The sequence below is a fragment of the Enterococcus sp. R12 genome (assembly GCF_058135755.1).
In genome coordinates, this window is record NZ_CM176874.1 from 1843974 (window position 1) to 1901644 (window position 57671).

At 42.6% G+C, this 57671-nt stretch carries 54 protein-coding genes and 1 other RNA gene (2 of these 55 cut by a window edge); 9 read left to right on the plus strand and 46 right to left on the minus strand.

The window, feature by feature from the left end:
- The 3 genes from ACTW1R_RS08520 to ACTW1R_RS08530 form a co-directional block, all read right to left on the minus strand.
- Positions 1-148, minus strand: the 5' portion of a protein-coding gene (locus ACTW1R_RS08520) for a hypothetical protein (RefSeq protein ID WP_010748376.1). Its footprint begins 260 nt before the window's first position; the window shows 148 of its 408 coding nt (coding positions 1-148); it begins with the start codon at positions 146-148; its stop codon lies beyond the left edge, outside the window.
- 228 nt (positions 149-376) lie between these two features.
- Entirely contained in the window at positions 377-2047 is a 1671-nt protein-coding gene (locus ACTW1R_RS08525) for a formate--tetrahydrofolate ligase (protein WP_159161353.1), read from the minus strand.
- Between the two features lie 207 nt (positions 2048-2254).
- On the minus strand, positions 2255-2665 hold the full coding sequence (locus ACTW1R_RS08530) for an EbsA family protein (RefSeq protein WP_005231379.1): 411 nt from the start codon (positions 2663-2665) through the stop codon (positions 2255-2257).
- Between the two features lie 65 nt (positions 2666-2730).
- On the opposite strand from ACTW1R_RS08530, the gene ACTW1R_RS08535 reads away from it, so the two are divergent.
- Positions 2731-3147, plus strand: a complete 417-nt coding sequence (locus ACTW1R_RS08535) for a ribonuclease HI family protein (RefSeq protein ID WP_159161354.1) — start codon at positions 2731-2733, stop codon at positions 3145-3147.
- On the opposite strand, the gene cls is transcribed toward ACTW1R_RS08535, so the two are convergent.
- The 4 genes from cls to ACTW1R_RS08555 form a co-directional block, all read right to left on the minus strand.
- Positions 3127-4593 carry a cardiolipin synthase gene (cls, locus tag ACTW1R_RS08540; RefSeq protein ID WP_159161355.1) on the minus strand — a complete coding sequence of 489 codons (1467 nt, stop codon included), beginning with the start codon at positions 4591-4593 and terminating at the stop codon, positions 3127-3129. The genes ACTW1R_RS08535 and cls overlap by 21 nt on opposite strands.
- A gap of 24 nt (positions 4594-4617) precedes the next feature.
- Positions 4618-5760, minus strand: coding sequence for a cation diffusion facilitator family transporter (locus ACTW1R_RS08545; RefSeq protein WP_115232332.1), 1143 nt, complete (start codon positions 5758-5760; stop codon positions 4618-4620).
- Positions 5761-6036: 276 nt separating this feature from the next.
- On the minus strand, positions 6037-8679 hold the full coding sequence (alaS, locus tag ACTW1R_RS08550; protein WP_271813820.1) for an alanine--tRNA ligase: 2643 nt from the start codon (positions 8677-8679) through the stop codon (positions 6037-6039).
- A 351-nt stretch (positions 8680-9030) separates the two neighbouring features.
- On the minus strand, positions 9031-10083 hold the full coding sequence (locus ACTW1R_RS08555; RefSeq protein ID WP_074535777.1) for a DUF7278 family profilin-like fold-containing protein: 1053 nt from the start codon (positions 10081-10083) through the stop codon (positions 9031-9033).
- A 70-nt stretch (positions 10084-10153) separates the two neighbouring features.
- Here ACTW1R_RS08555 and ACTW1R_RS08560 point away from each other — a divergent pair, with 70 nt between their 5' ends.
- On the plus strand, positions 10154-10597 hold the full coding sequence (locus tag ACTW1R_RS08560) for a GNAT family N-acetyltransferase (RefSeq protein ID WP_060791948.1): 444 nt from the start codon (positions 10154-10156) through the stop codon (positions 10595-10597).
- A 31-nt stretch (positions 10598-10628) separates the two neighbouring features.
- Here ACTW1R_RS08560 and ACTW1R_RS08565 read toward each other — a convergent pair whose 3' ends face one another.
- Positions 10629-11975 (minus strand): DEAD/DEAH box helicase, encoded by a 1347-nt coding sequence (locus ACTW1R_RS08565; protein WP_005226134.1) that lies wholly within the window; start codon positions 11973-11975, stop codon positions 10629-10631.
- A 58-nt stretch (positions 11976-12033) separates the two neighbouring features.
- A complete protein-coding gene (locus ACTW1R_RS08570; RefSeq protein ID WP_271813821.1) occupies positions 12034-13197 on the minus strand; it encodes a VanZ family protein in 1164 nt (387 codons plus the stop codon).
- 93 nt (positions 13198-13290) lie between these two features.
- Between ACTW1R_RS08570 and ACTW1R_RS08575 the strand changes: the two genes are divergently transcribed.
- The gene (locus tag ACTW1R_RS08575; protein WP_010748384.1) at positions 13291-13617 is read left to right on the plus strand and encodes a hypothetical protein; all 327 of its coding nucleotides are present in this window, start codon (positions 13291-13293) and stop codon (positions 13615-13617) included.
- 156 nt (positions 13618-13773) lie between these two features.
- Here ACTW1R_RS08575 and ACTW1R_RS08580 read toward each other — a convergent pair whose 3' ends face one another.
- The 8 genes from ACTW1R_RS08580 to ACTW1R_RS08615 form a co-directional block, all read right to left on the minus strand.
- The gene (locus ACTW1R_RS08580; protein ID WP_010748385.1) at positions 13774-14007 is read right to left on the minus strand and encodes a hypothetical protein; all 234 of its coding nucleotides are present in this window, start codon (positions 14005-14007) and stop codon (positions 13774-13776) included.
- The gene (locus tag ACTW1R_RS08585; protein WP_005226138.1) at positions 14004-14384 is read right to left on the minus strand and encodes a hypothetical protein; all 381 of its coding nucleotides are present in this window, start codon (positions 14382-14384) and stop codon (positions 14004-14006) included. Before ACTW1R_RS08585 ends, ACTW1R_RS08580 begins: the two co-directional genes overlap by 4 nt.
- A gap of 83 nt (positions 14385-14467) precedes the next feature.
- Entirely contained in the window at positions 14468-15127 is a 660-nt protein-coding gene (locus ACTW1R_RS08590; protein WP_010748387.1) for an HD domain-containing protein, read from the minus strand.
- Positions 15128-15273: 146 nt separating this feature from the next.
- Entirely contained in the window at positions 15274-16788 is a 1515-nt protein-coding gene (locus tag ACTW1R_RS08595) for a carboxypeptidase M32 (RefSeq protein WP_270290407.1), read from the minus strand.
- Positions 16785-17948: a THUMP domain-containing class I SAM-dependent RNA methyltransferase gene (locus ACTW1R_RS08600; RefSeq protein WP_010748389.1), complete on the minus strand. Its 1164-nt coding sequence runs from the start codon at positions 17946-17948 to the stop codon at positions 16785-16787. The genes ACTW1R_RS08595 and ACTW1R_RS08600 overlap by 4 nt, the downstream gene beginning before the upstream one ends.
- Positions 17949-18014: 66 nt before the next feature.
- Positions 18015-18380: RNase P RNA component class B (gene rnpB, locus ACTW1R_RS08605), an RNA gene on the minus strand.
- Between the two features lie 24 nt (positions 18381-18404).
- Positions 18405-18815, minus strand: coding sequence for a cell division regulator GpsB (gene gpsB, locus ACTW1R_RS08610; protein WP_005226142.1), 411 nt, complete (start codon positions 18813-18815; stop codon positions 18405-18407).
- A 71-nt stretch (positions 18816-18886) separates the two neighbouring features.
- Positions 18887-19432: an SLOG family protein gene (locus ACTW1R_RS08615; protein ID WP_005226143.1), complete on the minus strand. Its 546-nt coding sequence runs from the start codon at positions 19430-19432 to the stop codon at positions 18887-18889.
- Between the two features lie 70 nt (positions 19433-19502).
- Between ACTW1R_RS08615 and recU the strand changes: the two genes are divergently transcribed.
- Both recU and ACTW1R_RS08625 read left to right on the plus strand, forming a co-directional pair.
- Positions 19503-20129, plus strand: a complete 627-nt coding sequence (gene recU, locus ACTW1R_RS08620; RefSeq protein ID WP_010748391.1) for a Holliday junction resolvase RecU — start codon at positions 19503-19505, stop codon at positions 20127-20129.
- A 1-nt stretch (position 20130) separates the two neighbouring features.
- On the plus strand, positions 20131-22452 hold the full coding sequence (locus ACTW1R_RS08625; protein ID WP_271813822.1) for a PBP1A family penicillin-binding protein: 2322 nt from the start codon (positions 20131-20133) through the stop codon (positions 22450-22452).
- Between the two features lie 77 nt (positions 22453-22529).
- Here ACTW1R_RS08625 and ACTW1R_RS08630 read toward each other — a convergent pair whose 3' ends face one another.
- The 19 genes from ACTW1R_RS08630 to ACTW1R_RS08720 form a co-directional block, all read right to left on the minus strand.
- The gene (locus tag ACTW1R_RS08630; protein WP_142974272.1) at positions 22530-23729 is read right to left on the minus strand and encodes a hypothetical protein; all 1200 of its coding nucleotides are present in this window, start codon (positions 23727-23729) and stop codon (positions 22530-22532) included.
- The gene (locus tag ACTW1R_RS08635; RefSeq protein WP_223597333.1) at positions 23729-24580 is read right to left on the minus strand and encodes a hypothetical protein; all 852 of its coding nucleotides are present in this window, start codon (positions 24578-24580) and stop codon (positions 23729-23731) included. The genes ACTW1R_RS08630 and ACTW1R_RS08635 overlap by 1 nt, the downstream gene beginning before the upstream one ends.
- Before the next feature lie 121 nt (positions 24581-24701).
- Positions 24702-25181, minus strand: a complete 480-nt coding sequence (gene lepB, locus ACTW1R_RS08640) for a signal peptidase I (RefSeq protein WP_015509748.1) — start codon at positions 25179-25181, stop codon at positions 24702-24704.
- A gap of 18 nt (positions 25182-25199) precedes the next feature.
- Complete coding sequence (locus ACTW1R_RS08645) at positions 25200-27251, minus strand: glucosaminidase domain-containing protein (protein ID WP_142974273.1); 2052 nt, start codon at positions 27249-27251, stop codon at positions 25200-25202.
- Between the two features lie 259 nt (positions 27252-27510).
- Entirely contained in the window at positions 27511-30564 is a 3054-nt protein-coding gene (locus ACTW1R_RS08650) for a pectate lyase-like adhesive domain-containing protein (protein WP_375826383.1), read from the minus strand.
- Position 30565: 1 nt separating this feature from the next.
- Entirely contained in the window at positions 30566-31693 is a 1128-nt protein-coding gene (locus ACTW1R_RS08655) for a WxLIP family cell surface protein (RefSeq protein WP_271813829.1), read from the minus strand.
- Positions 31694-31706: 13 nt separating this feature from the next.
- Complete coding sequence (locus ACTW1R_RS08660; protein ID WP_010748398.1) at positions 31707-32519, minus strand: WxL domain-containing protein; 813 nt, start codon at positions 32517-32519, stop codon at positions 31707-31709.
- A 41-nt stretch (positions 32520-32560) separates the two neighbouring features.
- Entirely contained in the window at positions 32561-33364 is an 804-nt protein-coding gene (locus ACTW1R_RS08665) for a WxL domain-containing protein (protein ID WP_142964948.1), read from the minus strand.
- 14 nt (positions 33365-33378) lie between these two features.
- On the minus strand, positions 33379-33753 hold the full coding sequence (locus tag ACTW1R_RS08670) for an EF2685/EF0750 family sortase-dependent surface protein (RefSeq protein WP_142964949.1): 375 nt from the start codon (positions 33751-33753) through the stop codon (positions 33379-33381).
- A 598-nt stretch (positions 33754-34351) separates the two neighbouring features.
- Entirely contained in the window at positions 34352-35008 is a 657-nt protein-coding gene (gene nth / locus ACTW1R_RS08675; RefSeq protein WP_142974276.1) for an endonuclease III, read from the minus strand.
- Positions 35009-35032: 24 nt separating this feature from the next.
- Positions 35033-35734 (minus strand): DnaD domain protein, encoded by a 702-nt coding sequence (locus tag ACTW1R_RS08680; protein WP_074933746.1) that lies wholly within the window; start codon positions 35732-35734, stop codon positions 35033-35035.
- Positions 35735-35846: 112 nt separating this feature from the next.
- Positions 35847-36233: a RidA family protein gene (locus ACTW1R_RS08685; RefSeq protein WP_015509753.1), complete on the minus strand. Its 387-nt coding sequence runs from the start codon at positions 36231-36233 to the stop codon at positions 35847-35849.
- A complete protein-coding gene (locus ACTW1R_RS08690) occupies positions 36230-36670 on the minus strand; it encodes a Fur family transcriptional regulator (RefSeq protein ID WP_005226158.1) in 441 nt (146 codons plus the stop codon). Before ACTW1R_RS08690 ends, ACTW1R_RS08685 begins: the two co-directional genes overlap by 4 nt.
- 168 nt (positions 36671-36838) lie before the next feature.
- Complete coding sequence (gene cysK, locus ACTW1R_RS08695; RefSeq protein WP_118215638.1) at positions 36839-37768, minus strand: cysteine synthase A; 930 nt, start codon at positions 37766-37768, stop codon at positions 36839-36841.
- Between the two features lie 198 nt (positions 37769-37966).
- Positions 37967-38845 carry a glucosaminidase domain-containing protein gene (locus tag ACTW1R_RS08700; protein ID WP_016609285.1) on the minus strand — a complete coding sequence of 293 codons (879 nt, stop codon included), beginning with the start codon at positions 38843-38845 and terminating at the stop codon, positions 37967-37969.
- 307 nt (positions 38846-39152) lie between these two features.
- Positions 39153-40541, minus strand: coding sequence for a hypothetical protein (locus ACTW1R_RS08705; RefSeq protein ID WP_271813834.1), 1389 nt, complete (start codon positions 40539-40541; stop codon positions 39153-39155).
- A 12-nt stretch (positions 40542-40553) separates the two neighbouring features.
- On the minus strand, positions 40554-41393 hold the full coding sequence (locus ACTW1R_RS08710) for a hypothetical protein (protein WP_489927259.1): 840 nt from the start codon (positions 41391-41393) through the stop codon (positions 40554-40556).
- Positions 41394-41942: 549 nt separating this feature from the next.
- Positions 41943-43940, minus strand: a complete 1998-nt coding sequence (gene tkt / locus ACTW1R_RS08715) for a transketolase (RefSeq protein ID WP_142974280.1) — start codon at positions 43938-43940, stop codon at positions 41943-41945.
- 100 nt (positions 43941-44040) lie between these two features.
- Positions 44041-44280: a DUF896 family protein gene (locus ACTW1R_RS08720; protein WP_005226164.1), complete on the minus strand. Its 240-nt coding sequence runs from the start codon at positions 44278-44280 to the stop codon at positions 44041-44043.
- Positions 44281-44416: 136 nt separating this feature from the next.
- Here ACTW1R_RS08720 and lexA point away from each other — a divergent pair, with 136 nt between their 5' ends.
- A complete protein-coding gene (gene lexA, locus ACTW1R_RS08725; RefSeq protein ID WP_005226165.1) occupies positions 44417-45037 on the plus strand; it encodes a transcriptional repressor LexA in 621 nt (206 codons plus the stop codon).
- A 129-nt stretch (positions 45038-45166) separates the two neighbouring features.
- Entirely contained in the window at positions 45167-45379 is a 213-nt protein-coding gene (locus ACTW1R_RS08730) for a hypothetical protein (RefSeq protein WP_005236082.1), read from the plus strand.
- Between the two features lie 76 nt (positions 45380-45455).
- Here ACTW1R_RS08730 and ACTW1R_RS08735 read toward each other — a convergent pair whose 3' ends face one another.
- The 7 genes from ACTW1R_RS08735 to obgE all read right to left on the minus strand — a co-directional run bounded on the left by ACTW1R_RS08735 (position 45456) and on the right by obgE (position 52749).
- Complete coding sequence (locus ACTW1R_RS08735; protein ID WP_005226167.1) at positions 45456-45968, minus strand: adenine phosphoribosyltransferase; 513 nt, start codon at positions 45966-45968, stop codon at positions 45456-45458.
- A gap of 11 nt (positions 45969-45979) precedes the next feature.
- Positions 45980-48280 (minus strand): single-stranded-DNA-specific exonuclease RecJ, encoded by a 2301-nt coding sequence (recJ, locus tag ACTW1R_RS08740; RefSeq protein ID WP_142974281.1) that lies wholly within the window; start codon positions 48278-48280, stop codon positions 45980-45982.
- Between the two features lie 148 nt (positions 48281-48428).
- Positions 48429-48866 (minus strand): lipopolysaccharide assembly protein LapA domain-containing protein, encoded by a 438-nt coding sequence (locus tag ACTW1R_RS08745; protein WP_005226169.1) that lies wholly within the window; start codon positions 48864-48866, stop codon positions 48429-48431.
- Between the two features lie 12 nt (positions 48867-48878).
- On the minus strand, positions 48879-49667 hold the full coding sequence (locus ACTW1R_RS08750; RefSeq protein ID WP_015509761.1) for an SDR family NAD(P)-dependent oxidoreductase: 789 nt from the start codon (positions 49665-49667) through the stop codon (positions 48879-48881).
- Positions 49651-50607 (minus strand): ribonuclease Z, encoded by a 957-nt coding sequence (rnz, locus tag ACTW1R_RS08755; protein WP_034857404.1) that lies wholly within the window; start codon positions 50605-50607, stop codon positions 49651-49653. The genes ACTW1R_RS08750 and rnz overlap by 17 nt, the downstream gene beginning before the upstream one ends.
- 72 nt (positions 50608-50679) lie before the next feature.
- Entirely contained in the window at positions 50680-51255 is a 576-nt protein-coding gene (locus tag ACTW1R_RS08760) for a DUF456 domain-containing protein (RefSeq protein ID WP_010748409.1), read from the minus strand.
- Between the two features lie 180 nt (positions 51256-51435).
- Complete coding sequence (obgE, locus tag ACTW1R_RS08765; protein ID WP_005226173.1) at positions 51436-52749, minus strand: GTPase ObgE; 1314 nt, start codon at positions 52747-52749, stop codon at positions 51436-51438.
- 248 nt (positions 52750-52997) lie between these two features.
- Between obgE and gap the strand changes: the two genes are divergently transcribed.
- Positions 52998-54008: a type I glyceraldehyde-3-phosphate dehydrogenase gene (gene gap / locus ACTW1R_RS08770; protein WP_005226174.1), complete on the plus strand. Its 1011-nt coding sequence runs from the start codon at positions 52998-53000 to the stop codon at positions 54006-54008.
- Between the two features lie 50 nt (positions 54009-54058).
- Here gap and ACTW1R_RS08775 read toward each other — a convergent pair whose 3' ends face one another.
- Complete coding sequence (locus tag ACTW1R_RS08775; protein ID WP_034868634.1) at positions 54059-55009, minus strand: alpha/beta hydrolase; 951 nt, start codon at positions 55007-55009, stop codon at positions 54059-54061.
- 178 nt (positions 55010-55187) lie between these two features.
- Positions 55188-56279 carry a DUF871 domain-containing protein gene (locus ACTW1R_RS08780; RefSeq protein ID WP_142974282.1) on the minus strand — a complete coding sequence of 364 codons (1092 nt, stop codon included), beginning with the start codon at positions 56277-56279 and terminating at the stop codon, positions 55188-55190.
- Between the two features lie 182 nt (positions 56280-56461).
- Between ACTW1R_RS08780 and ACTW1R_RS08785 the strand changes: the two genes are divergently transcribed.
- Positions 56462-57211 (plus strand): peptidylprolyl isomerase, encoded by a 750-nt coding sequence (locus ACTW1R_RS08785; protein WP_185946551.1) that lies wholly within the window; start codon positions 56462-56464, stop codon positions 57209-57211.
- A 50-nt stretch (positions 57212-57261) separates the two neighbouring features.
- On the opposite strand, the gene fabZ is transcribed toward ACTW1R_RS08785, so the two are convergent.
- Positions 57262-57671: the 3' portion of a 3-hydroxyacyl-ACP dehydratase FabZ gene (gene fabZ, locus ACTW1R_RS08790; RefSeq protein ID WP_005226178.1), read on the minus strand. The gene runs 31 nt beyond the window's last position; only the last 410 of its 441 coding nucleotides appear in the window; its start codon lies off the right edge, out of view; it ends in the stop codon at positions 57262-57264.

Genomic DNA, 57671 nt, shown 5'->3' on the forward strand with positions numbered 1-57671 from the left:
TGCGCACACGAATCGGCGTCTGCTCAGCCAGCGCCAAAAAAATCGTTTGCTGATGATTGATGGCAGCGATTCTTTTTTTTCCTTGCATGACCTCCAAGGGACTGCCCATTCCATAAAAACCAGTCCTCCTAGTTAGTTGTAGCTCCATTGACAAAGATCACCTCAATTGGTTAAGTATACTTGATTATCAAAAGAAAGAAAATAGACTTTTGCTTGCTTCCTTGATTATTATAACAAGAATCCCTACTTTTATCTTCCATCACGTCTAATGAACGAGAAAAAGACGAATGCCGCTTGCACCCGTCCTTTCAAGTCATCTCTTTCCGTTTTTCCGTTTCAAATGCCGCGAATGCCTTCTTTGTTTGTGATAGCTCTTTTAGAAAAGACCGATCGCTTGGCCATCAGAAGCCACGTCCATATTGATGGCGGCAGGTTTCTTCGGTAATCCTGGCATCGTCATCACGGCACCAGTCAAGGCTACGATAAAGCCAGCCCCTAATTTTGGCACGAATTCGCGAATCGTTACTGTAAAGTCATCTGGTGCGCCCAATCGCTTTGGATCATCACTAAAGGAATACTGGGTTTTTGCCATACAGATCGGCAGCTGATCCCAGCCTTGTTCTTTGAAGCTTTGCAACTGTGCCTTGGCTTTCGGCGCAAACTCAACCTCTGCCCCGCCATAGATTTCCCGCACGATCAAAGAAGCTTTATCCGCTAAAGGCAAATCGTCGGTATACAAGCGTTGATAGTTGGCAGGTTTTTCCTCGATTACTTGAACCACTGCTTTTGCTAGATCCGTTCCACCTGCACCACCGTCTGCCCAAACGGCTGTCCGTGCGATGGTGACGTCGATTTGCTGGCACATGGTTTCGACTAGTGTTCGCTCCGCTTCGGTGTCTTGTGAGAACTCATTAAGCGCAACGACAACTGGAATCCCGTATTTACGCATGTTTTCAACATGTCGCTTTAAATTACTGAAGCCTAACTCTAATGCTTTTAAGTTTTCTGTCCCTAAATCAGCCACAGCGATCCCACCATGCATCTTCAGTGCTCTGATCGTCGCTACTACTACGATCGCATCTGGTGCCTTTGATAAGTTCGGTGTTTTGATATCAAGAAATTTCTCTGCCCCTAAGTCAGCACCAAACCCAGCTTCGGTCACCGTGTATTCGCCTAAGTGCAAAGCCGTCTCGGTTGCGATCACACTATTACACCCATGGGCAATATTCGCAAAAGGTCCGCCATGGATCAGCGCAGGGGTTCCTTCAATCGTTTGAACAAGATTCGGTTTGAGGGCATCTTTTAAAAGTAAGGCTAAAGCACCTTGGACCGCCAGATCTTTTACGTAAATCGGTTGTTTCTCAAAAGAATAACCAATTAAAATCTTTCCTAATCGCTCTTTTAAATTATCAATACTTGTTGCCAAGCACAAAATCGCCATGATTTCACTAGCAACGGTGATGTCAAAACCGTCTTCTCGGGGAACGCCTTGTAACGGTCCCCCTAGACCGACGATCACTTGTCGTAACGCTCGATCATTCAAATCGACAACCCGTTTCCATGTGACCCGACGTCCGTCGATCCCCAACTCATTGCCTTGCTGGATATGGTTATCGATCAATGCAGACAAGGCATTGTTTGCTGCTGTGATCGCATGCATATCGCCAGTGAAGTGTAAGTTGATGTCCTCCATCGGCAACACTTGTGCTTTGCCGCCGCCGGTGGCGCCGCCTTTGATGCCCATTACTGGTCCTAAAGATGGCTCACGTAAGGCGATGACGGTTTGCTTGCTGATTTGATTTAACGCATCTGCAAGTCCAATGGTCACGGTTGACTTGCCTTCTCCAGCGGGTGTCGGACTGATCGCTGTGACTAAAATGAGTTTACCCAGCGGATTGTTTGCTTTTTCGGTGATTGCCGACCATTCGATTTTTGCTTTATACTTGCCATAAAGTTCCAGGTCATTGCCTGTTAAACCAAGTGGTTCAGCAATTTCAATAATCGGTTTAGGCATTGATTCTTGTGCAATTTCGATATCTGATTTCATTTTTACCCTCAATTCACGAACTATTTAGCACTTTAAAATGTGTTTTGTTTGCTATGCTCTTATTATACTTGATTTTATTCAGAAAGAAAGAGAGATTTTTCACACTTTTACAAGAAGTTTCACGAATCCTTTATGTAAAAAAAACAACGTCCCTCCTAAGGCTGTAACGCCAAAAGGAGCGATCGCTGCTTTCTAGATTCCTATGAATTACTCGTTGGTTTTGACCTGCACCCTTTTTTCAGGGATTTTTTCTTGAAAAAAAGTTTCTAACCATGCCACATCTTTTTTACGCAACGTGAAGGTATACGTTTTTTGATGATCGGTAATGCTTATTAAACGGTTTATAATTTGCCATTTTTCTATCTCAGGTAAAGAAATAAGGCTTTTCTTCCATAAGCGCGCATAGCGAATCAGGAGCAAATCATTCCTGATGAGCATGCTTCGGTGAATCCCTAACCATACAAAAAAGAAAAAGACGGCTAAAACGAGGTTGCTTTTCCAATAAGGTCTGGTATTTTCTAACGAAAGAATCAAACTGATAAATAATATCATCATAGTAAACGACCAATAAATGATCGCTGTAGCAGCTTCCGGTTGCCAATACAATTTACGCTTCATAAAAGTTCCTCACAACATAAAATTTCTAGTATACTATCTTTATCATATCAAAAAAGGGTGAGACAATGTTAAAAGTTTATCTTGATGCTTCCACGAAAGGCAACCCCGGCCCTAGTGGCGGTGGAATCGTCATTGTCGGTACTGATCTGCATGAACAAATTGCGTTTCCGCTACCTGATTCAACCAACCACCAAGCAGAGTTCGCTGTGATGGTCAACGCGTTGCAGCTGCTGATTGACAAAGGTTTACAGGAACAGACAATTATGCTCTATATCGACAGCAAAGTCGTTGCGCAGACCATCGACAAGAATTATACCAAAAACCCTGCTTTTTCTGATTATTTAACAGAAATTCAATACTTGTTGAAACAGTTCGCTTTAGCAATCATCCAATGGGTCCCTGAGAGTCAAAACAAAGGTGCCGACCATTTGGCACGCCAAGGATTAGCAAAAGCGATGAAATTAAAGGATCGGAGACAATAACCGAGAGAAGTTTTGTTTGAAGCGCAACCAGTAAGATTGCTTCGCCAAAATTTCATCCGTCAGTAATGTTGATTGTGCCATATCCTCTTCAAAGAAGCCTTTCAACGTTTGCGTGACATCGTGATCGTAGGCGAAGGCGTTGACTTCAAAATTCAAGGCATAACTCCGAATGTCTTGATTCGTCGTCCCAAAGGAACTAATGGTATCATCCATCATGACCGTCTTCGCATGGAGGAAACCATTGTTATAGATGTAGATTTTTGCACCACGGCGATGCAAGTAATTGGCATAATGCTGTGTTGCCCGATAAATGAATGGGTGGTCAGGCATACATGGAATCATGATTCGAACGTCTACACCTGAGTGGATGGCAATTTCCAATGCGTTCATCATACTGTCATCAGGAATCAAATAAGGCGTTTGGATCCAAATCGATTCTTTGGCAGCTAAGATCATTTTTACAAAACCGCCTTTGAGAATTTGGGTCTCACTTTCAGGCCCATCAGCGACGATCTGCAAATCAACATTTCCAGAGCGCTCTTTCGGCGGTAGAATAAAGTAGCGATCCTCGTATTCCAGCTGATCCTCTTCTCTTTTTACAGATGCGTTCCAGTCACGAATAAAAATCTCTTGTAGTGTAAAACTGGCAGTACCTACGATTCTCGCATGGGTGTCTCGCCAATAGCCAAATTTGGCCTTTTTCCCTAAATACTGATCGCCGACATTAAAGCCGCCAGTCCATCCGATTTGACCGTCGATCACAACGATTTTTCGATGTAGATGGTAGTTCAATCGTGTGTTGCGGATTAGGTTCTTCGAAGTGATGAAAGGCACGACTTTTCCACCGGCATCAATCAACGGTTGAAAGAATTTCCGATTGGCCTTCGGCGACCCCCATGGATCATAGACCAAACGCACTTCAACACCTTCACGGGCTTTATCGATCAAGATTGACAAGAATTGGCCACCGATCTCATCATTAAAAAACGAATAATACTCCACATGCAGATTATCTTCTGCTAGCTTCATGTCCTCAAACAATGCGGCAAATTTTTCTTTTCCATCTGTATAAAATTCTACTTTGTTTCCTTTCGTCAAGGGCGATTCATCAAGGTTCTTAAAATAGCGCTCTAATAGATGATTGTCATCTGAGTAAGGATGTTCAGGAAAAGAATAATTGTGCACTTTGATGATTTGATTCAACTCATTGATTCTACTTTGGTGGTGCTCACTAAATTTATAAATAATTTCTCCGTCGATCCCCCGACCACAAAACAAGTACAACAAGAACCCGATGCCGGGGATGAATACCAACGTCATCATCCAAGCAAAGACACTTGCAATCGAGCGTGGTTTCCGAAAAACAGTAATAAAGGCAGCGATCGTATTAATAAACAAAAGTGCCAATAATACCGTGGAAATCATGCTCATATCCATTTTTATCATAGTTTCCTCCTATATCCTGTAACCCTATAATAGGTAACTGTGATCGAAAGCAAGCTTCAATTCATAGTCCCCTAGTGTTTCTTTGATTTTTTGTTTCAGCATTTCTTCGATTTCTTGATCACTATACGCCGGTTTTGCGGGAATCACTAAATCAAAAGCCAACAGATCTCCTTTGACCTGAAAATCATGCATCCGTAACTGTGGGTCAACGAAGCGAATGATCTTTGACACTTCTTTTTTTAAATGCCGATACTGCTGATCTTGAATTGGTACTGGATCAAGATGACAGACCAGGTCGACCTTTAAAGATTGGCGAAAATCTTGTTCAATCGCATCAATCACCTCATGCGCTTCTCGTAAAGACCACGTTTCATCCACTTCGATATGCACACTGGCAAAGCGATTTTTCGGTCCGTAATTATGAACCAGTAAATCATGGTAACCGAGAATCGTCGGATAGTGATCCAAGCGTTGCTCCATGGCAGCTACTTCTTCTTGCGTTGGGCGTGCCCCTAATAATTCGTTGATAAAGGAACGAATCATTTTGATTCCGCTAATCAAAATATACAAGGCAATCAGACAGCCGACAAAGCCATCGATACGTAGGCCAGTCAACCACTCGATCGTCGCTGAAAACAAAACTGCCCCCGTTGTATACACATCGTTGAGACTGTCTTGTCCGCTGGCTTTAAGTGTTTGAGAGCCGATCAGGTTCGCCAGTTTGCGGTACATCGCTCCCTGCCAGATTTTGATCAAAATCGATAAGACCAAAACGATAAACAATAGTGGGGAAAGACGGATACTTGTCGGTTCCATGATGCGTTGCACAGAGCTAATGAGAAATTGGCCGCCAACAAACGTGATGATCAAAGATACTACAAACCCACTGATGGCTTCAAATCGCTCATGACCATATGGATGTTCACTGTCGGCTGGTTTCGCAGAGATCCGAAAACCGATCAATGTTAAAATAGACGAAGCGGTATCTGAAAGACTGTTGATGGCATCTGCCATAATCGAAACAGACTGGGCAGATAAGCCAATGATAAATTTCCCAGCAAATAATAGTAGGTTGGAAAGCAACCCGAGGCTGCCTGCTAATTTCCCGATGGCTGTACGTTCGTAGACACCATTTTTTTTGCTACGATCTAAAAAAAAGTTTAGCAAATCATCACCCTCTCAAAAAACCATCTTTCTTATTTTACCCCGAAGGAATTCAATTAAACAACTATTCGTATCGTTTTTTCGAAAAAAAAGCGAATTCCCTTCAATTATCAAACGCATTTTCAGATAACACGTAGGAAAAAAGGAAAAAGATAACGGAAGGGTCTCCCCCTCCGTCATCTTCGTTCAAAAAAGGAATGTGTTAAAGACCTACACTCCTCTTTCACCTATCTTCTTAAAGGAAAGGAACTCGCGGGTACAGATTCAACCATAGTGTGCTTACTTGGCAGCTAACCACGCTGCTGCTGTCTCAAGTGCTGCTGCGATTCCTTCTGGATTCTTCCCGCCGGCTTGTGCCATATCAGGACGGCCGCCACCGCCGCCGCCAACTTTAGGTGCGATCTCTTTGATCAAATCGCCCGCTTTCAATCCTTTTTCGTTGGCTGCTTTGTTCATGGCAGCTAAAAGATTCACTTTGCCATCATTCGCGGTAGCTAACACTAAAATATCAGAATGGTCTTTTTGTTTCCATTGGTCAGCTAGTTGACGTAATTGGTTCATGTCCTTTACAGTCACTTTTGCTGTGATCAGACGCAGACCATTTACTTCTTTAACATCTTTGAAAACATCCCCTGCTTGCTGGTTTGCTAACTTGCTGGCAAGAGCTTCGTTTTCTTTTTGCAATTCACGCAGCTGCGCTTGCAGTTGTTCTGTTTTGGCAACGACTTCTTTTAATTGGGCGGATTTAACGATCCCTGCAATTGCTTTTAATTGCGCTTCTTCTTCATGCAATAACGTATAAGCTTCTTGACTAGTCACTGCTTCGATTCGACGAACACCAGCACCGATCCCTGATTCAGAAACGATTTTGAAAATACCGATATCCTCCGTATTTGCTACATGGGTTCCCCCACATAATTCGATCGACCAATCGGCAACATTGACGACGCGAACGTCATGCCCATATTTTTCACCAAAGAGTGCCATCGCTCCCATGCCTTTTGCGGTATCGATATCCGTTTCGATCGTCACAACAGGAAGAGCTTCCCAAATTTTCTGGTTGACGATTTGTTCCATTTGGCTCAGCTCTTCGCTGGTCACTTGCCCAAAATGACTAAAGTCAAAGCGCAAATGTCCTGGAGCAACTAATGAACCTGCTTGGTTCGCATGGCTGCCTAATACTTCTTTTAAGGCTTTATGCAATAAGTGAGTCGCCGTATGATTTTTAATGATCTTATTGCGACGATGCTGATCCACTTGTAAGAAATAGTTCACGCCTTCTTTTATTGGCGCTTTGATTGTAGCAGTATGCAAGAACTGACCGTTCGGTGCTTTTTTGACATCCGTCACTTCCGCTACAATCGTACCATCTTCTGCTACGATCGTGCCTGTATCCGCAACTTGTCCACCCATTTCTGCGTAAAATGGTGTTTCGGCAAAAATCAGTTTTGCTTCACCTGTCGAAACAGAATCATGTAACGCTTCGGCTTGGATGATCACTAATAATTCGCTGTTTGCTTCAAGTGAATCATAGCCAACGAAACGGCTGTCTACTTTGATATCTGTCAATAAAGCGGATTGTACGCCCATTGAAAGCTCCGTTTGTCGAGCCGCACGAGCACGGGCACGTTGTGCATCCATTTCTTGTTCAAACCCTTGGTGGTCCACTTTCAACCCTTCGTCTTCCGCCACTTCTTCTGTCAATTCAACTGGGAAGCCGTAAGTGTCATACAATTTGAAAATATCTTGACCAGCTAACGTATCTTGACCGTCTGCTTTTACTTGGGCGATCACTTGATTTAAAATATCTAACCCTTCATTGATCGTTTCATGGAAACGTTCTTCCTCGTTGCGGATCACTTTCTCAATAAATTCTTGCTGCTCTAGTACTTCAGGATAGTAGCTTTCCATGATCTCGCCAACGATCGGTACTAATTTGTATAAGAAGGCAGTATCGATCCCTAATTTTTTCCCATGCATGACTGCACGACGTAATAAACGACGTAAAACATAGCCACGACCTTCATTTGAAGGAAGTGCCCCATCGCCGATCGCAAAAGAAAGTGCGCGGATATGGTCTGCAATCACTTTAAAGGAGATATCTGTCGTTTTGCTGTCGCCGTAGTTCACACGACCGCTTAGATCTGCCACTGCATTGATGATCGGCAGAAACAAGTCTGTTTCAAAATTGGTTGGTGCATTTTGAACGATGGAAACCATTCGTTCCAGCCCCATCCCCGTATCAATGTTTTTATGTGGTAATGGTTCATAGGAGCCATCTGGTTGATGATTGAATTCTGAAAAGACCAGATTCCAGATTTCCAAATAGCGTTCATTTTCGCCACCAGGATAGTTTTCAGGATCATCTTCCGCTACGTCATTAAACTCAGGACCACGGTCATAGAAAATCTCTGAATCCGGTCCACAAGGTCCTGCACCGATGTCCCAAAAGTTGTCTTCAATCTCAACGATATGCTCTGGTGGTAAGCCGACTTCCTCTGCCCAAATCCGTTTTGCTTCTGTGTCTTTTGGATAAACCGTGACATATAATTTGTCTGGATCAAAAGCCATCCATTCTGGTGAGGTCAAAAACTCCCATGCCCAATGGATCGCCTCATTTTTGAAGTAATCGCCGATTGAAAAGTTGCCTAGCATTTCAAACATCGTATGATGTCTTGCTGTTTTCCCAACGTTTTCAATGTCGTTAGTCCGAATCGATTTTTGCGCATTGGTAATTCTTGGGTTTTCAGGAACAACACTGCCATCAAAATATTTTTTTAGCGTTGCCACCCCTGAATTGATCCATAACAGGGTTGGATCGTTGACTGGAACAAGGGACGCACTCGGCTCGATGGAATGTCCTTTTGATTGAAAGAAGTCCAAAAACATTTGGCGTACTTCTGCACTGGATAATTGTTTCACGTTATTCTCCTACTTTCTTCTGTGTTCGCTTAAGATACAGGGGCTGACAAAATTGCTGGTAAGGCGCTCTTATTCCTGTAGAGTCATTTTGACGATAAAAAAACACCATTGCAGAGCAAGGACGTCGATACGCGGTACCACCTTGCTTGCAATGATGTGACTCATTACCTCTTAGACTCGTTAACGCGGAGTGGACGGCAACATTTCTGCTGCAGTTGAGCACCAAAGGGAGCAATCCGTCCGAATTCATGTTTTTCTCTCAGCAATGAAAAACTTTCTGTAATGAATCATCAAACCGACCATATCCTTCGTCATTCAAAGTATAAGGAAATGTTTCGAAAAAGTCAATCCTCAAATCCGTTCTTTGTTGATCAGAATCGCTTTGCGGTAACGATAGCTCTGGGGAGAAAGCTTTTGATCTGGCTGCAGCATTTTCCGTGAACGGTAATAACTGGCATATGGCAAGGCATCGAATAAAGGATGCCCACAAATCTGCCAGTTCTCCATTTTTAAAGACAAGCCATCTGTCAGCTCCCACGCATCCGCAAGCCCATAGGTGCAGCCAAATAAATTCGGTTCAAGCAATTCAGCGGTTGACAAAGAGACACCATCGTCGCAGGACTTTTCATTGCCCCAGCGAAAAAGTCGCCGAGTCGCAGCACCGCAAACGTATTCCCATTGATCCTCTGATAGCAGCTGAAAGCCTTGTTTGTCTAACTGCTGTTTCAATTCTGTTTGACTGACGGATTCGTGGGTAAATAACTGATAGGTTTCCGATAACGGCTCGAGTGCAGCAAAATAGCGATTCTCTTCGTGGTAAAAAGCGGGTAATTCCCAACGCAAGCTTTCCTCAAAGGACGCTGGTGCTGTGAATTGTGCCTTTAGCTCTTTTTCGAAAACACTGAATTGATCGACTAACCCGTGAAACTCCCCAGTGATCGTATTTAACTGCCCGATATACCTTGCGCCAGCAGGCAGAGAACTTTTTTGGACTAGCATAGGATCAATCACAGCTTTGCGCAAAGGGCTCGTAGACTCATTGACAAAAATCCCCCAATCCTGGCTGGTTTCTAACTCATAGATTGTTTCCAACTGGCGAATGATTTCGTTGGGGGCTGACTGCCAATTTTTACTCCAGCAAGTAGCCGGTAATCCTTGCACACCGAGATCCCAACCTAAGATCGCCTCAGAATTCCCTGGTATAAAGACAAAGTCTTCGCCATCGATCGTTAATTCAAAGGTAGCACATTTCAACCCTGCATACGTCAACTGACTAAAATGGACATCGGTGATCTCCTTTAAAGGACTGACAAAATACATTAAAATTTGCTGGATCAGCTGTTCTTTGATTTCAAAGGACAGTGTCTTCCAATTTGACCATTGTAACGCCTCAAAAAAATCCACGTCATTTCTCCTCTCATCTGCTACAATTACTATATAACGAGTATACCACGAAAAAGGAGGAAAACGACTGATGCTTTATTTTGGACGCAGTCCGTGGATGCTACAAGCGGTTTTCGCCCTGCGGCAAGCCGTTTTTGTGGAAGAACAGCACATTCCTATAGATTGGGAATTTGATGAAAAAGACCAAACTTGCCCATACTATCTTTGGTTAGATGGACGCATCCCGATCGCGACCATTCGCTATCAATTCTCTTCACCGAACACTCTGCAACCTGATCGGTTTTGCGTAGCCAAGGCCTATCGGCACCAAGGATACGGCACCAAATTATTGCATTATCTCGAAATGCGTGGTGTCCAAGAGGGTGCCCTCCAATCAGTGTTATCCGCAGAGATCGACGCTTGTGCGTTTTATGAATCCTGTGGGTATCAAAAAACATCTGAACCCTATGCTGAAGATGGCGTATTGTGTGTAGAAATGACCAAACAATTAAAAACAGCAGTCAAGGAAGAGTAGTTCTCTTCCTTGACTGCTGTTTTGCTAAGCATTAGCTATTCGAATTTTTCTTGTTTTTGCGGGCCGTTCGAGTCGTTTGACGACGTTCGATCTTCCGTTTTTCTTTGTTCTTCTTATCAACAGCCCATTGAATTTTTTTCTTGTAGCCAGGCTTGATTTTTTTCTTCTTTTTCTTGACTAAGCCAATCAAGGTTGGGTCTAATTCGTCACGAGATTTTTCCCGCTTTTGCCGACGATTCCGATCGTAAGTCGCAACGATCTCGCCATTTTTGATTTCCTTCGGTTGGAAAACAACCCCTAGATCTTCGATGGCTTGGATTGCCCCTTCATCGCTTGGATCATATAAAGTGATCGCGGTCCCATCCATTTGGTTTCGACCGGTCCGACCAACACGGTGGATAAAGAAGTCTAAATCAGCTGGAATCTCAGCATTGATGACATGAGAAACCCCTTCAATATCAATTCCTCGCGCAGCTAAATCTGTTGCGACAACATATTGGTAGTCCAAATTTTGCACTTGGCGCATGATCCGTTTTCTTTCACGAGGACTGATGTCGCCGTGGATCTTCGCTACTTTTAAGCCTTGTTCCTTTAAGTAATCCGTAATTTCATCCACACGGCTCTTCGTGTTGGCAAAAACGATGGCAAGATAGGGATGGCCTGTAGTCAATAATTGATAGATCAATTTATTGGTATTTTTCCCTTTGGTAGAAATCAACCAATTCTCGATCGTATCAGAGATGACTGCTTTCGATTTGATTTCTTCGATCAATGGATTGGCCATGTATTTTTTCAAGAATGGGCGCAATTTCTCTGGAATCGTTGCGGAGAAAACCAGCATTTGTAGTTTCTCAGGCAAACGCCCCGCAATTTGATCGACTTCTTCCAAAAAGCCCATATCCAAGGTCATGTCTGCTTCATCCACGACAAATACATTGGCAGTGTGAACCCCTAACGCTTGTTCGTTGATCATATCCAAGATACGACCAGGTGTCCCAATCACGACATGGGGCTGTTGATTTTGCAGACGGCTTAATTGACGTTGCTTATCCGTTCCTCCGACGAAATTTGACACTCGAATTTCAGGATCATGAAATCCGCCGATTTGTTTTGCGGCGTGATAGATTTGCGTGGCTAATTCACGACTCGGTGCAGTGATCACTACTTGCACTTCATCTTTTTCGGCATCGATTTTATCCATCAACGGCAGTAAAAATGTGTGGGTCTTACCACTTCCGGTCTGTGATTGCCCTACAACACTGCGTCCTTTTTGGATAACAGGTATCAGTTTTTCTTGCACTTCTGTTGGTTTAGAGAACTTTTTATCAGCAAGTGCTTCATAAATAAATGGTTGAAATTTAAATGACTCAAAAGACATTCAAACACCTTCTTTCTTTTAGCATCCTTTGGATTATAGCATATGTTGCCTTGTTTTCCTAACTTTCTTTTGTAATCGATTGAGGATCGATCGTACTGATAGTATACGTTGCACTGCGGCATTCATAGAAAAAGCGGCTTTCTTTTTTTATTGCTGCCCACAAGAGATTCAAGTAAAAACCAAACTGGATCAACCCAAAAATAACTACCATCAACAAACTAACGACTAAAAGCAGCAGATTGTTGGACTCAAGAAACGGTGCGAAAAAGATATTGACCCGACTGATGCTGGCATAAATCAGATAAAACAAACCATAGCGTTTCAATAAAGCCTCCAAGCTGACACGCTCACGGCCTTCTTGCATGATTTTGATTCGTACGAGTTTTTTTCCAATCGTTTGTCCTTTGGCAAGGTAAGCCAACAACACAAAGTACAGCAACACTTCAAGAGCAAAGTACCAATAGTCCCCACTAAAGTCCCGTACCGTCTGTTGAGTGAGCAAACGAACAGCGATCACCACAATAAAACTGACCACATTCAGTATTCCCCAGTCGATCAACCAAGCAAACACCCTTCGTGTCACAGTCACCCGAGTGCCTTTGGCGTAAGAATCGGCATCCATCTCTTCCCTTGATGGCAATAAGAACGTAAAAAGTGGGGCGATCGTCCAGCCCACAAGCCCTCCAACTGTATTGACAAAGAGATCATTGACATCGAATAAGCGATACGGACGAGGATAAATAAAATACAGTCCCGTCAACTGCGTTAATTCAAAAAACAACGTCAAGCAAAACGTAATAACGAGTGTTTTTAAAAAGGAACATTTGAAGTAATAACGCAAATAGACCCCAAATGGTAAGGTCAACAATAAATTAAAGAGTGGCTCAAGGAAGACCCCCTGCTTCATAGCGGGAAGATAGGTTTGCGGATCGTGAATGTTTAAGACGGTCTGTTGGACAAAATGTTGCCACGATGCCCCTAACTGCAATTCCATCTTAGGACCAGTCATCTGTGCTACCTCTTCGATCGAGGGCAATGGTAGGATAACTAAGAAATAGGCGCACAATAAATAGAAGACAAATGAATACAGAACCAGTGCGCGTGACAAGATAAAACGACCGTATTTTCGATATTGGATAACAAAAAAAATCATTGATATCGCCAATGCTAGGAAAGGAAAAACCAGCAAGGCAACCTTTATTGGGGTAATATAAGCGGACATAAAGAACTCCTTCACGTTTTCTTTTTATCTTACACGCTATTTCCCAAAACGTAAATTTTGGAGTATCATAAAAGAAAAGGAGGTTAAAAAACCATGTTAAATCCCTATTTTGCCTTTGGCGTACCGGCATTCCTTTTGGTTTTATATGCAGCTTTTGCTCTTTTTCGCCGGTCTTCCGATATTCCCTATTTAGGCTTCGTCCTTTTCATCATTGCTGGTTTTCTGACAGGATTTAGTTTACAAGTCATTCAACAAGCCATCAATGAAGTGGAGAAAACATCTCTTGAACACGTGCAAGAAACCCACCTTTACTCGCCTTACTTATTAGCGATTCCATTGATTGTGGGCATTCTTTTACTGATTGTCAACTTGATTCGCGGCTATTTAAAAGTCAAAAACGTTCGTCTGCGAACAAAATAAAAACAACTTACCTAGAAATACGAATTGATCCTGCTCCTCTTGACGGGAAATGAGATCGCTTCGTATTTTTTTGGTAAGCTGCCTAGATTGCTAGACCCGTTCTAAAGATCCATCCGCCACTTTCGTAGTAAAACAGTTTATCAACTAATAAAAGGTTTATTCGTCGGCTAGTTCTTCATCCAGATCTGTCTCTGAGGTATCAGCAAAAGACTCTTTCACATCATCATTGACTTGCTCCAATAAATATTGCCAGTCACTATTCGACACAACCACCACATCGATATTCTTTTCTTCATCGATCAGCTCGAGATTCGAAACATCCTCTCCTAACTGCTGGAATAGGTCGATCAATGTTTGGTCTTGTAGCGTTACGTATTCAGTCCGTTTCATCCTTCTTCCCCCCATGAGTCAAAAAATTCATAAAACAAGATATCGAAACTAGTAAGATCGGTCATCTTTTGTAAAGTAGATAGATCTAAACGAATAAACGCTTTTTCCACTAATAAATAATGGTTTTCTTCCAGCGCTTCTTCGATAAATGGTAAAATCTCTTCTTCATCCCCTAATGTTTCACTAGAGATTTGGTCGATTTGATCAAACAAGCGATCATCTTGCAACAAAAAGAATTGATCGTCGTAAAGATAGACTGCGATTTGATATTGCCGGATGGGTAGCTCAGCCCGAATGACAAAAAAGCATTCCCCTGAATTGGAAATCGCTGGCAATAGTTCATTCGGTTGTAATGCCTGTTGGTAGTACATTTCCATCCCTCCTTTGTACTTATTATTATAAAGAACAATGGAGGAAAAAGGAAATAATCGAATTTCAGTTTAAAAAACTCTAAACAAAGTTAAACATCCCACTCTGCATAGAATTCTTCTAAAAAATCCTTCATGAAAGCCACACGTCGTTGGGCTTCTTTTTTGCCATACGCCGTGGTCATCTTTTCAGGAAGCAAAAATAGTTTCTCATAAAAATGATTGATCACCGTCGTTCCTTTTCGGTAATCTTCATGATTTTGAAACGTCTTTGGGGCTAAGTCACTGACATGGATCGGGTGTTGATGACTGCCACCAAAATAACTCGTCCGTAAAATACCGATCGCACCTAAAGCATCGAGACGATCTGCATCACGAACGACGCGGCCTTCTACTGAGACAACTTGCGCGCCTTGCAAAAGTTCTTTTGAAAAAGACAGATTCTCTATAATAGAAAAAATTTCTTTCGTTTGTGCTTCACTGGCTCCCGCTGTGGTCAAACAAGCTCGCACTTCATTAGACGCCGCTGTGACATCCGCCACAACTTTGTCATCCACCGTATCATGGAGATAGGCTGCCGCCTGTACGACAAAGCAATCAACTGCCAATTCGTCGGCATCAATGATGGCTTGACTTAACCCAGCCACTCGTTTGACATGATCAAACCCATGTCCTGTGTAATCATTCCCCAGAATACTTTCGGCATAAGCAATTACTTTGCTAAGATCGGCAACATTGTTTTCTTCCTTCATTTTTTTCCTTCTTTCGATATGAAAGCAGCTAGCCTTCTTTTTTCGATGGTGATTGATACAAAAGGAAAAGAAGTTCAACAAGACGAGCACCCCATGAAATAATTGGGGCGGCAACGTCTTGCGAAGCTTCTTTCCACTCGTTACTTTTAAGCGAAATCTTGCGTCTCGCTGATTTTATAGACGCTAAAATAGATCTTGCGTAAATAGTCTAATAGATATTGAGGATTCAATAATTCATCCGTTGCATCTAAAATCAATTCATTTGGTTTCTTGGATGCGCCATATTGATGAATATTTTCAGTCAGCCATTTACGAATCGGTGAATAATCATCCGAAGCCAACACTTCATCGACATTGATTTCTTTTTCCATAGCGTGGAGTAATTGCGCTGCATACATATATCCTAGAGCATAGGATGGGAAATACCCGAAGCTTGAACCAGACCAATGAACGTCTTGTAAGATCCCTTCCAAGTCATTTTCTGGACGAATCCCTAAATATTCCTCGTATTTGTCATTCCAGATTTTTGGCAGTTCATCGATCGATACGGTTTCGTTAAAGATCATTTTTTCGATCTCGTAACGAATAATGATATGGATGACATATGTCAGACTATCGGCTTCAATACGGATCAAGCTAGCTTTTGAATGCTTTAAGGAGTCATAGAAAGTGTCAAAAGACACATCATCGAACGTGCCTTCCGCACATTCTTGGAAAAATGGGTATTGCTTTGCCCAGAAATTACGGTTGCTGCCGATAATGATTTCATTAAACAGCGATTGGGATTCGTGGATTCCCATGGACGCCCCTTCATGAACAGGCGTGCCTTCGTATTTCTCATCGATGTTTTGCTCGTACATCCCGTGACCAGCTTCATGAATCACACCGAACAGTCCCATCGAAAAGTCAGTTTCGCTCCAGCGTGTGGTCAACCGTACATCATTGTGGTTGATCCCCGTAGCGAATGGGTGGACCGTATTATCCAAACGGCCGCGAGAAAAGTCATAGCCTAAGTCGGCGATCACTTTTGAGATAAATTTACGTTGTTGCGCTTCGGTCATCTTACGTGAAAGGATCGAAGTGTCTGGCGCGGTTCCTTTTTCAGCCAATTGACGACGAATATCCATGATACCGTCTCTCACTTGTGAGAATACGTTATCCAAGATCTCAACCGTCATATTCGGCTCGTATTGGTTTAACAAGACGTCATAGTTCGTCAGCTCATTTTTCTTCCAATAAGGAATCAATTCTTTCGTCAAGCGAATGTTTTCAGAAAGAGCGTCTTTAAATAAAGTAAAATCTTTTTCTTTACGGGCTTTTAGCCAAGCAGTATGTGCTTTTGACGTAGCTGCGGAAGCCGCCATCGCCAACTCATTGGGTACATCTTTTTGCAATTCATATTCTTCTTTGACTAATTGATACGCAGCTTTCCCTACTTCTGATAATTCATCTGGGTGTTTCCCGAAATAGCTGATCGCTTCTTGGATTGGTTCCCCCACTTTTTTATCAAAGTATAGACCATATAAATAGCTGTCAACTTCCGCACGGTAATCACTGGCTTTTTCTGGCATCCCTGTTTGATTATCCCAGCCTAAGATCCCCATTGCTTGTTGTAATAGATCGATTTCTTTTAATTCTTTCAGAAATTCTTGTTCTTTCATTCAGCAGACTCCTTTTTGCGTGGCGGACGTTGTCCCCAGTATTGGAAGAGATCGGTACGAATCGCACCGTTGTATAATTTGCGTTTTTTTGTCGCTTTTTCGCCGTAATGGGTCTCAAAAGTCAAGTCACTGGTCAAAAAGTACTTGCTCCAGGTTTTTAGCGGCCGAAACACTTGGCCCATTTCCTGATACAATCGCTGAACGGACGCTTCTTCTCCTAAGCGTTCACCATAAGGAGGGTTAGCCACAACGACACCATACTCTTTTTCTGTTTTAAAGTCTTTAACGGCTTGTTGTTTGAAGGTGATCGAGTCTCCTAGACCGATTTCTTCCGCATTTCTGCGGGCGATCTCAATCATTCGACCATTGATATCCGAACCGGTAATATCTAATTCGACATCATAATCTGCTGCTTCATCTGCTTCTTTCCGTACTTTTTCAAATACTTCTGCTGGGAACCAATCCCACGTTTCGCAAACAAATTCCCGATTAAAGCCAGGGGCGATATTGTGACCGATCAACGCTGCTTCAATACACAACGTGCCTGATCCACAAACAGGATCGACAAACGGCTTGTCTTTGTACCAATTTGTCAGCATCACTAAAGCCGCAGCCATGTTTTCTTTCAGCGGCGCGCCTCCTTTTTCTAAACGATAGCCACGTTTAAACAAACTAGGGCCAGTCGTATCCAATGTGATCATCGCATGGTCTTTCAATAAAGCGACTTCTAATTGGAAAAAAGCGCCCGTTTCAGTCAGCGGCACACTTGCTGGACGATGGTATACTTCTCTTAAACGATTGACGATTGCTTTTTTGGTAATCGCTTGACAATCAGGTACACTATACAATTTTGATTTGATTGATTTTCCAGCTACTGGAAATTCAGCGTCTAAAGGTAAAAAGTCTTCCCACGGTAACGCTTTAACTTCTTCAAACAGCTGATCGAAAGTCAATACGTCAAATTCCCCGACGACGATTTTGATACGGTCCGCTGTACGGAGCCACAAGTTCGCGGTAGCAATGGTCTCCATCGTCCCTTTAAAACGCGCTCGGCCGTTTTCAACCTCACACTCGATCCCTAAATCCCGTAATTCTTTGCCCACTAGTGCTTCTAAACCGCTCGCAGCGGTGGCAATACAATTAAATGTTTTTTCAGTCATAACGCTCTCCTTCTTGGTATAAAAAAACCTTCCGTTGCTGGAAGGATTCCCTGATAGGTTGTGATTTTCTATAAGCCATGTTTTGTCCGTATTTTCCTCAGGGAGAAGAAAACACTGGGTAATTATCTATCTGCAATTACTTGCCTTCTTGCTCCGTTCATTTCCGTGCAAAAAGTGCCCCTACCATTGTTTGGGTTGCTCGCTCGAGGGGTTTACCGCGTTCCACCAAGACGGTTTCCCGCCTTGCTTCGTCACTGTGGCACTTTCAAGGATACTTTGGCATAGCTTACACCTTAGCCATTTTTCCTGCCGTTACTTTCTCAAGTACCCTAGCTTATGGTTTCGCTAGGCACGAACACTACAAGCATCTCAGCTTGTGCGAGCATGGACTTTCCTCAGCATAATCGAGTTATGCCGCAATTACCCGAAAACCACAACTATCTTTTCTACATTAGATTAGAATTGACGGGTTTTTTCGTTGTCATCTTCAAAATCAGCATTTGTATAGTTGCTGTTGTAGGAAGAAGAACGAGTGACAGGTTCTGATTCACGATCAAGCTTTTTGCCAAACACTTCTTTTTCAAGATTAGACAAACGTTTCAAAATATCAAAGTTTGTAACGGTTTGGCTTTTCGGCGCTTCTTGTTGAACACGAGATGCGATCGCTTGGTTTTTCGACAATTGATCGATTTTCGCTGTCAGACGGTCATTTTCTTCTTGCAGGGCTAAGATCTCTTTATTGTAGCTTTCGTAGTCTTTAATGATATTATCTAAAAACTCGTCCACTTCAACTGGATCATACCCGCGCATTTTTGTTTTGAATTCTTGTTGCAGAATATCTTTTGGACTATAAATTAAATTTGCCATTATTTACACCTCATTGTTTATTCCAAATGGTTTTCACTTTCTAGACCATTCTATCAAAAAATATACGAAAATCAAAGTAAATTACTATCAAATGTTGCGTTTTGTAGGTCATCCATTGTTATTTGATGAATAAAGTAGGGATTTTGCTCACTATAAGCTTTGGCATCTCTTAAGAAATAATTAGGTTTTCCTGGAAATTCGTCATCATATAACACAAGTGCGCCTTCGGTATGCTCCAGTAAAAATGCCGTGTGATTTCTTAATTGACTGGGGTCTTGGTAAGGCTTATGGCTGGTGGCATTGACATAATCGGCAAATGACTTCGCTGTTTGCAGTGCCTGCTGATTTGTTTCGTTCCAATTTTCACCAAACCCTTCAAAAGGAAAAATAATTCCTAGTTTCAGTTCTGGGTATGTTTGTTTTAATTGTTCAACGGCTTCGGCACACCACAGCTCCGCTCCAAGATTCCCGCTGATCAAGAGCCATTCTAACCCTTCTTCGACATAATTGGTCAAAGTCGACATTATTACTTTCTTAATAACTGCAATCTTGGGATCTTTTGCTTGAAAGACACCTAATTCATAATTACGATAGCCAGTAAAGTATAAGGTTTTCATTGTTTCTCTGGTCATCTCTTTTCTTTCCAAACGACTTTTTGGTATAATGTTGCCTAGGAGTGTGAACAACATGGTTATTCGTTACCCGAATGGACAATCTACTACCTATGATGACGGCAAAAAACAAAAAATGCAAGAGAAACTAATAAAGCCAAAAACGTATGCCAATCGTGGGATGCGTTTTGAAGAAGCGATCAATGAAAGCAACCTTTATTATTTGAATCGGAAACTTGCTGTCATTCATAAGAAACCGACACCAATTCAAATCGTGAAAGTAGATTATCCAAGAAGAAGCGCCGCCGTAATCAAAGAAGCCTATTTCCGTGAGGCATCCACCACTGATTACAATGGGGTTTATCAAGGGCAATATATCGACTTTGAAGCGAAAGAGACTCAAAACAAAACGTCATTTCCCTTTAAAAATTTTCATCCACACCAAATCAAGCATATGGAAGACTGTTTGGAACAAGCGGGTTTATGTTTCGTTCTTTTATGGTTTTCTAGTCTACAACGCTGCTTTTTTCTCGATAGCAAGTGCTTAATTTCTCAATGGCACCTGCAAAAAGAAACGGGGAAAAAATCAATGACACTGGCCTATATTGAAACGAATGGGATTGAAATCATCCCTTCAATTGCGCCGCGTATTCCCTATTTAAAAGCAGTTGATCAATTTTTAACGATGAAGGAGAATGATTAGTATGGCAAATGGATCACAATCGAGGACCTCTCGGCATGATTCTAAAAAAGGTACAGCTAAAAAAGCACCAAAGCCTCCTAAGGCAAAAGGCAAACGAAGCATTGGGAGTATTCTTTTAAAAGTATTTATGGGGCTGTTTTTCTTGGGCTGTATCGGGATTCTATCCGGGATGGGGCTATTCTGGTGGTATGCCAAAGATGCGCCTGCACTTGATGAAACACGTTTGGATTCAACGGTTTCTTCTCGTTTCTATGCGTCAAATGGCGAATTGATCACTGAATTCGGTAGTGAAACCAGAGAAAAAATTACAGCAAGTGAGATTCCTCAACTGCTGGAAGACGCGATCGTCTCTGTCGAAGATCGCCGCTTCTACCAGCATATCGGAGTCGATCCGATTCGGATCGTCGGTTCCGCATTATCCAATGCCACAACCGGCGGTATGCAAGGCGGAAGTACGTTGACACAGCAATTGATCAAGCTGTCCTTCTTTTCTACCAGCGCTGAAGACCAAACATTACGTCGAAAAGCACAAGAAGCATGGATGGCGGTTCGTCTTGAACAAATGAAATCAAAACAAGAGATCCTCACTTACTACATCAATAAAGTATATATGTCCAATGGTGTATATGGGATGCAAACGGCCGCAATGAAGTTTTACGGCAAGCCGTTAGCTGAACTAGACCTTGCGCAAACCGCTTTGATTGCCGGTTTACCAAATGCCCCTTCAGCTTTTGACCCATTTGCGCATCCTGATAATGCGAAAAGTCGGCGAGATGTTGTTTTAGGTGCGATGCTGGAAAATGAAAAAATCACGCAAGCGGAATATGATGCGGCCGTTGCCGAGGATATTCAAGAAGGCTTGCAAGACAATCCCCGTGAAAACCAAGAGTGGAAATACTTTGACAACTACTTTAACGAAGTGATCGCTGAAGTCAAAGAAAAAACTGGGAAAGATGTGTATACTGACGGCTTAGATATTTATACTAATGTCGATATCAATGCACAAAAACGATTATATGACATCGTCAACAGTGACGACTACGTTGATTACCCAGATGACAAGATGCAAGTTGCCGCTACCTTAGTTGATGTTAACACAGGCAAGGTGACCGCTCAGATCGGTGCCCGTAATGTTGATGATGTTCTAGCAAATAACCTGGCTGTCAATGTCGCACGAGACTTTGGTTCGACCGTCAAACCAATCACAGACTACGGCCCTGCCTTTCAATTTCTACAAGATTCCACGGGTAGAATGATTTTAGATGAACCTTACACATATAAAGGGACGAATATTCCTGTTTACAACTGGGATCGCCAATATATGGGCAATATCACCTTGCGGACCGCTCTAGCAGAGTCTAGAAATGTGCCGGCAGTGAAGCTGTTTGATGAAGTCGGCGCGGACAATATCGCAGACTTTCTCAGTGGTTTAGGAATCGAATATGATACGATCACCCAATCCAATGCGATTTCCAGCAATACGGATAAATTGGATGGCACAAAGTATGGGATCTCCAGTCTTAAAATGGCCGCTGCTTACGCTGCGTTTTCAAATGGTGGCACCTATTATGAACCACAGTACGTCAATAAAATCGTCATGCAAGATGGCACAGAAGACGAAGAATCCTTTAAAGTTTCTGGTCAAGAAGCAATGGATGATACGACAGCTTACATGGTGACCGATATCTTGAAAGATGTTATTTCTGTCGGAACTGGAACCAACGCGCAAATCGATGGTTTGTACCAAGCAGGGAAAACGGGAACGTCCAACTACACCGATGACCAGTTAGCACAACTGGATACATCGAATGGCGCCTACCCTGATATTACCTTTGCCGGCTATACTCCCTCCTACTCATTGGCGGTTTGGACAGGCTACAACGACAAAATGACACCGATCACTGATAGTAGTACCCATGTGGCTTCAGATGTCTATCGTGAATTGATGCGCTATGTTTCTGCTTCTGTAGAAAACACGGACTGGACAATGCCTGACGGATTGACACGGATCGGAAGAGAGCTTTATCTTGAAGGGACGTACACCCAACCAAGCTATTCAGCACCAAGTTCGTCCAGCAGCAGTTCCTACGTTGAACCAACGACACCTTCTACAGAAAGTAGCGAATCAACACCATCAAGTACAACAGAATCATCAAGCGAAGTAACACCACCAGTGACAACACCTGATGAGGATGATTCATCATCGGTCGTTACGCCTCCTGCTTCTAGTCAGGATCCCGGTTCAACAACACCTTCCAGCAGTGAGGATAATCCTTCCTCACCACCGGACCCGCCGGAACCAAACGATGGTAGTGTCGAATAATGGAGAATCGCAAAAAAACAGTAGATCAAAATCTGATCTACTGTTTTTTTTAATTCCTGCCATATAAATGTAGAAGCTTACTTTTCAAGCTCTTCAAACAGCAATTTTTTATCGGAAAGCTGATGAACTTGATTATGCAGATCGTCAAACAAGTGAATCACATTTTCTTTCGTCTCGTTCACTTCAAAAAGAATCTCTTTGGCACGATCATGAATCCCATCGATCCGCATTTCTGTTGTACGGATCATTCGTTCAGATTCGATTTTCGCTTCCTGAATTGTGCGATTCGCTTTTCTTCTAGCAAAGACTAAGACCTCACTGATTTCTGTTTGGAACTGCTCGTTTTCGATTTGTAGGGCTGCATTTTCTTCCCTTAATGCTTCGATTGTCGCCTGAAGCTCTGCGACTTCTTCATTTGATTCGCTAGCTGATACATTTGCAGCAAGCTCTTCTTTTTCTGCCAATTGCTGTTTCAAATCAGCAATTACCTCTTGCAGCTGCTGGATTTCTTGCCGCTTCAAGGTCCATTCAGCGCGTTCCTTTTCGTAAGTTTGTTTCTCTTGTTGCTCTTTTTCTTGCTGAACAGCTAACTTGGCTTCTAATTGCTGGATTTTTACTTCAAGTTTTTCTGTATCTACTTTTGCAAGCTGCTCTTCTAGGTCTTTGACTTTCTTATTCGCTTCTACTAGCGAAGCTTTTAATTCTTTTGCCTCTGCTTCTTGTTGAGCCACTACCTTCTGCTGTTTTTTTAACTGATTTTTTTCTTCCTGTAGTTGCTCATTTTCTAAAATCAATTCTTTGATTTCAAAAGATAAATTTTCAATCATATGATCCTTGTCTTGTTCTTTTGACTCTTGCTTATTTGTCTGGTTTGTACTCAATTCTTTCTCCATACGTTCTCCTTTATCTTCAACGAGTTGACTATCCTTGGCGTAGCTATCACGGTTGCCAGAGGACTTTTGCTGCACTGCTATCTTTTTGACACTTTGCTCTTTCTGCTGATCTCCAGCCACTCTTTGGTGAGAAATCGGTTTTGCGAAAGTTTGTGCGACAGGTTTTACTGCTTCTTTCTGGGTTTTAGGGAGTTCATTGTCTGCTGGTCGATTGGTCTCGTCCTCATTTTTTTCAGGGGTAGCCTTTGCGGACCCTTGATCCTCAACGATTCCCTCTTCTTGATTTGTCTCCTCAAATTCATTCAGCTCTTCTATGGATAATTGATTCACTTCATCCATTAGCTTTTGGGCAGAAAACCAACCTTTGTTTTTCTTTTTCATCATTAATTTTTCACACTGCCTTTTTGTTCATTTGTATTGATCGTTTCACTTTGATCCGTTTGAGGAGTAGACGATATGCTCTCGCTCCTCTCGTTGTTGGCTACTTCTTGAGCATCAGTGTTTGGGAATCTGCGTTCTAAAAGGGTCCAGACCCCATTCTCGTCACGAATGATCGTCTGCTCAAAGGACTGATCAGAATCCTTGGAAAATTGGACAGAGAAGGTTCCTTGGGTGATCAGGGGAACGTTCTGCATATCATGGAGTAGACGAGAAAAATTCTCTTCCCATCCGTTTAAGTCATCAATTGATGGTAATTTGCTAGATAGAACAATGGAGATTTCTTGCAAAGGCTGATCAACAAAAATCATCGCTACAGTGCGACCTAGATATGGTGATAACTGATAGGCCAACTCATATTCAGCTGCAAACTGTGCTTCACGATCATTGGAGACGAGTAAATGCTCCCAATCAATCGCTTCAAAAGAAAAGCCGTTCTCAGGATATGCAAAAATCGGCATCCGCACCCATTCCGTTTGTTCAGTTCTTAGCGCGAAGACTTCCTCTTTCAATTGACTGGTTTCTTCTTGCAGCTTTTGCAAATGAATGCCGCCTGTCAGCTGAAAAACTGTTAGTAGCAAGACACTTACGATTATGGCACTACTGCAGCCCAATAAAATTAGCAGGTGCCCACTGCGCAGGTTGTGCTTAAATAAACGCAGTTTCCTTTTGGCTAAAGCATCTGACGACAGCTGCTTTTCAACTTTTCTTAATAAATATTCTCGATACAATCGCCAACCGATGATACTACCTGCTCCAATGGCAAGCAGTATCATCCCAATATAGATAAAAATCACAGTCTCTTCCTTCCATCAAAACTAAAATTCGTTTTATTCATCCATTTTGATACAAACTTAGTCTCGTTGATATGTTGCAAGAAATGAATCATCGCAAACTTCCTTTCAAAAAGCTGATGTGTCAGAAGAACGTGGTCACCACACCATAAAAGGTTTTACTTGAAATGATTCCAAATTCTCTACTATCACTTGAAGTGAGCAGTGCATCGCCAACGACAAAGTACTCATCTTCTTTGAGGTACCCCCGAATCGGCAACGCCTCAACGGCTTCATCCTTCACAGTGATCATAAATGAAAAATCAAAGTCAGTATCCTCCGCCCCAATCAACAACCGCTCCTGTGTACGAACGAAGGAATCCCCCGGCACACCAATCACTCTCTTGATCAAAAATTTTCCTTCCTGTTCGAAAGCGATCAGCTGATAGCGATTTGGCTGGCGCTTTTTATGAATCAGCACAACTTGTCGATCCTCGATCGTCGGCAGCATGGACGTTCCTCTGACTAACGCCAGTCGATACGGCTGAAGAAACGCAATAAGCAAAAGGACCATCAAAAAGATACCGCTGATAGGAAGACCTATTTGTCTATGCCTTTTACTCATATTGCCAGCCCTCCATCCTTATTTTGGCATAATATATGAAACACTTGATGAGTGCGCCAATTCATTGCTGATCACGCGATAAGAGATTGTGGTTCCACCATAGACATTTCCTTCTGAAACCAAAATACCATTTGGACCAACGGCTTCAACAAAAGCGACATGACCATAACGAGGATCAGATCCAGCTGTTCCAGGTGCAAAAGAGATCATACTACCTGCTTTAGGCGTTTGACTGACGTTGTAACCTAAACGTCGTCCGGTATTGCCCCATTGACCACCATTTCCCATATAGTCATCTACTTGACCGCCTAATTGACTCACCCGATTGAACACATACCAAGTACATTGTCCAACAGGATACGAACCAGAAAGATTGTAGTCACGACCGTTGTATTCTGGAAATGTCATGAGGGAGCGATACTCTTCTGGAATTTGTTCTTTTCCTTGGATAAACAAGCCTGTTTCTGTTGCGATCACTTGGTCATATTGCGTCAATCCATAGACCGCAATCAGTGAATTGATTTTTTTACTATAATTAACATCGGTCGCATAAGTGCCCGTCAAAGCATCTGCTGCCCGAAGATAGTTTTTTGATTCAGAGCGCCACACGTCTTGATAAAAGGTTGGATTTCCAGTGATTCCTCCGCGAATCAATTTGACATAATCTGCCATCGAATCTCGATAACTTGAATAGGAACGAAAGGCTGCTTGAATTTGGAATAGTTCTCCGTTGCCTTTATCTTCCATTGTTGGTAAAGTCACGCTGCTTCCTTGATAACTGCCTTTGATCCCAAAAAGGTTATAATGGGGACTGCTGGAAAGCCCGCTGTCGCCACTGCCGCTTTCAAGGATCGCTTGCGCGATTAATACAGAAGCAAAGACATCGTATTCTTGCCCTAAGCTTTGGGCTTCTTGTGCCAATGTTTCAATAAACGTCTGGGTCTTTTGATTCACTGTAAATTCGTAAGGGGCTGGATATTCAGTAACTAGCTTTTCGCCATATGTAGCCAATTCAGGATTTGATAGCCGTCTGATCGATAGCGGCTCTTCGATTGAAACCCGCTGAACTTCGATGGCAGTTTTCGTTGACTCTTCTTGATTTGTCACTAAACTTGCTTGGTAACCATCTGCGAGGTAGATACCGATTAACTTATTTGCGTCATATAAAAGATCCCCCGGTTTTAATTGTTCAACCTGCTGTTCTTTTTCTATCCAGCTAGCTTTTCCTTCTATAACCGCTTTGATCCGTTCATTAATCCATTCGTCCATTGTCGATGGTTCTTCTAGTTCACCAATTTGCCCGATGATCTCGTAGACCAATGCCGCTTGCCATTGGGCATCATAATCAGCTAATATTGGCAAGGTGAAATCTAACAGATTCGAATCTGCGATCTTCGCTGCCCGAAAACTCTCTGGTAAATCAATGGTACGTCCATCATAAAAAGAATTTTTCAAGTGAGAAGTAGCATCTGGTGATTGAACGACAGGGTTTATTACTTGCTCAGGTGCAATAATCGGAGGTGTTTTCGGCTCCTCTTTTTTTGCATTTTCAGTATTTTCGTTGCTCTCAGTTGAAATTTCATTTTCTTTTGGTGCCAATGACTCATCAATCAAGTCGGTCTCTTTTGGCTTGTTCTCTGTTTCTACTTCTAGATCGTCCGTTTCAGCATCTATTTTTTCCTCTTCCTCGGAAGGTTCCGTGGACTCTAATTCCTCTAGTTCGGTCGTTTCCGCTGACTCGGTCGTTTGTGTTGAGTCTGATTCTTCAGACGAATCAAGAGATTCTACAACGGGATCTGCTGTTTCTGAATCCATAAGCGGTTCATTTGATTCGGAGGATAACTCGGTCGAGTCCTCCGTTTGCTCTTTGCTGACGTCTTCTTGACTTTCTTGGTCTTCTGCTGCCGATGAATCTTGGTCATCAAGTTGCTGTTCGACATTTGTATTTTCTGAATAGTTATCAGGCTGAGGGCTTTCTTTCGCCAGCAATACGGGAGAAACAAAAAGTTGGCTTGCTAAAATCCCAGCACTGAATAATGTCAGATATGACTTCTTTTTTTTACTCTTCATACAGTTTCCTTTCTCTTGTTTCAGCTGGCATCATTGGTTTTGAACAAAACCTGACGAACTGATTCAAAGCTGCTTGAATAGTTTTTGCACGAGTTTAGGTGAACTCTATATCTTCGCGGTTACTATGAAGCAAGCGTGATCTACCGCAAAAAAACGGTAAAACCCACTGCTTTTCAAGCGATTTACTCACTATCTTCCTATCAAGAATGGAAGCTGTCATAGGCGTCAACAGCTTCCATTTGATAAGATTGAGCATTGATCATTCGGTAGATGGGACAAAACTTAACTCCCATTCAATCGTTGCTTGGTAGGTCATGTTACGCGGATTTGATCCAATGGGTACTTCAAGTTTGACACTATCCCCCATCGTCCCCATATCCCCGTAGCGCTGAATCCAGGTACCGCTTCCTTCATTTGCATCTGCTTCAGCGATCAAAGCGGGTACCCCAGGATCAAGGATCATTGATTCACTATAAGTGGGAGGAATTGCTGAATTGGCAGCATTCGTCAGCATAACTGCATTTTCTAAAATAATTCGTGCACCCCGAAGTTCTTCTCCTCGATCATTACGAAATCCTGCAGCGGATAATGTCGCGTTTAGTTCCCAGCCGGTAAATTGAGCGCGACGGTCAGAAATCTGCACGTAATTTGGCCGTTCCTCAGTTACTGAGCCATCTGCACTGCTAAGACGTTGCGGCAATGCCTTGTACTGTTTGGTATCTGCACTTATTGATACATCTCCAAAGCTATACTGGGAGATGAAATCGATACTGATAAACCCTAAATGTTCTGGTATATCCGGTTTATTTTCTGGATTTACTTCAATATCTGGCGCGATCGGATCTCGTGGATTCATTGTGGCAATCTCTTGAACAACTGTTTCAGCTGTATCAAATTTTCCATTTAAGAAAGCGTAAGCCGTCACCGTATTATGTTTTGTAAACCGATCCCCCTCGGCTAAGGTCAAGCTGAAATCACCATTGGCATCTGCTTGAAGATGGAACAAGCTGTTATCATCAAAAGAGGGTGATTGCAGTTGCGGTGCGGGAATCGCTGGATCTCCGTCAAAACGAATCACACTATAAGGTGTGGCTTTTCCCCTAATGATTCTTGAGCCTTCCAGTGCCGGGTCTTCCGTTAATGGTTCTAAATGAACCTCGACATCTGGAATATATTCAAATAGGATACGTTGTGCTCTTGTGGTAAAATTCGCGCGAAAATGATCAACGATCTCTTGAGAGATGGAAGAAACATTCGAAATCGATGACAAGGTAGAGGCAAAATTCACTTTTAAGTTGAAGATTGGACTCCAACTGAAGTCTGGTTCCTCCGTCAAGTTTCCGTGCCGCCATTGTTTCGCTGCTTGAATATCCACATCTAATAGCCCACCGCTGCCGGAGATCGAAATAAGGCTGCTATTTGCTGCATTTCCGGTAACCGCCCTTGTTTTCTCTAAATTGATGCGTTGTGCATCCGCAAAAGTGAAGGTTGAGGCCGAGCTCAAAAATGTCATCAAGGAATGAGAGGGATTGGTTCCGTCTGACTTAATATCCAAGATTCCTTCTTTAGCAACAATAAATGTGGCGGCACCGGCTACATGGATCACTCCGGATGTAGTGGTCCCTTGATTCACTGCATCAATTTCGACACTGCTTTTATTTCCAATAAGCATCGTGCTTCCAGCACCCATGTAGATAATGTTATAGCCCCATCCATTGAGGCTTGTGGTACGTCCGTCAGCTTTGATTACCACTTTGCTATCCTCAGACATTTCAAAGTGGGCGCCGCTAGCATACATACTGATTGCGGGGGAGTTGGCTCGAGCATTCAAATGAAGCTCTGATCGATTACCGATATCGATCCGACCATTTTGAATGTAAATATTTGCCCCATAGGCTTCTCCTCCTGTGCCAGCTGTTCGCAAGGTCATTTTCACATCATCGCCAATAATCATTCGACCCGTTGCATAGTACAAATAAATATTTCCCGCATTAATCGTTGACATGTCAACTACTGCGTTATCGAGAACTTCTAATTGGGTTATTTCCATATTTACCTGATTCGTTGCGTTGATCGTTTGTACTCGTCCTGATCGGGACGTATACGTCGGTGATTGATGCGATGTTACCTCGCCAGACATAACGACAGGTGTTGCGTGCGAGTGAATCAATTGATTTCCCGCATTGGTCAAATTATGGTAGCGCATTCTGGATAGATTCTGTTGTGGAATGCTCATATTCGTAAAATTCATGAAGCCATAATAGTTGCCATGAACGATATCGATATTTTGGTACGTGATGTCCCACGGCGTTGCACTATTGACGGTACTATCATAAAATCCGACAGCAACAGCTCTAAAGTCGATTTGATACCCATTGCCTTCGATCACAAGCGTTCTTGAAATTCCAGAAGCATTGGTCCAAATATAGGCTAATCCATTTGTTGGGTTGGAAGTTGCACTTCCCGCAGCCACTCCAGAAACTCCTTGAGTAGGATTATCCGAAGATTCAAAGTCGTTTACGATATTGATATAATTTACATCTTTGTTCACGATTGCCGCCATAAATTCTTGCCAGTTGGAAACATCCCGGTGACTGATTTCGTTTAACGGTGTGACCGGTTCTGTCAATTGGGCAATCGCTTCTGCTTGATCAGCTTCTGTGTCTTGCTGATTCTCGTTTAGGTTCGCGTCATTGGAAGGTTGCGTGGTTCGTTCCCCTTCCTGCGGCGTCTCTGATGGTGAGACTTCTGTCTCGATCGTTTCATTATCTGCATCATCATCCGAGTCCTCTTCCTCGTCATCTTCTGCCTGTACTTCGATCGTTAGTTCCGCTTCACCTATAACCAGTTGATAATCGCCTATTTTATTAAAGACGATAGGAATCTCGAACTCTATTAGCTCTTCATCAAAGGTAAGCATCCATTCCTGTTCTTCTTCAGACAGCTTTTTACTCTTCACTTCTGCAGCAAATTCTTCTTCCGCGATCGCTGCTTCTTTCGCTACAACCAGCGTAATCTCATCTAACGGTTGGCTTGATACGACGAAAACATCGATCGGTTGATCCACGACACCTTCAATCACACTAACTGGAAACTGAAAAAAAGGGGTATGGATGTCAAATTCTTTTGTTTGGATCGGTTGTGTTGCTTTATCAAGCAAGGACATGTTATGCGTTTCGTCCAATGGTTCAATCGTGTGATCGATGGCGTGGATTTCTGGCAATAGTAAACTGCTCAGACTTGGAAAAAAAGTTTGCACACTTAGCAATCCAATAATGATCGCAATTATTACCTTGTGTGGGGTATTCTTCATTTCAACTTTTCCCACCTTCCTTTGCATTTTTTTTCTGACGAACAATTAGGATGATCGCAAGCAATAGAAACAAGCTGATTAGACCAGCCGTGGCGATCATCCACCAATTGAGTGACGTATCTACAGTGACATCGAGTTCATTTAAGCGGCGAGCATCTTCTGCCTCTACGCTAAATGTCTGTTCCCAAGACCACTCTTCCTCTCCTGACCGCGCAGTAAGATTCAATACATACTCCCCATTACGAAAACGATCGCCATTCAAGGGAATTGGGAAATGCATATGTGAATTAGGAGCCATTTGCATCGCTGATTGACTTGTTTCATATAAAATTGTCTCACTGCCAATAGATCGAATTTCAGCTGTTACTTCCAATTGATTGACAAATGTTGAAGTATAATTTTGGATAACAGCACTAAATACGTTTCGGTAGTTTACTTGATCGGCAAAAACATCAAGCAGTTCCAATCCCGGATCCGTTGCGGACCGATTGTTGCTTACTACCACACCAATGACATAGGAAAATGCATTCCGAATACCTAATCCTTGTTCAGCAGATTGTGTTTGCTCCTCTTCCGAAATAACCTCTTTGATTCGAATGCCACCTGCCAAAACCCCTTTAAATTCCTCTTCTGGCATCGTAATCGGTAAAGAAATGATTCGTTTTTCTAATGGATCGAACGATACGGTTTCAGGCACCTCTACCAGTTCATCAATTGATGCAGGTAAAGTCGGATCAGGGGATTCTGCATCCCTACCATATTCCACAACACCATTCACATTCGTAAATGCCGTATGGGCAGAAATTTCTATTTCGATCGCTTGATCAGAACCATTTTCGATCTCTAAAGCCAATTCATCACGTTCTCCTGCCCCAAGATTTAAATCGAAATACCCCAATGCCCCTCCTTCCAGCTGACTTTCCGGTAAGATAGGCGTCACATAGAAGTTTAATTCTGATTCTGTCTGAGCATAGCTCAATCTTGGTGAAAAAAAGAATGATAATAGGATGACCGCATAGGTAACCGTTTTTATCCATTTCATTCTCATACGTTGTTCAGTCAAAAGTGGTTCTCCTTCCAAAAAAGGCAGGAATAATTTACTATTCCCGCCAGTTGTTTCTTGTTGCAAGCTATGATCCTTCTTACGGATTTACTGTTTCGCCGCCACTATCAACAGAAGCAGTTAGCGTCCATGTCATTTCCGCAGTATAGTTAGTTGCTAGCTGCGTGGTAGAACCTGGTACAAATAGTTGAATATCATCATTTCTGATAATTTCGCCTTCTTGTTTATTAAGATTTTGTTCCGTCAATTTTTCTTGATCTCCCCAGTAAATCGATGAAGCGCCCGCGCCTTGACCGACCGAAGCACGCATGACAGGAATGTCTTGATCGTTGACATCTAGGATCAACGCATTTTGTTCTTCATTATTGATAACGGCACTTGGCTGTAAGTCTGGATCACCCTCGCCTTTGTTGAACACGATCTCAGGGTTTGCCAACTTGATTTTTGCCCCAGTCAAGACATCCCCTGATTCAGAAGTAAAATCAGTTAGACTAACATTTAATGTCCAACCAGCATGCGTTCCTCGGGTATCTTGCACTTGGGCAAACGATACATACGGTGTCGTACCTGATTGATCAGCCAAATTACGCTCATCAGCAACGATCGAATACCAACGATCACTGGTAGAAATAGCATTCTGACCAAAATCGAATGTTTGTGGTGCATAAGCAATGGTAAATGGACCCGTTTGTCCTGGCGGTGTTGGTTCGATCGTTTCTACTTCTGGGTGCACGACTGGCGGTTGTACCACTGTTAGATCGCTTCCGTCTGAGGTAAATCCTACAACGTTATCGGTAGTCGTTTCTAATGAAGATTGGGCAAAGGCTTGAACGCCTCCTGCTAGTAAAGTGGTGGATAATACAGCGACCGTAGCTAAACGAATCTTTTTCATTTCTAGTTCCTTCTTTCTTTTTTATTCAGTACAAAACTAAGTTATTGAACCGTTTCTCCGTCCGGTCCAGCTGTTGCAGCCAATGTCCAAGTAAGGGTTGCTTCATAAAGAGCAGCGTCTTTTGCTGTTGATCCAGGAACAAGTAACTCGATTCCAGCATTTTCAACAACCTCTGCGCCTGCTTCCACTTGTCGATTGATTTCTTCCTGATCGCCCCAAACGACTGACGATACGCCAGCACCTTTTGTTTGAGCAGCGGTCAGAACCGAACGCTCACTATTTGTAGCATCTAAAATCAATCCATCCGCATGAATTTGTGGTTCATTTTCTTGGTTGCTTCCGTTATATTCCAATTTTGGCGAATTAAAACGAATTCTTGCTCCAGTCAGTTCATTATTTTGTGTTCCTGATTCAAAAGCACTTAAGGAAACTTTTAAATCCCACCCAGCATTTGTCCCACGCGTATCTTGGACTTGGGCAAAAGAAACATAAGGAACTCTTTCTTCACTATCTTCCGCATCTTTTAGCTTGTGTAATTCAGCCACTAGCTTATATTCTTGATCGGTATTAGAAATCACTTGCTCACCGAAATTAAGCGTAGGTGCGTAAGCAATCGTCAATGGTCCCGTTTGTCCTTCCGGGCCGACTGGATCGATCTCTACATCTGGACCATTAGGACCAGGATTTGGTGGTTGAACCACTGTTGCTTCGCTATCGTTTGGTACAAAGAGAACTTTCCCTTCTGTATCATGGTTTGTTACACTTTCAGTAGCGAAGGCTTGCGCGCTAATAGTAAGTAAAGTTGCAGCTAAAACAGCTGCCGATGCAAATCTTACGAATTTCAAATTCATCCCTGCTTTCAAATTATTTGTCTTTTCTTTTTAACCATCATAAATTTTGATCGATGTTTGGTATATTGCACATACAATACAACCAGTACGAGCAGTAATCCAAGTAAGATTACGCCGTAAGTTCTTGTCTCGTTGGTCTTTGGTAAAATACCACCTGGTTTTGCTACCTCGTTTGGTGGCGAGATATTCTCTGTAGGGCCTGCTGGCGGTGCTGGTTCGGGTTGCCCAATAGGCTCATAAACACCGGTAAAAAGCACAGAGCTTTCTGTTTCAACCGACTGCACTTCCTGAGCATTCACCGCTGCCGTAGAAATAGTTATCCCATAAAAAAGAGTGCAAAACAGAACCATACGAACTAATTTCCATAACTTTTCTCCTTTCATTCTCCCTCCTCCTCTATACTTGCCAGATCTTATAAGTGATCTTTTCAAAACTGCGTTTGTCTAAGACCCGTTAACAAAAAATGATTTTGAGATCGTTACAGAATCATTTGAACTGTGCAACGCTTTTTCTGTCATTCGTAAAATAGCAGAGAAAGACTTATAACCTTTGACAAAGTTCACTATACTGATGATTTTCACAGATTTGAAATACTATTTTTCACCAATAGGTGAATTTTCTTATTAATTTTACGTTTTATTGACTAAAAATAAGCATTTTTATAAAAAGAAAGGATGAAAATTGTGCAAAAAAAACCCATCATACTAAGCTTACAAATAGTTTCAAAAAAAAGGCGTATCGGAAGGTTCATTTCGCATCGAGCATCACCCCTCACACGATCTCTTTGTGAAAAAACACCTGATTTTGAGTGGTGTAATCAAAAAAATTCGGTAAGCTTATGTTTTTCCAGTTACTTGAAAGGGCTTTAATAAAGGGTATTACGTTAATTACCTGTTTTTTTTATCAATTTGTGCAAAAAAAAAACGCTAAGCGATTTCGCTTAGCGTCTTGATCCTAGTTACTTTTGGTTTATGTTCACCATTAAATGGTTTTCTTCCCCTTCATCCGAAGTTTTCCTTCTTGGCACATTGTCAACAATGGACAAACCTCACACTTAGGTGCCCGGGCTGTGCAATGATAACGACCAAAGAAAATTAACGTGTGATGCGTTTTGACCCACAACGTATCTGGAATCTTTTTCATCAATGTTTGTTCGACTTCTAATACGTTGGCGTCTAGTTTACAGATGCGCAGCCTTTTTGATACCCGCTCGACATGCGTATCGACAGCGATTGCTGGAATGCCAAATGCATCGCCAAGAACGACGTTCGCTGTTTTTCTGCCGACACCTGGCAAAGAAATTAAGTCTTCTCTGGTTTGAGGCACTTGGCCTCCAAAACGCAGCAACAATTCAGAGGCACAAGCTTTGATATTTTTCGCTTTGTTTCGATAGAGACCAATCGATTTGATTTTTTCAACAATGTCTTCTAACGGCGCCTCGCTGAGAGCCTGCGGCGTTGGATATGCTTCAAAAAGTGCCGGTGTCACTTTATTGACTGACACGTCCGTTGCCTGTGCGCTTAGGATGACAGCAATCAGCAATTCAAAGGCATTTTTTGACACTAGTTCTCCATGTGCTTCAGGAAACATCTCATACATTATTTCTATCGCAGTCATTGTTTTTTCTTTACTGATCATTGGGCAAATTAAACTCCTTGTATCTTACTCTCCTTCTAACCAATTATGCATAGGGATTTTGGGCATTGGGCCATCTTCTTGTGGCGTGGTTTCATTTTGAAGAAACTGTTTTTTTCTTCTTTTTTGCTCTTCTTCTACTTGCGCTTTTGAGGTAATATTCTTGCGTTCCCACGAAAGCAAAATACGATCGATATAGTTTAAACTATACGCTTGATTCAAGACCGCTTCTCGCAAAGCAAACTGGACCAGCTCGGGATCATAGTGGTCCTCATCCAACCACTGCCCGATCCGTTGGTATTCGATCGCCGATAAGGGGCGACCAAATTCTCCTTCAAATAAACGATACAACTCGCGTATCTTCTCTTCATTTGTTTCAGCGACTTCTTTTTTAGATTGCTGCTGCAAAAGAAACTCGAGTCGCTCATAAATGCCAGTGAAATCATAATAATCAACCATTTTTCCTGCGTCGTCTTTTTTTGAACCCATTCGCAGCACATCTTTTTTCAGCAATTGATTCAACCAATGATAGATCTCTTTTTGGTCGCTGCCCATCATCGAGGCGATCTCACGTAAATCTGGAAAATCATTGCCTTGCTCATGGCTGCGATACAGTTGCAGCCATAACAAAAATTCATCATTCGTCAAACCAAGATGATGGTAATTCTCTAAAAGCAAATTTGAAATCGTCGTTTGCCCTTTTGCCAAATATTCCTTTAACGAAACCATACTACATCCTCTTCTCCTTGGCTCACTTGAAACATAAAGATTCTTCCCTATCAGGATCGAATCAATAAAAAGGGGACGACGCAAATGCGGACGTCCCACGATTCTTTGTTGGTTACGCTTTTTCTTTGACTGCTGCGATGATCTCAACTTCAACCAAAACATCTTTTGGTAAGCGAGCAACTTCGACAGCAGAACGTGCAGGTAACGCTTCATTGAACAATGTGCTATACGTATTATTGAAAGGAACGAAATCATTCATATTTTTTAAAAAACATGTCGTCTTAACGATGTCATCTGGCGTAAGTTCCGCCGCTTCAAGAATCGCGTTGATATTTTTCAATACTTGCTGAGTCTGTACTTCAATCGTCGTACCGACAACTTCCCCCGAAACAGGATCTAATGGCACTTGACCAGAAGCAAACAAAAAGCCGTTTGCGATTTTTGCTTGAACATAAGGACCGATTGCTTGTGGTGCTTGATCTGTAGAAATTATCTTCATTTTGTTTCCTCCTCTTTCACTTGGCATTCAGGACATAGACCATAAACTTCTAGTCGATGGTTATTTATTTGATACCCAGTTAATTTCGAAGCCGCCATTTCGACATCTTCCAATCCTGGATAGTAAAAATCAGCGATCTTTCCACACTTTTGGCAGATAGCATGATAATGAGGCTCCGTTGTAAAATCAAAACGACTGGAGGCATCTCCATAATTCATTTCTTTTACAAAGCCAATTTCTGTGAACAAACGTAAGTTATTGTATACCGTTGCGACACTTATACCAGGAAAATGAACTTCGATCGCCCGATAAATCTCTTCAGCGGTCGGATGGGCATCGTGACTGGCTAAAAATTCTAATATCGCTACTCGCTGCGGTGTAATACGAATATTTTCATGTTTTAATCGTTTGATCGCTTCATCGTAGATCGTACTCACAGGAGTTCCTCCATTTCTCTTATCTTACCTATCATACTATGTAAAACCTAAAAATTCAAACAGCTTTCCTTGTTTTTTTAAAGGAATAACGCATTTGCCCAGCCCGTCTTCCCTCAGTTTTTCGAGAAAGAAAAGCAGACAAACGAATGCCTGCTTTCCCCCTCTTTGTTAGTCTTCAAACTGATACAGTGCCGTAGATAAATAGCGTTCACCATTATCTGGTACGATCGCTAAGACTTTTTTGCCTTTTCCTAAGTCCTTAGCAACCTCTAATGCCGCTTTGATCGCTGCACCAGAAGAAATTCCTACTAAGATTCCTTCTTTCATCCCAACTTGACGCGCAGTTTCCATGGCATCCTCACTAGCGATGGCAATGACCTGATCATAAATCTCAGTGTCTAGTACTTTAGGAACAAATCCCGTGCCGATCCCTTGGATCTTATGGGGACCAGGTTTGCCACCTCCTAAAATAGCTGATTCTGCAGGCTCAACGCCCACGATCTTCAAATTAGGATAGACGCGCTTCAATTCCTTCCCCGCACCAGTGATCGTACCACCTGTGCCGATCCCAGCAACAAAAGCGTCTAACCCTTTAGATTCAAACGCATCCTCAATTTCTTTCCCTGTCGTTTTTTCATGGACTTCTGGATTGGCTGGGTTTTCAAATTGTAATGGCATATAATAGCCGTCTTGTTTTGCTAATTCTTTTGCTTTATTGATAGAACCAGTGATTCCTTCAGACCCAGGGGTCAAAATCAACTCTGCACCATAAGCTTGAACAATTTTACGTCTTTCAATACTCATGGTTTCTGGCATAACCAGCACGACACGATAGCCTTTTGCCGTACCGATCATGGCTAAGCCGATCCCAGTATTCCCAGAAGTTGGTTCGATGATGGTATCACCAGCTTTTAACAAGCCATTTTTTTCTGCTTTTTCAATCATGGCTAAAGCAATTCTGTCCTTGACACTCCCCCCAGGATTGAAGAACTCTAATTTCAGATACACATCCGCAGAACCTTCTTCTACGATGTGATTTAATTTGACGATTGGCGTATGCCCAACTAACTCATTGACCGATTGATAGATTTTTGTCATTGAAAATCCCTCCCGTTCTTATTCTTCCATTCTACCTAAAATAACCCCGAGTTGCGAATAAAAAGTAAGCAATTTCAATTTTTTTCTTATTTTTTTATATTTGTTTGTATTCACTTTCTTGATTTTGTTTTTCCATTACAAAAAAACCTTAAGAATGATGCCATTTAGAGCAATCATTCTTAAGGCAGTATCAGATAATTAAACGATTAATTCTTGGCCAACAACAATGACCTCACTAGATAACCCATTTGTTGCCATTAGAGCGTCGACCGTTGTGCCAAATTTATTGGCGATATCCCAAAGTGTATCGCCTGAAGCAACGTGATAGCTCTGCGCTGTAGATCCGCTGTTTACCTGAGTCGTCGTTGTAGTTTGCGTAGTACTCGTGCTAGTCGTGCTCGTTGTACTTGTCCATGCGGTACTTTGCGTTGTCCCCGTATCAAAGCGTGTGAGCTGATACGTTTCAATTAACCAGTTCAGTTTTTGTGCATACCCTGGATCGGTAGCATAGCGCCCCGTCAAGTAATTCGTTGCATCATAAAATGAGGTTGTTTGGCTTTTCCAAACACCACTGTAATGAGCAGTTCCTGTCGCGAAACTCGTGCTGCGCAAGACATTCGCATGATCCTGAAACGATTCCCAGTAAGAGTTATATTGACGAAACGGTTCATTCATCTCTACCCACTGACCATTCAAATACTCTTGTGTAGGCATATAGACACTTTGTCCGTTGTAACTGCCTTTGACCCCAAACAAATTGTAATAGGGTGCATTGGATAACGCGGAAGAACCATAGCCGCTTTCCAAAATCGCTTGAGCAATCATCACAGAAGCATAGAGATCATTGTTGGCAGCAACATCTTGTGCTGACCAGCCAATTTGCTCAATAAAACCTGAGATGTCCTGCGTCGCGTATTGATTCTCAGCAGCTTGTACCTGTTGAGGAACGAAAGTGACCGTCATTGGCGCTAACATCATTCCTGCCCCCATCAAAGAGACCACCGCCTTTTTAGTAGGTCTTTTTATCGTCTTCTTTGGTTGATGATGTCTTTCACTTCTTGTTTGATAACTTCCCATTTTTTTCCTCCAGTAACTGTACGTTTTTTCAAATAAATCAATACAGCTATTATACGGAAAAACATCTAACAGTGCAAACAATGTTCACTTTACACTCGGGAAAGAGTCTTTTAAAAAACTAAACGAACATTCTTAGTATTCTCAACTAAATGAAAAAACTTTTAAAAGTTTTTTCGCTTTCTTCTTCTCTGTTTCAATAATAAAAAAGCAAATTTGCAACAACTCAGCTTCCTTCAACCACCTTGCTTTCTTAGCTCCTTTCTGAACCTGCCTTGTTGATCGCCGTCGATTCCTGAAAAATCTAAAACTATTTGGGACGAAAACGCACTCGGTTCCAAAGATACACAAACAAAATGAAGCATAAGTAAATTATGGGGAGACTTATGATAGTGCGGTAAGTTGACTTCATAGTCGGTGTGATCCCTATCCATTTTACCGAAGACAGCGAGCCTACGGTACCATTCTCATTGATCACAACTGGTACTTGCCTATGCACCTCTTCGTAGAATGGTTCGCCATTTATAAAATCATTGATCAAGACCATCTCTGCTTGGTCAAATACATCCGCGGATTCTCTCATTACTTTTTGGGCTTTTTCGATCAATTCATTGGGACTATTTTCATCGAGTTCTACCCATATATACGGAAACATCGGCAGAGGATCGATTACTCTGATTCCATCGATTTGCCTTACGGCATCGTCCGCCCGTTGATAGAACAACGATCGTCCTAAATCAGTGGACGGAAAGTACTTGTGCAGCAAATAATTCTCCTCACTCAGGGTAAACTTAAACCTGAGCAGATTCGCTTGATATTTGCGCAAAAATAGTCCAGGAACCCAACCTGTCTGAACCATATCTGAAGTAATTGTCACGGGCCGAGCTGCATGCTTTTCGTCTCTAGGATCAAGTGAAACAGTCGTGGGATCAATTTCTTCCAAAGCTCCCCTTTTGATCAACCCAGAAGAAAATTGTCTGATTTCAAAGAGGATCTGATGAAATTCCTCAAAGGAAAAGGGTGCTACTTCAATTGTTACTCGATCATTTTGATCAGGTCCAGCTAAAAGTTGAGCTTCACGTGTGATGAGACTATCCAACAATTGTTCAGTCAATGTGGGAAACTGCTCATCGCGAGCAGCACGGTCGATTTCAAGGTGTATGCGATTGTTCACAAAACCCTTTTTTACGCCGTCTGCCTCATAAGTAGTGATATCCTCCAAAAACAGTGCAGGTAGGCCTGGAGATTCGTTCATATAAAATGGTTCTTCAAATGAATAGGTCGCCATTGCTCCTGTGCTGTCAATGGCTACAAGTTCAAATCGATGCGCTTCAGATTCAGTTGGAAGAAATAAACGTGCGTCAGCTATTTTTCGACCGGGTTCGATCATTACTGATGAAGTGATACTTCGAAAAAGATAACGATCGAATTCCCCATCGACCTTCACGAACACTTCATCAATAAAACTACCTGTAGTAGGGGTTATTGCGTAGATTATCTCAAAAAAGGGCACATTTAATTCTGCACCAGGCTCTTCACTGAGTAGTTCGATGATCGGTTTATCTTCCATGTTTATAATTGTTTGCCCGTCTCTTTCTGTATTACTATTCGTTTCAGCATGACTGATTTTGGGTGTAAACAGCAAGATGATCACTAATACCACGACTTTGTTGCGCAATCGTTTCTTTTTTATTTCCATTTTTCCTCCTATTTAGCGTTTGTGTCTGAGTAATAACCATGTTACGGCCAAACTTGGCACTGGTATTACCATTATTATATAAAGAAATAGTGTCATTCCGGAGGGAATCTCCAACGGCTCAGTAGAAGCTGCAGCCTCATTTGATCGTGCGTAGGCCAACGGATCATTTAAGGTCTCGTTCGTGTCCACATCAAATGTCTCACTTGTCTCTCCTGCATGTCCGACATTCTCAATTATATCTAAACTGCCCCCGTCGAAGACCTCAGGATAGTTCGTCACCAGACTCATAATCATGGCGATCAGCTCTTCAGCGGTACTTTTTTTGACACCTATGAGAATGTGCCATGACCAATCCGCTTCTTGCAAAATTGTCCCGCCAATCGATTCGACTGCTTCATGGATCTTCGCTTCTGATACTCGGAATCGATCTATTTCTGTTTCTCCAGCGATTCCCATGTATAAGCGATTGTTCACAAATGTTCTTTCATCCTCCCAAAAGAATTCAGTACTAATTTCATCAGGAGTTGGTGACGGCAGAGCGGGCGGATCTACCACAGTAATCGGATGTTCTAATTTGAATCGTCCACTGGCGCCGCTGCTGTCAACCGCTACAAGCTCAAGATACATCGCTTCTGATTGATGATAGGGCAAAACAACGATTCCACTGCCGAATTCGAATTCCTCCACTGTGTCGTGATTGTTTTCATCTTTCAAATAAAGATGACTATGGTATGCCCCATTGATCTCAACGTGAACATCAATTATCTCACTTCCACTTGACGGAACGGCCGTATAGGTGAGATAAATAGACGGATTTGTCACTTCACTCTTGAGAAAATCAGTATGTATCACAACGTTTGCTTCATCACCTGTTGAAATTTCATTCAATTCTGTTGCGTAAACGTCTCGTGAAAATAGCTTTAGCAGTAGTATTACCAAAAGAATGGTTTTTTTCTTTTTTCCACTCATAACGCCGCATTTCTTTCGTCGGTTCGTGTGACTAACCCTCAACCTTTTCATCGTGTTTTCCCATCTCCTTATTCCTCTTTCTTCAAGTAGTCGTTCTTCCCTGTTCTCTTTTCTTGAGCCATTCTCCTTGGCTCTTATTGTTTAGTTTCCTTTTCTTTAACTATACACAGGAACCAGCCTTGCAACAACGAAAACCGGCATTTTTATTCATATATATTCAATTTTATACAACAAAGTGACGTTTATTATTTGTTTGATCCAGTTTCTCTCTGACGATTGGCTCATCGATAGAAAGTATTTCCCTGTTGAATCGGTGACTTGCGTTTCTCATTCCTCTCCCTTGTGGTTCTCTAACCATGCTCCAGACAAAAAAACACGCTCGAAAATCGAAAAGATTCTCGAACGTGCTATTTTTGATTGATTGTCGATCAATTAATCGATTGATTTGAAAGTATTCACGACATTCTCAACACTGAAGCCGAATTCCGCTAAGACTTTGTCACCAGGTGCGGATGCACCGAAATGATCGATCGCGATCACTTTTCCATGGTAACCGGTGTAACGTTCCCAACCAAATGGGGAAGCTGCTTCGATCGCTACCCGTTTCTTCACTGCTTTTGGCAAGACGCTTTCTTTGTATTCTGAGCTTTGTGCTTCAAACAAATCAAAGCTTGGTAAGGAGACCACCGATACATCGATGCCTTCTTCTGCCAATTTAGCTTGTGCTTGGACCGCAAGATTCACTTCAGAACCTGTGGCGATCAAAATCCCCGCTGGTGTTTCACCAGCTTGTTTTGAAATCACGTAACCACCTTTTGCGACATTTTCATCCGCACCGGTTTGCGTGCCTTCGATCACTGGTAGATTTTGTCGGCTTAAGACTAAGACCGTTGGTTTATCCGTTGTCGTCATGGCCAATTTCCAGGCAGCACGGGTTTCATTGCCGTCTGCTGGACGAATCACTTGGACATTTGGCATGCAACGGACGCTGGCTAATTGCTCGATTGGCTCATGCGTCGGTCCATCTTCTCCAACCGCCACGGAGTCATGCGTCAAGACATAGATAACAGGTGCATGCTGGATCGCAGACAAGCGCACCGCTGGACGCAAGTAATCAACGAAGACGAAGAAGGTTCCGCCATAGATTCGCGTACCGCCATGCAATTGGATGCCGTTCATCGCTGCCGCCATCGCAAATTCTCGGACGCCAAACCAAATGTTGCGGCCTTCGTATTGGCCAGGTTCAAAGTCTTTTTCTGCTGCAACCATCGTGTTGTTGGATCCAGAAAGGTCAGCCGATCCACCCCAGAGACTAGGGACGGCTTTGGATAAGGCTTGGATCATCTCTTTGCTGGATACTCGACTAGCTTGTGAGCTGCCAACTTCGTAGCTTGGTAATGCTGCATCCCAATCTGCTGGCAATTCACCCGCAAAGGCTTGTTTGAATTGCGCAGCAAGTTCTGGGTAGGCTGCTTCATAGGCACGGAAGGTTTCGTTCCAAGCTGCTTCAGCTTTTTGCCCTTCATCGATCATGGTTTCTTTGAAGCGCGCGGCAACTTCTTCAGGTACGGTAAATTCTGGGTATTCCCAACCATAAATCGCTTTGGCTGCAGAAATGCCTTCGGCACCGATCGGCGCACCATGAACGGCAGAGGTGCCTTGATTTGGCGCACCGTATCCGATCACAGTCTTGATTTCGATCAAGGTTGGTTTGTCGCTTTCAGCTTTTGCTTCGTCGATCGCTTTCGAGATCGCTTCTAAATCATTGCCGTCTTCAACGAGAATGTGTTGCCAGCCATACGCTTCAAAACGCGCACCGACATTTTCTGTAAAGGCTTTTGAAGTTGGGCCATCTAGGGAGATGTCATTTGAATCGTACAAGACGATCAGTTTGTCTAATTTCATGTGACCAGCCATGGATGCAGCTTCTTGCGAAACACCTTCCATCAAGTCCCCATCGCCACATAAAGCGTAGGTATAGTGATCAATGACTTGATACTTGTCGCGATTGTAGGTTGCAGCCAAGTGGGCTTCGGCCATCGCCATACCGACTGCCATGGCGATCCCTTGTCCTAAAGGTCCAGTGGTTGCTTCCACGCCGTCTGTGTGATCGACTTCTGGATGTCCTGGCGTGCGGCTATCCCATTGACGGAAGTTTTTTAGATCCTCAATGGTCACATCGTAACCAGACACGTGCAACAAGCTGTACAATAACGCCGAACCGTGTCCAGCAGACAAAACAAAGCGGTCACGATCCACCCAGTTGCGAGAAGTCGTTGGATTGACTTTCAAGTGTTTCGTCCACAAGGCATAGGCCATGGGTGCTGCCCCCATCGGTAATCCTGGATGTCCTGAATTGGCTTTTTGTACGGCTTCGATACTTAATGTACGAAGGGTGTTCACTCCTAATTGATCGATTTTATCAAACAATGGTAGTTCCTCCTAATTTAGGTTTTTTTTACCTTTATTACATCTTTCATTATACGTGATTCAGAAGCTTATTTCAATAGCAATGAAAAGGAATTCACAATTATCTGCCGTGGAGACCTTTTTTCTTTTGAATCTCTTTTAACTTCTCTGGTGTTACATCAGCACCTTCAGGGTCAACGATTTTCATTCCTTCGATATGGTGTCGCATCCCTCCACGAAAGGCGGTTAAATACTCTTCACGCAGAACTTTTTGTTCGTGGGTCTCAGCCTCAGTCAATCCTTCTGTTTTTTTCTTGTTGGCAAGTTCATTGATTCGAGCTAATTTTTCTTGAGATAGCATAGTTGTTCCTCCTTTTCCCTCTTGATTTTACTACAAACTAGCGAGCAAAAACAATAGCACAAAAAGCGAACATTTGTTTGAATAATCGATATAGCTATGGTACACTAAGGTTATCAAATGAAAGAAGGTGTCAGTTTTGGCAAAACGAACAGAAAATCGACAAATCGAAATTCTTAAGTTCATTCATACACGTGTCACTGAAAAAGGCTATCCGCCGACTGTTCGCGAAATTGGCGAAGCCGTTCAGTTATCTTCTACCTCAACTGTTCATGGCCATTTGTCCCGACTTGAAAAAAAAGGGCTGATCTTACGAGATCCTACAAAACCCAGAGCCATTGAATTAACTGCTTCCGGTCTTGAAAAAATCGATGTTCAACCAGCATCCATTCCGATGCTTGGTGTCGTAACTGCTGGAGAACCGATTTTAGCCGTGGAAGATGCATCCGATTTCTTTCCGATTCCGCCAGATTTAGCGAATAGCACAGGAAGTTTATTCATGTTGACGATCCGAGGAGAAAGTATGATCAATGCTGGCATTCTCGACGGTGATCAAGTAATCGTTCGTAAACAACAAAGTGCTCAAAATGGCGATATCGTGATTGCTATGACAGATGAAGACGAAGCTACGTGCAAACGATTCTATAAAGAAAAGAATTACATTCGTTTACAACCGGAAAATGATTATTTAGAACCAATCATTTTGCCTGACGTAACGATTTTAGGATTGGTTGTTGGATTGTATCGCCATCTGCTTTGATGCTCAACGAGCTGACTAGGAAATCTTCGTTTCTACGAAGATTTTTTTTCTTTCCTCTTTACAAAGCGAACAAACATTCGTATAATAAGTATACAAACATAAGTTCGTATTATTTAAGGAGTGAATGAGATGAAAGCAGTTCGTCGATTTGGTTTTATGTTGTGGGTATTATTGATGGGAATTGTTATTGGCTATTTTGGCGTTTTAAGTGCTGTTCTGATTTTTTGCCCTCTAATGATGCTTTGGTTCATGCTTTGGGATGAAAAGAAATTCCGCCAAGCAGAGCGCAAACGTAACCGCCATTATTATCACGATCATGATTTTTATCGTTATGAACCATGATCCTTCCCCTACATACGCCCATAAGGCAGCAGAAACAAAAAAGGACTCCAGCGAGTCCTTTTTTGTTTCTGCTTTTTTAGTATTCCATTAACGTCTTAATTTCGACACCTTGGATCTTGTCTCTTCCATGTAGATCCATCAGTTCGATCAAGAAGGCACAGCCAACAACGATGCCACCTAGTTTTTCTACGAGTTCGATCGTTGCTTTGATCGTTCCGCCAGTTGCTAGTAGATCATCACAGATCAAGACACGTTGACCTGGTTTGATGGCATCGGCGTGCAGCGTCAAGACATCCACACCGTACTCTTTTTCATATTCTGCTTCAATCGTTTCCCGTGGCAATTTGCCTTTTTTACGTACTGGGGCAAAGCCGACACCTAATTGATAGGCAACTGGACAACCAACGATAAAGCCGCGGGCTTCAGGTCCTACCACCATATCGATGCCTTTTTCTTGTGCATACTCAACGATTTGTTGTGTCGCATACCGATACGCTTCTCCATCTGCCATCAATGGCGAGATGTCCCGAAAAATAATTCCCTCTTGGGGATAATCAGGAATACTAGCAATATACTCTTTTAAATCCATTTTCTTTCCTCCTAGACTGTCAACCACTGACGAAGGGTTGATAAATCACTCATTAATAAAAATTCTTCTGTTTTGATCAGTTTTTGTCGTTGCTGATACAAATGACTCTCCGTCAATGGACGGGAAACAGGATCAGCAGTTTTATTCAAAACACCATCTTGTATTGTAACAAATTCCAGCTCAGAAAACACCTGAATCATGAAAATAAGTAATTTTTGTGGAATTTTTAGATAGTCAGCGACCATCTTTAGTTTGTAACGAATGTCCAAACGAGGCTGCTGTTTGATCAGTTGAAAGAGACGACTGTATTGCTCTCTTGTCCCTACCCCATCTAAATAAGCATCTTCTGTCGAGTAGAAAACAAAAGCAACTCTTGACGCCTGGAGCGCTTGAACGATCTCTTTGATCAATGCAGGGTCAGCAGGACAATCTAAAAATGCAATCTCTTGGAACTGACCAGCACGAAAAGTATCTTCCAAGGCTGTAACTGAGTCAAATATGGTGGTTTGCCCACAAAAGCCTTGCAATTCCCGAGGAAGTTTCTGCTTGAAAAGAACGCCTAGTGTTTGACTGCCCAGAGAGACACCTTGACGGCTTCTTTTCGAACGATAATCAAATAGCTGAATCCCTTCCACTGCAAAATCATCCAACATGAGCTGCGGTTTTTTGTTGCCATTCCATTCATTGATGGAAAGCTGACCAACGATCGATAAGCGGTCGTTTTCAAACGCTACTAAATCTTTTCCAAAACCAAACCCAATGACATCCAGCTGCGTGTTAGACTCATCGCTCATCACTAACTTCAAATGCTGATTTTCTGAACCAATCTGGCGAGCATTTTGAGTCATCAGATTAGAAAATAAAAATTTCGGTAAGGGGTTGTCCGTTCCAAAAGGCGCTAAGACTTTTAATGATTCAATAAAACTGATCGAAACTTCTGTTAACGGTAGCTCCTCATCGATCGCTAATGGGATGCCCTGACTGAGGTCAATGGCATTTTCTTCAACATAACGATTCATTTGGGCTTGCAGCATATCTAAATGATCGATGGGGATACTTAATCCAACTGCTGCATGATGGCCGCCAAAGCTAGTAAACATGTCTTTCATCGTCGACAGCATTTCAAACAGATTCAACGCAGCAATGCTTCTTCCCGACCCTTTGGCTAAGCCATTTTCTTTTTTTGTCAAAACGATTACTGGTTGTCCTGTACTTTGCATGATTCGTCCTGCCACGATCCCTAAAACGCCTTCGTGCCAATGATCTCCCACCACCAAATGAACATGATTCGCAGGATCGATTTTTTCTTGTGCTTCTTTCATGATTTCTTCAACAAAGGTTTTTCGCTGCTGATTGATCGTATCTAAGGTTTGGGCTAAGCTGACTGCCTCTTCTTCATCGAAGGTAGTCAATAAGCGAACAGCCGGATTGGGGTCCTCCAAACGACCGATCGCATTTAACCGTGGTCCAACGGCGAAGCCAATGTCTGTTTCGTTGACTGTTTGTTTTTTCAAACCGCTGACTGACAGCAACTCATTCAGTCCGATGCGATCCGATTGCTGAATCATTTTCAACCCGTTGCTGACTAATAGCCGATTCTCATCGGTTAAAGAAACCATATCAGCGATCGTCCCAATCGCAACAAGATCAAGCAATTCCACTGGCACTTCTTCTAACAAAGCGCAAGCCACTTTAAATGCGACGCCGACTCCAGCCAAATCACCAAAAGGATAGTTTCCTTGAGGGTGACGGGGATGGACAATAGCAAACGCCTCCGGTAGTTCTGCAGGTAGTTCATGGTGATCTGTGACGATCACGTCAACTCCTTGTCCTTGAGCATAAGCAATCGCCTCATGACCAGACACCCCATTGTCGACGGTGATGATCAATTGCGTCCCTGCTGCAATTTTATCTTGATAGACAGTTAGATTGGGCCCATATCCATCTGTAAAACGATTAGGCAAATAATACTCAGCTTCCGCCCCTAGCAATTCCAACGTTTCCTTTAACACGGTAGTGCTCGTAATCCCATCCGCATCGTAATCACCATAAATCAAGATTCGTTCGCCATTTAAAATCGCTTCATGGATTCGTTCCACGGCTTTAGCCATATCATGAAATAAAAACGGATCATGAAGATATTGCAGGTCCGTTGATAAAAAAGCATCGAGCGCCTCTGCTGTTCGAATATTTCGCTGCCATAGCAACGCGCCGATCCGCTCAGGGATCTTTCTTTCTTGGATCAGCTCTTTAAATACTGGGGTCGTTTCGCTTTCTTGCGGACGCACCCAATGAAAATTTGCACGTTTCACCAAATCACTCCTAACTAGGATATTATAGCAAAGTTTATGCAAAAAAGAAAAACAACGAGAGAAACAGCACTCGTTTTACAACACAAAAAAAAAGAGCTTGCAGCAAATCTTGCACTAGCAAACTCTTTTTTTGTGAAACGTCGTTGTTTTAGGCTTGCGATTCAAAAGACTTCATTTCCTCATCGATCGTTGGTGGCGTGGATGCGCCCGCAGCACGTGAGGAAAGCTGGGCTTCTTGATCATCGAGCTGCTGCTGTCTTGCCGCTAACTCCGCCTGCTTGTTCGTGTATTCCCGTTCCAAAGCTTCTCGTTGTTCTTGGAGAACCTTCTCGTTATTCGAACGATAATCTGAAAGCTCTTTTCTCAATTGCTTTAGTTCTTTTTTTTGGCGGAACATTGCGCTTGTGGAAACCAACAGCAAAATCAATGCGCCTAACAAAGCAGAACCAATAATGACTAAGATCAGTGGCGATTGAATCGTTGTGAAGCCAAAGTTGATCGGGACAGTCATATTGTTTGCAACGGCAAATAAAACGATCACTAAAATCAGTAAAATACCAACGATAACACGCCATTGATTTTTCATGGGCTTCAACTCCTATTTTTTGTTGAACATCGTTCCCGCCATATAATCGCCGATTGAAGGAAACAGGGTATATAGTTTCGCAGCAGCGCCTAAAATATGTGGGCGATTGATTTCTCGTTTTGGATGGATCATCGCTTTGACGATCGTTTGCGCTAATTTGTTCGGTTCGAGCACTAGGCTGCCCACCGACGATAAGTAACTACCGCTTGGGTCTGCTTGGTCAAAGAATGCCGTTTCGATCGGTCCAGGATTGACCGTTGTTACGTTGATCCCTAATGGTTTTAGTTCTAAACGTAATGCGTTAGAAAAACCGAGCACAGCAAATTTTGTTGCAGAGTAGACGGCCGTTTTTGGCGTAGCGATCTTACCTGCGATCGAAGCAACATTTATGATGTGACCATGCTTTTGTTCAGCCATTTGGATCGCTACTTGCTGGGTCAAAACCATCATGCCAAGAACATTGACTTCGAACATATTTCGGATGACCGCCGGGTCCATCTCTGTAAATTCTTGAAAGATCCCGTAGCCAGCATTATTGACGAAGACATCGATCTTACCAACTTTTTCATTGATTTTTTCTAGTAAGCGCTCCACACTTTCAGGATTTGCTACATCCAATTGAAACGCATACGCTTCTTTGCCGCTTAATTCCATACATTGTTCTTTGACTTTTCCAATCAGATTCGTTCTTCGGGCACAAGTCACGACGATCGCACCACGTTTTGCGGCTTCATAACAGATTTGTTCTCCAAGTCCAGCAGAGCCACCTGTTACAACGACAACTTTATTCTCTAAATTCATCTGTTTCTTCCTCTCCGGCAAAAGGGATCTCGACAATATCAAAATCTTTGACGATCAACGTATTCGGAAATACTTCTTTTGCTTCATTTACTAAATTTGTAATATCTTTGCCAACGTAACGCGCACTGATATGGGTCAACAGCAAACGCTTAGCTTGAGCTTCTTGTGCCACTTCGGCAGCTTGCCGCGTCGTCGAGTGAAAATAAGCGCGAGCCAACTTGGCTTCTTCTTTGTTAAAGGTACTTTCATGCACCAATACATCCGCATCTTCTGCTAGCAGTACGGCGTTTTGACATTTACGCGTATCACCTAATATCGCCACGATCCGACCTTTTTTCGCTTGGCCCAAGAAATCAGCCCCATTGATTTGACGTCCATCGTCAAGGGTAACTACTTCACCTTTTTTCAAACGACCGAAGAGCGGCCCAGGTTTCAACCCAAGTTCCAGTAAAGCCTGCACTTGCAATTCCCCTTGATGGCTTGCTTCAACAATCCGATAACCAAAACTGTCAATGCCATGATCAAGGCGCAGACACGATACTTCAAATTGCTGATCTTTAAAAAGAATCCCTTCTTCTTCAATCTCGAAAAAATGTAAGGGGTAGCTGACTTTGGTCTGAGAAATCCGCAAAACGGTTTGAACGTATGCTTTGATCCCCTTGGGTCCATAAATCTCTAGAGGCGTGTCGCCTCCTTGAAAGGAGCGGCTGCTGATCAATCCTGGCAACCCATAGATATGGTCACCATGAAGATGAGTGATAAAGATTTTTTCAATCTTTCGTGGACGAATCGTAGAATGCAAAATCTGCATTTGCGTCCCTTCGCCACAATCAAAAAGCCAAACGGCATTCCGTTCATCTAAAAGTCGTAACGCAATGCTGGTCACGTTTCGATGTTTCGCAGGCACACCTGCGCCTGTTCCTAAAAATTCTAATTCCATAAGCTTCTTTCCTTTCATCTCTTTCCAATTTTAGCGGAAAAGAAATCAAGTTGCAATTGAAGCTTGTGGATTTTATTTCTCAGATTGGCGATCTTCTGCGTCGTTATGAGAGTTTTTCCAGTCTTCTTGAACGCGTGCTTTGGTGGATTCTTCGACTTTCTTAGCCGTTTCAATCTCTGCTTCCACTTCATCGTAGTCAAAGCGCGTGATGTCACCGCCTAATTCATTCATGATCAATTGATTCAAAGGACGATTGTCTTCTTCATCTGCGATCAATAATAACCCCGTATCACCAACACCAATTTGGTTTCCGACATGTTCAAAAAGCATTTGCGCATTTTGGATCTCTTTTGCATCACGAGTAGCACCGATCATACTGCCACCAAACCAGCCCAGCATGATTCCTAAAGGTCCGCCTAGCACGCCAACGAGCATCCCGATCAATCCACCCGTTGATGTCTTATTGTTCCCAGTAAAATCGAGAAAGTCCTCGACTTTAAATTGATGCACGCCTTCATTGGTGTGGGTAAGAACTGCCATTTGTTCCCCTTTGATCTTCCGTTCCATATGCATCCGTTTCACTTCCGAAAAGGCTTGGTACGCTTTGGCACTGGCATCAAAATTCATTACAATGACACGTTTTGACATAAAAATCGCTCCCTTTGGTTTATTTGTTATCTTCTTTATTTTAACAGTAAATCATTTAAATGAAAAAAGAAACCAAAAAGACTACCGATCATTGATTTCTTAGTGAAAATCAATGATCGGTAGTCAAATCCACTGCAGCTAAAAAGGTATTTTTTAGGCAAATGATGTTCTTTTAAACGATTATTCGACAAACTCGAACTCGAAGTTGCCGATCCGAACGATATCGCCGTCTTTGGCACCGCGCGCCCGTAATGCTTCATCGACACCTAAACCACGCAGCTGACGAGCAAAACGCATCACGGTCTCATCATGATCAAAATTCGTCATCTGGAATAGTTTTTCGATTTTTTCACCGCTCAAGATCCAAGTTGCATCAGGATCGCGATCAATTGAGAACTCTGGTTCATCCGATTGGAAGCCATAATGAACAACATCTTCTTCCATTTCTTCATCGTATAAAAGAAACTCAGGGGTGACTTCCAATAGATCCGCTGTCGCATTCAACAAGGCATCGATTCCCTTACGAGTGACTCCAGAGATTGGGAAAATCATTGGTTCATCCGCGAACTCATCCGTTTTTTCTTTTGCCAGCTGCTCTTTGAAAAGGGCTAGGTTTTCTTCAGCATCCGGCATATCCATCTTATTGGCAACGATGATTTGTGGTCGCTCTAGTAAGCGCAAGTTATGGGTCGACAATTCATTGTTGATGGACAAATAGTCCTCGTATGGATCGCGTCCTTCCATGCCACTCATATCGATTACATGTAAAATGACGCGGGTCCGTTCGATATGGCGTAAAAACTGAGTCCCTAAACCAACCCCTTGTGAGGCTCCTTCGATCAGACCAGGTAGATCAGCGACCGCAAAACTACGGCCATCAGTAGTTGTTACCATACCTAAATTTGGTACCAGCGTGGTAAAATGATACGCACCAATTTTTGGTCGAGCAGAGGAAATCACAGAGAGTAATGTAGACTTCCCAACTGAAGGGAAACCAACTAGACCAACATCTGCTAAAACTTTTAATTCGAGCTCGATTTTTCTTTCTTGACCAGGTTCTCCATTCTCAGCTAATTCTGGGGCTGGGTTTTTCGGAGAGGCAAACCGAATGTTGCCACGGCCGCCACGGCCACCTTTAGCAATCACTAATGTTTGGCCTTGCTCAATCAAATCACCTAATAAGGCACCTGTTTCAGCGTCACGAACGGTCGTTCCCTGTGGTACTTTGATGTAGGTATCATCTGAGCCACGACCGTGCATTCCTTTACTCATGCCGTTTTCCCCGGGTTGCGCTTTAAAATGACGATTAAAACGGAAATCCATTAATGTACGCAGACCCTCGTCTACGACTAAAATGACATCACCACCACGTCCACCGTCACCACCTGCGGGTCCGCCGTCTGGGACATATTTCTCTCGGCGAAAAGCAACCATTCCGTCGCCGCCTTTTCCTGCTTTGACATCGATTGTCACTTGATCTAAAAACATGGACATTATTTGTCCTCCATTCTTTTTTTACTACCTTCTATACTTTTTGATTATCAGTTATCTCACCTTAAGTGGTTACTATTTCTCTAATAAGAAAGTCTATTTTATTGTAACGACCGAAACGTCTTTTGTCTATCTTTTCTCATGGGTTTCCGTAAGAAATCGCGAATTCTTAAGGGTTATTCTTTGACAGTCACTTGAAATCGTAGCAAACTTTTAAGTGTACCAGACACAATCAAAGGAGGAAACAAGAAATGACAGTAAAAGTTGGAATCAATGGTTTTGGACGAATTGGACGTTTGGCTTTTCGTAGGATCAAAGAAGTTTCTGCCGATATTGAAGTTGTGGCAATCAATGATTTAACGAGTCCAGTCATGTTAGCACACTTATTGCAATTTGACTCGACCCACGGCACGTACCCTGGAACTGTTACTGCAACGGATAATGCTATCGTTGTCGACGGCAAAGAGACCCGTGTGTACGCTGAACCAGACGCAAGCAAAATCCCTTGGGCAAAAGAAAATGGCGTCGATATCGTTTTAGAATGCACGGGTTTTTACACTTCTGCAGAAAAAGCACAAGCCCATCTTGATGCGGGTGTCAAACGAGTCGTTATCTCCGCACCAGCTGGTAATATGAAAACGATCGTTTACAATGTCAACTCCGACACGTTAACACCAGAGGATACTATCATATCCGCAGGTTCTTGTACGACCAACTGCTTAGCTCCGATGGCCTACTTCTTAAATGAGGAATTCGGGATCGAAGTTGGTACGATGACGACGGTACATGCCTATACTTCTACACAAATGCTATTGGATGGTCCGGTAAAAGGCGGAAACTTAAGAGCCGCTCGGTCCGCTGCAGATAACACGATCCCTCACTCGACGGGTGCTGCTAAAGCGATCGGTCTAGTTATCCCAGAATTAAATGGCAAATTACAAGGACACGCCCAACGGGTTCCTGTCGTCGATGGTTCTTTAACAGAATTAGTCTCAATTTTGAAAACCAAAGTAACCGCCGATGAAGTCAATGAAGCGATCAGAAAACACACCGTCGATAATCCGTCATTCGGTTACGATGACCGTGAGATCGTCTCTGGAGATGTGATTGGTACCACCCAAGGTTCTATCTTTGATCCGACACAAACAGAAGTAACCACGGCTGGCGATTTCCAACTGGTGAAAACCGTCGCTTGGTATGATAATGAATATGGCTTTACTTGCCAAATGATTCGTTTGCTAGAAGAATTTGCTCGTTTATAAGCCAAGGGTCAAGCAAAAAGTGCCGGTTCTTTTTTTGAACCGGCACTTTTTTATTCACTTGCTGGGTGATCGTATTTGTCCAAAAAAGCTGCAATTTTTTCTTTGTAAAGCGCTGGATCTGTTTTGTAGCTTTTCGCATGCTCGGCACCTGAAACAACCCACTTTTCTTTTGGTGCATCGGTCGCGTTATACAAAATTTCCAGCATCGAATAAGGAACAAACGTATCCGCATCGCCATGGATAAAAAAGATTGGACGCGTATTCTTTTGCAGTTGTTTGACTGCATCTGCTTCACCAAAGAAATACCCCGCTCGGATTTTTGTGACAAGGCTAGTGACATTCATCAATGGAAAGGCAGGTAGACCAAACAATTGATCGAGTTGATACCCCAATTCTTCATTGACGTTGGTATACCCACAATCTTCAATGATAGAAGTGACATTTTTCGGCAAGTCTTCCCCACTGGTCATCATTACCGTGGCAGCCCCCATACTGATGCCATACAAAGTGATCGTTTCTTCAGGACCATTTTTTGCGAGTACTTCATCGATCCATTGCAGATAATCCTTACGTTCGTGCCACCCAAAACCAATATAATCTCCTTCGCTTTGACCATGCCCTCGAGCGTCTGGAACCAATACATTATAGCCTAAATCATGATACATCTTAGCATAGTCCGCCATCGTTTCTGCATTCCCCATGTAGCCATGCGCGATGATCGCCGTTTTTCCTCGATTCTTCTCCTCCGCCGGTAGATAAATGGCGGATAATTTTAAATCATCTTCAGATGTCAGCTGCCACATCTCACGATTGGCGGGATCTGTAAACCAATTTTGCGATTCATTTCCTGTCTGATTTTCATCCGTACCAGGGGTATCTCCTTCCAAAAAATCTTTTTCTGAAGGAACCACCGCATAATCGTAAAAATAGTTTCCTGCATACCCTAATCCTGCAATTGCTAATACAGCCACTCCGATGGCAATCTTCCAGCGCAATTTCACACTTGTCACGTCCTCTTGTTATATAGTTTACATAATATTATTATGGTTTCATCGTTCTTCATGGAAAGAACCCACTACATAAATTACCGTTTTTTGCTCGTGTTTGTCAATTGCAAGCGCCCAAAAAGAAAACCATTGCCAACACGCTTTGTTGGCAATGGTTGATTTTTCGTGATAATTAGTTATTTTCGACCAATTTAAAACTTGACCAAGGTTTCAAAAATTCTAATAAGAATAGTTCCTCATCAGCGATCTTACCAACGACATTGACACGACCGTCATTTTTCATTGCTTTCAAGGCGATTTGCGTCTCACCTTTGTATTGTCCATAGCCAGCATTATCGATCAAGACATCCCCTCTTACCATATCACGGGTATCATGAGGTGGAAATTCCTTGTCTTTATAATAGATCCGCGTCATCGTTGAACGCAAGATGTACTCTGAGCGATCTCCTCGATAGCTGTGCAGATTATCGAAGAGACAAATTCGTTCATCTTCAGTGATTCCGTCAACGACATCGACTCTTAATGTCGGATAATCAGCATGAAACGCTTCAGCCATTGCTGCCAATTCTGCTTCTGAAGCATAGGCATTGCCAATAGAGATATCATCGATCAAACCAGTCAACATTAAATGTTTGACTTGTGTAGCTAGTGGCAGATCACGATGGTCTTCCAAAGAGCATAAACCATCTTGTGTTGGCCATGGACCGAAATCAGCTTCGTGAGAATTCACGAAAGCCATCGTATTTAAATTGTATTTGCGGAATTTTTCCGAGCAAAAAACAAAATGGTCATAGCCTAACCCTGAATAGCGATGAGGATAGAAGTTATGCGAACCGAGTAAATTTTCAGTATTAGGTGAATAACTCATGATGTTATCCACGTAGCTCGTGCCGCTGCTCATATTGATTTCGATTTTGATCCCGTAAGGATTACGGGTCATTTTGGCTTCTTCTGAACCAGTGAAACCAATATCTAACCGAACACCGTAAGCCCCCATCTCATCAAAGAAGGATAAATCATCATAAGAAATACCTAGCTGTTCGAATAAACTAGGATTGATATCTACCATGACTTCCATTCCTAACTGATTGGCATAATCCACGACTTGTTTAAAGTCTGCCAAGACTTTTTCTTTGTCATCGTTGATTTGCAGCAAACTGGTAAATACCCGTTTAAAGCCGTATTTGTGTGCCAAGTCTAGATACGCTTTGTCCTTTTCAAACGTTGAGCGCTCTGGATAAATCGATATCCCTAATTTTCCCATCAAAAAAACCTCCTGTAAATTCTATCCGTTTATTATAATGAATCCTCTTTCATTATAGCAAACATCTAAAAAGTGGTCTACACCTTTCCGTCTGTTTCTTTCTCATTCCACAAAATCTGCGCTTTCTTCTATGTCTCTTTTTTGTTATGATTATCATTAAGAAAACTGGAAGGAATGAAAGAATGAAAAAAATCCTATTCACACTGACAGCAGCTGCTAGCCTTTTATTATTAGCTGCTTGTACAGGTTCAAGTACCACCGATCCCTCATCAAGCAATTCGGCAGAAAGCATGTCAACCTCAGAATCTGTTGACTTGAATGCCCTGGAATTGCCGCAATTATCAACGGATGTGCAAGAGAATGAAGCTTTAGTTGAAATGGTAACGGAAGAAGGCTCGATCAAAATCAAACTTTTCCCAGAGATCGCGCCCAAAGCAGTCGAAAACTTTTTGACCCATGCCAAAGATGGGTATTATGACGGCTTGACTTTCCATCGTGTCGTAGAAGAGTTTATGATCCAAGGGGGCGACCCTAATGGTGATGGCACTGGCGGAGAAAGCATTTGGGGCGAAGGATTCGGCGAAGAATACTCCAACCAGCTTTATCACTTGCGAGGCGCATTAGCAATGGCAAAATCAAGTGCGCCAAACAGCCAAGGCAGTCAATTCTACATCGTTCAAAATGATCAGGATGTATCTGACGGTCTAGCGATCCAACACTATCCTGAAAAAATCATCGAAGCCTACAAAAATGGTGGAACACCACGATTGGACGGTAGCTATACCGTATTTGGTCAAGTGATCGAAGGCATGGATGTCGTAGATAAAATTGCGCAAGCAGAAACCCAAGACTCTGGCAATGGTGAGAATTCTCAACCGGTTGAGCCAGTGAAGATCGAAACGATCAAGGTCTTGCAAGAAGCCAAAGAATAAATAAAAAACCGCTGAAGTCTCCGTTAATCGGGAATTTCAGCGGTTTTCTTTTATTTTTGGTCGCCAACGATAAAGGTGAATTCGCATTCCGCAGCTTTTTTGCCGTCCACTGTAGCGACCGCATCAGCAGTTCCTACAGAGCCTTTGATTTTAGTGATCTCGAAAACAAGTTTCATGGTATCTCCCGGAACAACTTTTTGACGGAATTTGGCTTTGTTGATACCGCCAATATACGCCGTTCTACCTTGGAATTCCTCGGATTTCAAGATCAGGATCGATCCTGCTTGTGCCAATGTTTCTAAAATCAAGGCACCTGGCATTACTGGATTTCCTGGGAAATGTCCTTGGAAAAAGTCTTCGTTGATGGTGACATTTTTCGTTGCAATAATCTTTTTGCCAGACTCGATTTCATCGACGTAATCAATATATATAATTGGGTAGCGATTTGGAATCAAATCCA

Coding starts and splice junctions, on each gene's coding strand:
- ACTW1R_RS08525 (WP_159161353.1), bottom strand. CDS start 2,047: ATGAAATCAGATATCGAAATTGCACAAGAATCAATGCCTAAACCGATT.
- ACTW1R_RS08530 (WP_005231379.1), bottom strand. CDS start 2,665: ATGAAGCGTAAATTGTATTGGCAACCGGAAGCTGCTACAGCGATCATT.
- ACTW1R_RS08535 (WP_159161354.1), top strand. CDS start 2,731: ATGTTAAAAGTTTATCTTGATGCTTCCACGAAAGGCAACCCCGGCCCT.
- cls (WP_159161355.1), bottom strand. CDS start 4,593: ATGATAAAAATGGATATGAGCATGATTTCCACGGTATTATTGGCACTT.
- ACTW1R_RS08560 (WP_060791948.1), top strand. CDS start 10,154: ATGCTTTATTTTGGACGCAGTCCGTGGATGCTACAAGCGGTTTTCGCC.
- ACTW1R_RS08565 (WP_005226134.1), bottom strand. CDS start 11,975: ATGTCTTTTGAGTCATTTAAATTTCAACCATTTATTTATGAAGCACTT.
- ACTW1R_RS08570 (WP_271813821.1), bottom strand. CDS start 13,197: ATGTCCGCTTATATTACCCCAATAAAGGTTGCCTTGCTGGTTTTTCCT.
- ACTW1R_RS08575 (WP_010748384.1), top strand. CDS start 13,291: ATGTTAAATCCCTATTTTGCCTTTGGCGTACCGGCATTCCTTTTGGTT.
- ACTW1R_RS08580 (WP_010748385.1), bottom strand. CDS start 14,007: ATGAAACGGACTGAATACGTAACGCTACAAGACCAAACATTGATCGAC.
- ACTW1R_RS08585 (WP_005226138.1), bottom strand. CDS start 14,384: ATGGAAATGTACTACCAACAGGCATTACAACCGAATGAACTATTGCCA.
- ACTW1R_RS08590 (WP_010748387.1), bottom strand. CDS start 15,127: ATGAAGGAAGAAAACAATGTTGCCGATCTTAGCAAAGTAATTGCTTAT.
- ACTW1R_RS08595 (WP_270290407.1), bottom strand. CDS start 16,788: ATGAAAGAACAAGAATTTCTGAAAGAATTAAAAGAAATCGATCTATTA.
- ACTW1R_RS08600 (WP_010748389.1), bottom strand. CDS start 17,948: ATGACTGAAAAAACATTTAATTGTATTGCCACCGCTGCGAGCGGTTTA.
- gpsB (WP_005226142.1), bottom strand. CDS start 18,815: ATGGCAAATTTAATTTATAGTCCAAAAGATATTCTGCAACAAGAATTC.
- ACTW1R_RS08615 (WP_005226143.1), bottom strand. CDS start 19,432: ATGAAAACCTTATACTTTACTGGCTATCGTAATTATGAATTAGGTGTC.
- recU (WP_010748391.1), top strand. CDS start 19,503: ATGGTTATTCGTTACCCGAATGGACAATCTACTACCTATGATGACGGC.
- ACTW1R_RS08625 (WP_271813822.1), top strand. CDS start 20,131: ATGGCAAATGGATCACAATCGAGGACCTCTCGGCATGATTCTAAAAAA.
- ACTW1R_RS08630 (WP_142974272.1), bottom strand. CDS start 23,729: ATGATGAAAAAGAAAAACAAAGGTTGGTTTTCTGCCCAAAAGCTAATG.
- lepB (WP_015509748.1), bottom strand. CDS start 25,181: ATGAGTAAAAGGCATAGACAAATAGGTCTTCCTATCAGCGGTATCTTT.
- ACTW1R_RS08645 (WP_142974273.1), bottom strand. CDS start 27,251: ATGAAGAGTAAAAAAAAGAAGTCATATCTGACATTATTCAGTGCTGGG.
- ACTW1R_RS08650 (WP_375826383.1), bottom strand. CDS start 30,564: ATGAAGAATACCCCACACAAGGTAATAATTGCGATCATTATTGGATTG.
- ACTW1R_RS08660 (WP_010748398.1), bottom strand. CDS start 32,519: ATGAAAAAGATTCGTTTAGCTACGGTCGCTGTATTATCCACCACTTTA.
- ACTW1R_RS08670 (WP_142964949.1), bottom strand. CDS start 33,753: ATGAAAGGAGAAAAGTTATGGAAATTAGTTCGTATGGTTCTGTTTTGC.
- nth (WP_142974276.1), bottom strand. CDS start 35,008: ATGATCAGTAAAGAAAAAACAATGACTGCGATAGAAATAATGTATGAG.
- ACTW1R_RS08680 (WP_074933746.1), bottom strand. CDS start 35,734: ATGGTTTCGTTAAAGGAATATTTGGCAAAAGGGCAAACGACGATTTCA.
- ACTW1R_RS08685 (WP_015509753.1), bottom strand. CDS start 36,233: ATGAAGATAATTTCTACAGATCAAGCACCACAAGCAATCGGTCCTTAT.
- cysK (WP_118215638.1), bottom strand. CDS start 37,768: ATGACAAAAATCTATCAATCGGTCAATGAGTTAGTTGGGCATACGCCA.
- ACTW1R_RS08700 (WP_016609285.1), bottom strand. CDS start 38,845: ATGGGAAGTTATCAAACAAGAAGTGAAAGACATCATCAACCAAAGAAG.
- ACTW1R_RS08705 (WP_271813834.1), bottom strand. CDS start 40,541: ATGGAAATAAAAAAGAAACGATTGCGCAACAAAGTCGTGGTATTAGTG.
- ACTW1R_RS08720 (WP_005226164.1), bottom strand. CDS start 44,280: ATGCTATCTCAAGAAAAATTAGCTCGAATCAATGAACTTGCCAACAAG.
- ACTW1R_RS08730 (WP_005236082.1), top strand. CDS start 45,167: ATGAAAGCAGTTCGTCGATTTGGTTTTATGTTGTGGGTATTATTGATG.
- ACTW1R_RS08735 (WP_005226167.1), bottom strand. CDS start 45,968: ATGGATTTAAAAGAGTATATTGCTAGTATTCCTGATTATCCCCAAGAG.
- ACTW1R_RS08745 (WP_005226169.1), bottom strand. CDS start 48,866: ATGAAAAATCAATGGCGTGTTATCGTTGGTATTTTACTGATTTTAGTG.
- ACTW1R_RS08750 (WP_015509761.1), bottom strand. CDS start 49,667: ATGAATTTAGAGAATAAAGTTGTCGTTGTAACAGGTGGCTCTGCTGGA.
- rnz (WP_034857404.1), bottom strand. CDS start 50,607: ATGGAATTAGAATTTTTAGGAACAGGCGCAGGTGTGCCTGCGAAACAT.
- ACTW1R_RS08760 (WP_010748409.1), bottom strand. CDS start 51,255: ATGTCAAAACGTGTCATTGTAATGAATTTTGATGCCAGTGCCAAAGCG.
- obgE (WP_005226173.1), bottom strand. CDS start 52,749: ATGTCCATGTTTTTAGATCAAGTGACAATCGATGTCAAAGCAGGAAAA.
- gap (WP_005226174.1), top strand. CDS start 52,998: ATGACAGTAAAAGTTGGAATCAATGGTTTTGGACGAATTGGACGTTTG.
- ACTW1R_RS08780 (WP_142974282.1), bottom strand. CDS start 56,279: ATGGGAAAATTAGGGATATCGATTTATCCAGAGCGCTCAACGTTTGAA.
- ACTW1R_RS08785 (WP_185946551.1), top strand. CDS start 56,462: ATGAAAAAAATCCTATTCACACTGACAGCAGCTGCTAGCCTTTTATTA.